The 57,671-nt window shown below is 40.2% G+C and carries 54 protein-coding genes (2 of these 54 cut by a window edge); 24 read left to right on the forward strand and 30 right to left on the reverse strand.

Features of this window, described 5'->3' with window-relative positions:
* The 3 genes from NCWK1_RS22850 to NCWK1_RS22860 form a co-directional block, all read left to right on the forward strand.
* Nucleotides 1-305 carry the 3' portion of a DUF3038 domain-containing protein gene (locus NCWK1_RS22850; RefSeq protein WP_096582534.1) on the forward strand. Its footprint begins 298 nt before the window's first position, so the window shows 305 of its 603 coding nt (coding positions 299-603); its start codon lies beyond the left edge, outside the window; it ends in the stop codon at nucleotides 303-305.
* A gap of 25 nt (nucleotides 306-330) precedes the next feature.
* Nucleotides 331-1,959, forward strand: coding sequence for a DUF4335 domain-containing protein (locus NCWK1_RS22855; RefSeq protein ID WP_103126292.1), 1,629 nt, complete (start codon nucleotides 331-333; stop codon nucleotides 1,957-1,959).
* 184 nt (nucleotides 1,960-2,143) lie between these two features.
* A complete protein-coding gene (locus tag NCWK1_RS22860) occupies nucleotides 2,144-2,428 on the forward strand; it encodes a YiaA/YiaB family inner membrane protein (protein WP_096582538.1) in 285 nt (94 codons plus the stop codon).
* A gap of 284 nt (nucleotides 2,429-2,712) precedes the next feature.
* Here NCWK1_RS22860 and NCWK1_RS22865 read toward each other — a convergent pair whose 3' ends face one another.
* Entirely contained in the window at nucleotides 2,713-4,488 is a 1,776-nt protein-coding gene (locus NCWK1_RS22865) for an SWIM zinc finger family protein (protein WP_103126293.1), read from the reverse strand.
* A 597-nt stretch (nucleotides 4,489-5,085) separates the two neighbouring features.
* Between NCWK1_RS22865 and lpdA the strand changes: the two genes are divergently transcribed.
* From lpdA to nifV, 5 genes are all read left to right on the forward strand, one after another.
* Entirely contained in the window at nucleotides 5,086-6,516 is a 1,431-nt protein-coding gene (gene lpdA / locus NCWK1_RS22870) for a dihydrolipoyl dehydrogenase (protein WP_103126294.1), read from the forward strand.
* 107 nt (nucleotides 6,517-6,623) lie between these two features.
* The gene (trpC, locus tag NCWK1_RS22875; RefSeq protein ID WP_096582544.1) at nucleotides 6,624-7,520 is read left to right on the forward strand and encodes an indole-3-glycerol phosphate synthase TrpC; all 897 of its coding nucleotides are present in this window, start codon (nucleotides 6,624-6,626) and stop codon (nucleotides 7,518-7,520) included.
* A gap of 204 nt (nucleotides 7,521-7,724) precedes the next feature.
* Complete coding sequence (locus NCWK1_RS22880; protein ID WP_096582546.1) at nucleotides 7,725-7,976, forward strand: DUF5340 domain-containing protein; 252 nt, start codon at nucleotides 7,725-7,727, stop codon at nucleotides 7,974-7,976.
* A 306-nt stretch (nucleotides 7,977-8,282) separates the two neighbouring features.
* Nucleotides 8,283-8,786, forward strand: a complete 504-nt coding sequence (locus NCWK1_RS22885; protein ID WP_103126295.1) for a phosphate-starvation-inducible PsiE family protein — start codon at nucleotides 8,283-8,285, stop codon at nucleotides 8,784-8,786.
* Nucleotides 8,787-9,051: 265 nt separating this feature from the next.
* The gene (nifV, locus tag NCWK1_RS22890) at nucleotides 9,052-10,167 is read left to right on the forward strand and encodes a homocitrate synthase (protein WP_103126296.1); all 1,116 of its coding nucleotides are present in this window, start codon (nucleotides 9,052-9,054) and stop codon (nucleotides 10,165-10,167) included.
* A gap of 156 nt (nucleotides 10,168-10,323) precedes the next feature.
* Here the strand turns inward: nifV and NCWK1_RS22895 are convergent, their stop codons facing one another.
* From NCWK1_RS22895 to NCWK1_RS22905, 3 genes are all read right to left on the reverse strand, one after another.
* Nucleotides 10,324-10,524 carry a hypothetical protein gene (locus tag NCWK1_RS22895; RefSeq protein ID WP_103126297.1) on the reverse strand — a complete coding sequence of 67 codons (201 nt, stop codon included), beginning with the start codon at nucleotides 10,522-10,524 and terminating at the stop codon, nucleotides 10,324-10,326.
* A 164-nt stretch (nucleotides 10,525-10,688) separates the two neighbouring features.
* Nucleotides 10,689-11,906: an ABC transporter permease gene (locus NCWK1_RS22900; RefSeq protein ID WP_096582554.1), complete on the reverse strand. Its 1,218-nt coding sequence runs from the start codon at nucleotides 11,904-11,906 to the stop codon at nucleotides 10,689-10,691.
* Nucleotides 11,903-13,372: an efflux RND transporter periplasmic adaptor subunit gene (locus tag NCWK1_RS22905; protein ID WP_103126298.1), complete on the reverse strand. Its 1,470-nt coding sequence runs from the start codon at nucleotides 13,370-13,372 to the stop codon at nucleotides 11,903-11,905. The genes NCWK1_RS22900 and NCWK1_RS22905 overlap by 4 nt, the downstream gene beginning before the upstream one ends.
* 954 nt (nucleotides 13,373-14,326) lie before the next feature.
* Between NCWK1_RS22905 and NCWK1_RS22910 the strand changes: the two genes are divergently transcribed.
* The 4 genes from NCWK1_RS22910 to bioB all read left to right on the forward strand — a co-directional run bounded on the left by NCWK1_RS22910 (nucleotide 14,327) and on the right by bioB (nucleotide 18,909).
* Nucleotides 14,327-15,070: a tetratricopeptide repeat protein gene (locus tag NCWK1_RS22910; RefSeq protein ID WP_103126299.1), complete on the forward strand. Its 744-nt coding sequence runs from the start codon at nucleotides 14,327-14,329 to the stop codon at nucleotides 15,068-15,070.
* 218 nt (nucleotides 15,071-15,288) lie between these two features.
* Entirely contained in the window at nucleotides 15,289-16,164 is an 876-nt protein-coding gene (locus NCWK1_RS22915; protein ID WP_103126300.1) for an SDR family oxidoreductase, read from the forward strand.
* A 496-nt stretch (nucleotides 16,165-16,660) separates the two neighbouring features.
* Nucleotides 16,661-17,449 carry a WGxxGxxG-CTERM domain-containing protein gene (locus tag NCWK1_RS30630; protein WP_146034027.1) on the forward strand — a complete coding sequence of 263 codons (789 nt, stop codon included), beginning with the start codon at nucleotides 16,661-16,663 and terminating at the stop codon, nucleotides 17,447-17,449.
* A 449-nt stretch (nucleotides 17,450-17,898) separates the two neighbouring features.
* Nucleotides 17,899-18,909 (forward strand): biotin synthase BioB, encoded by a 1,011-nt coding sequence (bioB, locus tag NCWK1_RS22925; RefSeq protein ID WP_096582564.1) that lies wholly within the window; start codon nucleotides 17,899-17,901, stop codon nucleotides 18,907-18,909.
* A gap of 67 nt (nucleotides 18,910-18,976) precedes the next feature.
* Here bioB and petL read toward each other — a convergent pair whose 3' ends face one another.
* Entirely contained in the window at nucleotides 18,977-19,072 is a 96-nt protein-coding gene (petL, locus tag NCWK1_RS22930; protein WP_096582566.1) for a cytochrome b6-f complex subunit PetL, read from the reverse strand.
* 199 nt (nucleotides 19,073-19,271) lie between these two features.
* Between petL and aroB the strand changes: the two genes are divergently transcribed.
* Entirely contained in the window at nucleotides 19,272-20,366 is a 1,095-nt protein-coding gene (gene aroB / locus NCWK1_RS22935) for a 3-dehydroquinate synthase (RefSeq protein ID WP_103126301.1), read from the forward strand.
* Nucleotides 20,367-20,441: 75 nt separating this feature from the next.
* Here aroB and NCWK1_RS22940 read toward each other — a convergent pair whose 3' ends face one another.
* Both NCWK1_RS22940 and NCWK1_RS22945 read right to left on the reverse strand, forming a co-directional pair.
* On the reverse strand, nucleotides 20,442-20,858 hold the full coding sequence (locus NCWK1_RS22940) for a hypothetical protein (protein ID WP_096582570.1): 417 nt from the start codon (nucleotides 20,856-20,858) through the stop codon (nucleotides 20,442-20,444).
* Between the two features lie 116 nt (nucleotides 20,859-20,974).
* A complete protein-coding gene (locus tag NCWK1_RS22945; RefSeq protein WP_103126302.1) occupies nucleotides 20,975-21,943 on the reverse strand; it encodes a hypothetical protein in 969 nt (322 codons plus the stop codon).
* Nucleotides 21,944-22,230: 287 nt separating this feature from the next.
* Between NCWK1_RS22945 and NCWK1_RS22950 the strand changes: the two genes are divergently transcribed.
* Together NCWK1_RS22950 and NCWK1_RS22955 are read left to right on the forward strand one after the other, a co-directional pair.
* On the forward strand, nucleotides 22,231-22,803 hold the full coding sequence (locus NCWK1_RS22950) for a Uma2 family endonuclease (protein WP_103126303.1): 573 nt from the start codon (nucleotides 22,231-22,233) through the stop codon (nucleotides 22,801-22,803).
* 204 nt (nucleotides 22,804-23,007) lie between these two features.
* Nucleotides 23,008-23,475 (forward strand): hypothetical protein, encoded by a 468-nt coding sequence (locus NCWK1_RS22955; RefSeq protein WP_103126304.1) that lies wholly within the window; start codon nucleotides 23,008-23,010, stop codon nucleotides 23,473-23,475.
* A 240-nt stretch (nucleotides 23,476-23,715) separates the two neighbouring features.
* Here NCWK1_RS22955 and NCWK1_RS22960 read toward each other — a convergent pair whose 3' ends face one another.
* The 3 genes from NCWK1_RS22960 to NCWK1_RS22970 all read right to left on the reverse strand — a co-directional run bounded on the left by NCWK1_RS22960 (nucleotide 23,716) and on the right by NCWK1_RS22970 (nucleotide 26,934).
* Nucleotides 23,716-24,627, reverse strand: a complete 912-nt coding sequence (locus NCWK1_RS22960) for a polysaccharide deacetylase family protein (protein ID WP_103126305.1) — start codon at nucleotides 24,625-24,627, stop codon at nucleotides 23,716-23,718.
* Between the two features lie 836 nt (nucleotides 24,628-25,463).
* Nucleotides 25,464-25,832 (reverse strand): EamA family transporter, encoded by a 369-nt coding sequence (locus NCWK1_RS22965; RefSeq protein ID WP_096582580.1) that lies wholly within the window; start codon nucleotides 25,830-25,832, stop codon nucleotides 25,464-25,466.
* A 139-nt stretch (nucleotides 25,833-25,971) separates the two neighbouring features.
* Nucleotides 25,972-26,934 carry a glycosyltransferase family 2 protein gene (locus NCWK1_RS22970; protein ID WP_096582582.1) on the reverse strand — a complete coding sequence of 321 codons (963 nt, stop codon included), beginning with the start codon at nucleotides 26,932-26,934 and terminating at the stop codon, nucleotides 25,972-25,974.
* Between the two features lie 183 nt (nucleotides 26,935-27,117).
* Here NCWK1_RS22970 and NCWK1_RS22975 point away from each other — a divergent pair, with 183 nt between their 5' ends.
* Nucleotides 27,118-28,659 carry an ArnT family glycosyltransferase gene (locus NCWK1_RS22975; RefSeq protein WP_103126306.1) on the forward strand — a complete coding sequence of 514 codons (1,542 nt, stop codon included), beginning with the start codon at nucleotides 27,118-27,120 and terminating at the stop codon, nucleotides 28,657-28,659.
* A 25-nt stretch (nucleotides 28,660-28,684) separates the two neighbouring features.
* Here NCWK1_RS22975 and NCWK1_RS22980 read toward each other — a convergent pair whose 3' ends face one another.
* Both NCWK1_RS22980 and NCWK1_RS22985 read right to left on the reverse strand, forming a co-directional pair.
* A complete protein-coding gene (locus NCWK1_RS22980) occupies nucleotides 28,685-30,076 on the reverse strand; it encodes a DUF2079 domain-containing protein (RefSeq protein ID WP_103126307.1) in 1,392 nt (463 codons plus the stop codon).
* Between the two features lie 18 nt (nucleotides 30,077-30,094).
* A complete protein-coding gene (locus NCWK1_RS22985) occupies nucleotides 30,095-30,844 on the reverse strand; it encodes a class I SAM-dependent methyltransferase (RefSeq protein WP_103126308.1) in 750 nt (249 codons plus the stop codon).
* 149 nt (nucleotides 30,845-30,993) lie between these two features.
* Here NCWK1_RS22985 and dxr point away from each other — a divergent pair, with 149 nt between their 5' ends.
* Together dxr and NCWK1_RS22995 are read left to right on the forward strand one after the other, a co-directional pair.
* Complete coding sequence (gene dxr, locus NCWK1_RS22990) at nucleotides 30,994-32,190, forward strand: 1-deoxy-D-xylulose-5-phosphate reductoisomerase (protein ID WP_103126309.1); 1,197 nt, start codon at nucleotides 30,994-30,996, stop codon at nucleotides 32,188-32,190.
* A 213-nt stretch (nucleotides 32,191-32,403) separates the two neighbouring features.
* Nucleotides 32,404-32,601 (forward strand): hypothetical protein, encoded by a 198-nt coding sequence (locus tag NCWK1_RS22995; RefSeq protein WP_044500417.1) that lies wholly within the window; start codon nucleotides 32,404-32,406, stop codon nucleotides 32,599-32,601.
* Between the two features lie 218 nt (nucleotides 32,602-32,819).
* Here the strand turns inward: NCWK1_RS22995 and NCWK1_RS23000 are convergent, their stop codons facing one another.
* The 9 genes from NCWK1_RS23000 to NCWK1_RS23040 form a co-directional block, all read right to left on the reverse strand.
* A complete protein-coding gene (locus NCWK1_RS23000) occupies nucleotides 32,820-33,317 on the reverse strand; it encodes an acyl-CoA thioesterase (RefSeq protein WP_096582592.1) in 498 nt (165 codons plus the stop codon).
* Between the two features lie 501 nt (nucleotides 33,318-33,818).
* Nucleotides 33,819-34,163: a DUF1815 family protein gene (locus NCWK1_RS23005; protein ID WP_096582594.1), complete on the reverse strand. Its 345-nt coding sequence runs from the start codon at nucleotides 34,161-34,163 to the stop codon at nucleotides 33,819-33,821.
* Nucleotides 34,164-35,193: 1,030 nt separating this feature from the next.
* Nucleotides 35,194-35,700, reverse strand: coding sequence for a YceD family protein (locus tag NCWK1_RS23010; RefSeq protein ID WP_103126310.1), 507 nt, complete (start codon nucleotides 35,698-35,700; stop codon nucleotides 35,194-35,196).
* A 116-nt stretch (nucleotides 35,701-35,816) separates the two neighbouring features.
* Nucleotides 35,817-36,329: a Jag family protein gene (locus tag NCWK1_RS23015; RefSeq protein ID WP_103126311.1), complete on the reverse strand. Its 513-nt coding sequence runs from the start codon at nucleotides 36,327-36,329 to the stop codon at nucleotides 35,817-35,819.
* A gap of 3 nt (nucleotides 36,330-36,332) precedes the next feature.
* On the reverse strand, nucleotides 36,333-37,475 hold the full coding sequence (yidC, locus tag NCWK1_RS23020; RefSeq protein WP_096582600.1) for a membrane protein insertase YidC: 1,143 nt from the start codon (nucleotides 37,473-37,475) through the stop codon (nucleotides 36,333-36,335).
* A gap of 231 nt (nucleotides 37,476-37,706) precedes the next feature.
* A complete protein-coding gene (locus NCWK1_RS23025; protein ID WP_096582602.1) occupies nucleotides 37,707-38,093 on the reverse strand; it encodes a PH domain-containing protein in 387 nt (128 codons plus the stop codon).
* Nucleotides 38,080-38,502, reverse strand: coding sequence for a ribonuclease P protein component (rnpA, locus tag NCWK1_RS23030; protein ID WP_103126312.1), 423 nt, complete (start codon nucleotides 38,500-38,502; stop codon nucleotides 38,080-38,082). Before rnpA ends, NCWK1_RS23025 begins: the two co-directional genes overlap by 14 nt.
* 25 nt (nucleotides 38,503-38,527) lie before the next feature.
* Nucleotides 38,528-38,662, reverse strand: coding sequence for a 50S ribosomal protein L34 (rpmH, locus tag NCWK1_RS23035; RefSeq protein WP_015111131.1), 135 nt, complete (start codon nucleotides 38,660-38,662; stop codon nucleotides 38,528-38,530).
* 156 nt (nucleotides 38,663-38,818) lie between these two features.
* Nucleotides 38,819-39,373 carry a DUF2808 domain-containing protein gene (locus NCWK1_RS23040; protein ID WP_096582606.1) on the reverse strand — a complete coding sequence of 185 codons (555 nt, stop codon included), beginning with the start codon at nucleotides 39,371-39,373 and terminating at the stop codon, nucleotides 38,819-38,821.
* 680 nt (nucleotides 39,374-40,053) lie between these two features.
* On the opposite strand from NCWK1_RS23040, the gene NCWK1_RS23045 reads away from it, so the two are divergent.
* The 5 genes from NCWK1_RS23045 to NCWK1_RS23065 all read left to right on the forward strand — a co-directional run bounded on the left by NCWK1_RS23045 (nucleotide 40,054) and on the right by NCWK1_RS23065 (nucleotide 45,008).
* Nucleotides 40,054-41,220 carry a Re/Si-specific NAD(P)(+) transhydrogenase subunit alpha gene (locus NCWK1_RS23045; RefSeq protein WP_103126313.1) on the forward strand — a complete coding sequence of 389 codons (1,167 nt, stop codon included), beginning with the start codon at nucleotides 40,054-40,056 and terminating at the stop codon, nucleotides 41,218-41,220.
* Between the two features lie 82 nt (nucleotides 41,221-41,302).
* The gene (locus NCWK1_RS23050; RefSeq protein WP_015111134.1) at nucleotides 41,303-41,596 is read left to right on the forward strand and encodes an NAD(P) transhydrogenase subunit alpha part 2; all 294 of its coding nucleotides are present in this window, start codon (nucleotides 41,303-41,305) and stop codon (nucleotides 41,594-41,596) included.
* Entirely contained in the window at nucleotides 41,593-42,996 is a 1,404-nt protein-coding gene (locus tag NCWK1_RS23055; RefSeq protein WP_103126314.1) for an NAD(P)(+) transhydrogenase (Re/Si-specific) subunit beta, read from the forward strand. Before NCWK1_RS23050 ends, NCWK1_RS23055 begins: the two co-directional genes overlap by 4 nt.
* 221 nt (nucleotides 42,997-43,217) lie before the next feature.
* Complete coding sequence (locus tag NCWK1_RS23060) at nucleotides 43,218-43,955, forward strand: hypothetical protein (protein WP_103126315.1); 738 nt, start codon at nucleotides 43,218-43,220, stop codon at nucleotides 43,953-43,955.
* 144 nt (nucleotides 43,956-44,099) lie between these two features.
* The gene (locus NCWK1_RS23065) at nucleotides 44,100-45,008 is read left to right on the forward strand and encodes a DUF4351 domain-containing protein (protein ID WP_103126316.1); all 909 of its coding nucleotides are present in this window, start codon (nucleotides 44,100-44,102) and stop codon (nucleotides 45,006-45,008) included.
* Between the two features lie 10 nt (nucleotides 45,009-45,018).
* On the opposite strand, the gene NCWK1_RS29715 is transcribed toward NCWK1_RS23065, so the two are convergent.
* The 8 genes from NCWK1_RS29715 to NCWK1_RS23100 form a co-directional block, all read right to left on the reverse strand.
* The gene (locus NCWK1_RS29715; RefSeq protein WP_187308220.1) at nucleotides 45,019-45,168 is read right to left on the reverse strand and encodes a hypothetical protein; all 150 of its coding nucleotides are present in this window, start codon (nucleotides 45,166-45,168) and stop codon (nucleotides 45,019-45,021) included.
* A 73-nt stretch (nucleotides 45,169-45,241) separates the two neighbouring features.
* Entirely contained in the window at nucleotides 45,242-45,703 is a 462-nt protein-coding gene (locus NCWK1_RS23070) for a ferredoxin (RefSeq protein WP_103126317.1), read from the reverse strand.
* The gene (locus tag NCWK1_RS23075) at nucleotides 45,703-46,089 is read right to left on the reverse strand and encodes a DUF1257 domain-containing protein (RefSeq protein WP_015111140.1); all 387 of its coding nucleotides are present in this window, start codon (nucleotides 46,087-46,089) and stop codon (nucleotides 45,703-45,705) included. Before NCWK1_RS23075 ends, NCWK1_RS23070 begins: the two co-directional genes overlap by 1 nt.
* 38 nt (nucleotides 46,090-46,127) lie before the next feature.
* A complete protein-coding gene (locus NCWK1_RS23080) occupies nucleotides 46,128-46,337 on the reverse strand; it encodes a DUF2997 domain-containing protein (RefSeq protein WP_096582616.1) in 210 nt (69 codons plus the stop codon).
* 434 nt (nucleotides 46,338-46,771) lie between these two features.
* A complete protein-coding gene (locus NCWK1_RS23085) occupies nucleotides 46,772-51,832 on the reverse strand; it encodes a PAS domain S-box protein (RefSeq protein ID WP_103126318.1) in 5,061 nt (1,686 codons plus the stop codon).
* Nucleotides 51,833-52,399: 567 nt separating this feature from the next.
* Complete coding sequence (bioF, locus tag NCWK1_RS23090) at nucleotides 52,400-53,566, reverse strand: 8-amino-7-oxononanoate synthase (RefSeq protein ID WP_103126319.1); 1,167 nt, start codon at nucleotides 53,564-53,566, stop codon at nucleotides 52,400-52,402.
* A gap of 74 nt (nucleotides 53,567-53,640) precedes the next feature.
* Entirely contained in the window at nucleotides 53,641-54,678 is a 1,038-nt protein-coding gene (locus tag NCWK1_RS23095) for a helix-turn-helix domain-containing protein (RefSeq protein ID WP_103126320.1), read from the reverse strand.
* A gap of 205 nt (nucleotides 54,679-54,883) precedes the next feature.
* Entirely contained in the window at nucleotides 54,884-55,786 is a 903-nt protein-coding gene (locus NCWK1_RS23100) for an alpha/beta hydrolase (protein ID WP_187308221.1), read from the reverse strand.
* 249 nt (nucleotides 55,787-56,035) lie between these two features.
* Between NCWK1_RS23100 and NCWK1_RS23105 the strand changes: the two genes are divergently transcribed.
* Nucleotides 56,036-56,899 carry a helix-turn-helix domain-containing protein gene (locus NCWK1_RS23105; protein ID WP_096582626.1) on the forward strand — a complete coding sequence of 288 codons (864 nt, stop codon included), beginning with the start codon at nucleotides 56,036-56,038 and terminating at the stop codon, nucleotides 56,897-56,899.
* Between the two features lie 82 nt (nucleotides 56,900-56,981).
* Here NCWK1_RS23105 and gatA read toward each other — a convergent pair whose 3' ends face one another.
* On the reverse strand, nucleotides 56,982-57,671 hold the final stretch of the coding sequence (gene gatA, locus NCWK1_RS23110; RefSeq protein ID WP_103126321.1) for an Asp-tRNA(Asn)/Glu-tRNA(Gln) amidotransferase subunit GatA. 768 nt of this gene lie beyond the right edge of the window; the window shows 690 of its 1,458 coding nt (coding positions 769-1,458); the start codon falls outside the window, past its right edge; its stop codon occupies nucleotides 56,982-56,984.

A 57,671-nucleotide genomic window follows, 5' to 3' on the forward strand; every position in this document is an offset into this window, starting at 1 on the left:
CAAGATCGCTTGTTCTAATCATCTGCTATCTCGCCAAACAGCACCAAGAACTGATTCGCCGTGCTGTTGGGTTACTAGAGCAAATGGCGGAAAACAACCGGGAACCTCATCAGGCTGCTTTACTTGGAGATTATATTGATGCTTTTTGCAATACTTACCAAGAGCGGATGGAAGAGGATGACCAAATCTCAACGGAATTACTAACCCACCTAGCACTTAAGCTGCTTGTAGACTTGTTATTCTACAGCGCTCCTGGTGGACACCGCCGTCTCTGGCTCGCACTCATCGACTCCGCAAAATATTGAAAACGTCTCCTTCCCAGTTTCTGCTATGCCTGTATCAAATTCTGTCATTCGTCGCTACACACCCCCCACTTGCACACTAGAAGTATTGGCGCAAAGCTCTCCTTTGTCCCATTGGATGGGGAAAAGTGTCATTAAGCAACTCAGCTTTGAGTTACGCATTGACGATCCACGACTACCAGAAGAACGCAGGGTTGTAATTCGGGGCGATCGCGACCAACTCGAAGCTTTGTGTGATGCCGTCACCACCTATGTGCAAGAATTTCTCCAACAGTCCCCAGAAAGCTTTGGGATGAGTTTTTCTGCTCCCCAAGACTCAACTAAAACATCTGATAATTCAGAGTTGGGGGATGTTCACCAATCTTCCCTATCAACACAAACTTTAAAATCTTTCACATCAGATATACCCAGAACCAAAATATATCTAGAACCAAGCAGTTCTTTAACTCACAAGCTGCATCTTGGTTCTCTCGCCAGTCAAGCATCTAGCTTATTCATTCAATTAAGTCTGTTGCAGCTTTTTGATTTAGCCTCAGCCTTGGATGAATATTCCGCCGATGTCGTGGCGTTACCTGCTTTGAATAATACCAGTTCTGTTGTGCGCTTCCCGGCTTGGGCATCTGTAGCCGCAGTTTTGGTTTTAAGTGTCGGTTTATTGCCAATAACTGTACAATACGCCAATAATTATCGGCAAAATCAACCAACAACAGCCAACAAAAATACTTCCACAGAGTCTGATGTGGCTTTAGCACCTTCACCTTCAGCTAACTTGAATACACCGTTACCGGGACTAACACCTTCCGATAATTTGCCATTGCTACCACCTATCGAATCGACTCTTCCTCTCCCGACTTCTCGTTTACCGACACAACCTGTTCTATCTCCTGGGGCTAATATTTCTGCTAACTCCCAAACATCTTTGGGTTTACCGTCAACATCTTCAAAAAATGTTTTGAACGTACCTCAGACAACAATTAGTGCCAAGAATAATCTATCAACTACCCCATCTACAAAAATTTCTGGTCAACAAATTGCGCTGAATCCAAATCTTAATCTGAACCCTGCACAACCAATTACTAAGGGTGAAATTACTTTACCTCAAAGGCGGAGTCTCCCATCTCGTTTATCTGGGACGGATAATTTATCATCTACTAGCAGCATTCCAGCAGTTCCACCGCCTCTAGCGACTCTGCCAAATGAAAGCCGCAGTAACAATTTTCCTCAAGGTTACTCACCAACAAACCAACAATTAGGGGAGAAAATCAATTCTTCTCTTCCGTCTTCAGCCGCTGATAGTAACCCATTTATTGATAGATTGGGGGATGATCCTAAAACTTCTGCACCCTCCAATATAGCTACTAACAGCACAATATTTGATACAACCCAAATAGCAGAAGCCCGAAGTTTCTTTCAGAAACGTTGGCAACCACCATCTGGATTAACCCAAACATTAGAATACAGCTTGACTGTGGATGTTGATGGTTCTATTGCGCGGATTTTACCGCTGAATAAGCCTGCAAGAGAATTTATTGACAACACAGGAATACCTGCTATTGGGAAGCCTTTTGTTTCTGGTAATAAATCTGGTCAAAATATCAGAATTCGGGTTGTTTTCAGTCCTGATGGTAAAGTAAAAACATTTTCAGAATCTGAGTAATTAAATCGAACAAGTTCATGCCATTTATCTAACTGGTACATAGTTTTGTGCCAGTTATTCTTTTGTTTCTGGACTTTTTATGGAAGTTTTACAGTCCAGTTAGCAAAGTGGTAATTCTATTATTGCCATTAAGTATGCAAATCAATACGATTTCTATAAATCCCTAAAAGCAAAGGTCGAGAATATGCAACCACTAGGTTCACCAAAAGATAGTGCAGCTTGGATTATTCAAACATGGGCTGCTTTCATAATTTCTATTTCTATGACCACCTTTGGTATTGTTAATTTGCCTGTTGATAGCTGGATTAAAGGTTTTATGGGTATGGGTTTAGCTTTTTCTGTTGGTTCAACTTTTACATTGGCCAAAACCACCAGAGATTTACATGAAGCTAAAAGATTAACTGCGAGAATTGATGAGGCAAAAGTAGAAAAATTACTTTCACAACATGATACTTTAAATTTAAAATGAGCAGACCTCTCTTCTGACACTCCCGAAAAAAATCAAAAACAAGGTTGAAAACTTAGGCTAGGCTAAGATCTGTGAATTTATTTTTTAGTATGATAAACATCACTATCGCTTTATCCTAAAACTTTTGCGTTACCAGAATTTTATGTTTTCCTCTGGCAAAAGTGACAGAAGAGAGACATAGTTTCTCATTTTAGTGGACGCAATTTAGTTGAGGTTATATCAAGTTGAGATAGAGGGAATGCAACTGTTCCACTCTTATTATAAGTACTTATCCGAACCTGATATTACTCCATATCTCTTCCGTGCAACATTCCCATCAACTTGCGTTTGCGGGCGTGGATTGCCATTAATTTGTTGTGATAATTTGACCATTCAGTTTGTCGATCTGATGCTGAGTAAGCAGCGCGGGCCTTTTTTAGCCAATCAACTGCGGCATCATAATATTCTGCTTTACCTGCATCCATAATTGCTTCGGCATGGCGACAAGCATGAGTAATCACCCACTCAGGACGATGAGGAATAGCCGCATCCATCACACGATGAATAATATCAGAGTGATAGATATTAAGTTCATTAGCGATCGCGATCGCCTCATCAATTAATCCTTCATGTAAGAAAATATCCACCTTAATTGGGGCAGTTTCCCAACCACTATAGGCAAGAAGAGTTTTTAACAAATCAGGTTTGACCCTTTCCCATTTATCCCCAGCTAAATTTTGAATATTTTGGTATTCTTCTAAAGAAGGGTGTGCCTGAAAAGCCAGTTTTTTTGCTTGCAAAGCTGTGGTTTGATCTCCCAACTTCTGAGCTAAATCACTTGTCCAAAGACCCAAATCATATTGACAATTTCCCTTTAAATGCAAGCCAATTTGAGCAATGTGTAACGCTTGTTGTAATGCTCCTTGTTCTTGCAGAGTTTTCCCCAAGGCAAAGGCTTCTTCCATTGAGTTCATTTCAGTTTGGGCAACTGCTAAGGCTTCTTCTACTCTGCCGAGTCTGCCTAGCATAGTTAAATATTGCCGAGTTTGCCCTTCCGCCTCCGCCAGATATAAGTATTCTTGATAACGTTCTTGCCGTTCCAGAATTTTTAGTCGAATTAAAGCTAAATCATCAGCATAATCGGGAATTTTTGCGTCCCATACGCCCCTTTCACTAATCTTGCCTTGCAAAATTTCTACCAGGGGTGGGTAATCCCAACCTTGGTGCAAAGCATCTAAACTTAAAGCAAAATCAACATCCCATTCATCTTGCCAGACTTCCAAATTTACCTGGATGTCCACTTTTTCTTCATCGCTCAGTTCAGCAGTCAGAATGGCTTCACACCAAGCATTATTCAATTCCCAGGCAATTTCATCATAGTCAGCACCGTACTCAGCTACTTCATACCAATTTTCGATACAGGTAGAAGTAATTGCTTCTAAAACTGCGATCGCTTTATTTCCTTCTCCTTGTTCAGTCAAATCTACAGCAGATTGCACTAAACTCAGTAATTCCTCGGCAATTGGGTCTTCTTCGCAACCATCCTCAAAATAGCGCACACCATCGTGAATAATCTGCCGTACTTGCCGCCGCACAGGATTTGTATCAATGGGATGCTGGCGCAGAGATTTGAGCTTTTTTCCTTGGGGTGCAGGATTAGTCATCCAGATCACATGACGATCAATTGTATCGATCAGTTGAGGATGTTCTGCGACTAATTCTTGTACTAGCCTTTGAGTTTGAATATGATCTAGACGATCTAGCAATTGTTCTAAAGTCGGACGATGCTCAATAATTTCTGGCTGGCGCACACAAACAAGCATAGTTGCCACAATGTGTTTACACCATCCGTCAAAATTATAGGCACAGGTGCAATTTGCCGAGGTTAAACTATGACCGTCAAAACTGAGGCTGACACGATAAGGTCTAGCTTCACTACCATCAACTTCTGCGTGTAACAAATTACCGCGTCGAGTGATGGTATCCACAGCCCCTGACTCAAAATAAGCCTCACCGCGTTGGTAAGACTTGGCGTTAGCATAACGACGGATGGTAAATTCACTGATTTTGGGAATAGACATCGGGCGATCGCGTACGAAAATCCTATGCGTAAATGAATTTTAGATCCAGGTTGGCTTTTCGGCTGATACCGATTTTGAATTCCCAGTCATAACCATCAGGCTGTTACTGAAATTTCCAACAATACGATACTAGTACAAGAAAGCAAAAGACAAAATATTTACGTCAAGAGTAGTCTATTTCTGCTTTTGACCACTAGTATTTTCTAATACTAATTATCTACGTTTAATTATCCAATGTATTGATGGATTAAAGTACAAGCAAGTTCCCAAAATCAAAACAAGAAGTTTTGCTACCTACTTGTAATAAATTTTCCAGTTCAAGATTTTTGGAACTGTTAAATGGTAAAGATTGTGAATCTAAAATGCCAAATTGGTATGACAACCTGAATCAGTTATTATACCTTTCTCCAAAAAATTAACCATATCAGTATAAAATTCAATAAGTGAATAATGTTTACTAAAATTGTCAATAAATTTATCTCTTAGCTTGTTAGCGTGAATGATAATAGTTGATTTAGCCATTCCCAACTCTCAATGGGTTGTCAGGATAGCTAGTCAAGTTGAGAATAAATAGGCGAAGCACACGGGGAAACTAACGTGAGTCAAGGATTTGATTACGATTTAGTAATTATTGGCGCTGGTGTAGGCGGACATGGCGCAGCCCTACACGCGGTAAGCTGCGGTCTGAAAACAGCGATTATCGAAGCAGCTGACATGGGCGGAACCTGTGTCAACAGGGGCTGTATTCCATCAAAGGCGCTGCTGGCAGCAGCAGGACGTGTGCGGGAGTTACGCAATGCCCATCACCTCAAGTCACTGGGCATTCAAATTGGTCATGTGGAGTTTGATCGTCAATCGATCGCCGATCATGCAGGTAATTTAGTCTCGAAAATTCAAGGCGATTTAACTAACAGCTTAAAGCGTCTGGGCGTAGATATTATCAGGGGTTGGGGCAGAATCGCCGGGACACAGAAAATCACTGTCTCTGGAGATGGCAGTGACAAAACAATTACTGCTAAGGATATTATTCTTTCTCCTGGTTCAGTTCCCTTTGTCCCTCCGGGGATTGAAGTTGACGGCAAAACGGTCTTTACTAGTGACCAAGGTGTCAAGCTAGAATCTCTCCCGCCTTGGGTGGCAATTATTGGTAGCGGTTACATCGGCTTAGAATTTTCGGATGTATATTCAGCTTTGGGCTGTGAAATCACGATGATTGAAGCCCTAGACCAATTAATGCCAGGGTTTGACCGTGATATTGCCAAACTCGCTGAACGGGTATTAATTACCCCCCGCGATATTGAAACCAAAGTTGGTATCTACGCCAAAAAAGTTATTCCCGGTTCACCGGTAGTAATTGAACTCGCAGATTTCAAAACCAAAGAAGATTTAGAAGTCATCGAAGTCGATGCTTGCTTAGTAGCCACAGGGCGCATCCCCGCCACTCAAAACCTGGGTTTGGAATCTGTAGGGGTAGAATTAGACAGACGGAATTTTATTCCTGTAGACGATCGCATGGCAGTATTGAGTGCAGGCGAAGTTGTTCCCCATCTTTGGGCAATTGGTGATGCCAATGGCAAAATGATGTTGGCTCATGCAGCTTCGGCTCAAGGTATTGTAGCTGTAGAAAATATCGTCGGGCGATCGCGGACTGTTGATTATCGCAGCATCCCCGCCGCCGCCTTCACTCACCCAGAAGTTAGCTATGTCGGTTTAACTGAAACCGCCGCCAAGGAATTAGGACAAACAGAAGGTTTTACCGTTGGTACTAGTAAGAGTTACTTCAAAGGTAACTCCAAAGCGTTGGCAGAAAACGAAGCCGACGGTATCGCTAAGGTAATCTATCGCCAAGACACAGGCGAAGTTTTAGGTGTTCATATCTTTGGGATGCACGCCTCCGACTTAATTCACGAAGCCTCAGCCGCCATTGCTAAACGTGAATCTGTCCATACCCTCGCCCATCTAGTTCACGCCCACCCCACCCTCTCGGAAGTACTAGATGAAGCCTATAAACGGGCAGTAACTATTTAGTCATTTGTTCTTTGTCATTTGTCCTTTGTTAATCAGCAAGGGACAAATGACTAATGACCATTGACCAATGACTAATGACCATTGACCACATTGACTCTTGACTACCTATGCAAATCCGTCGCCGTTCACCTAGCCCCGCTATAGATGTATCCATCTTGCGCTATCAGGTTGCTGTACCAGATGCACAACCTAACAATATTTTGGAAGAAATTGTCTGGCAAAAAGAAGTTGAAGTTGACCAACTGCGGGCAAAACAGCCTTTGGTTGAATTACAAAAACAAGCACTCTCCGCACCACCAACGCGAGATTTTATCGCCGCCCTCAAACAAGGTAAAACCAAACCAGCGTTAATTGCCGAAGTCAAAAAAGCTTCACCAAGTAAAGGCGTTTTACGCGAAGATTTTGACCCTGTGGCGATCGCCCAATCCTATCAACAAGGTGGTGCTAGTTGTATTTCTGTTTTGACAGATGTGAAATTTTTTCAAGGCAGCTTTGACAACTTAGCTAAGGTACGCGCTGCCGTCGATTTACCCTTATTGTGTAAAGATTTTATTATCTATCCTTACCAAATGTATTTAGCCCGCATTCAGGGTGCGGATGCCGTTTTATTAATTGCGGCTATTTTAAGTGACCAAGACTTACAGTACTTCATCAAAATTGCTAAAGCCCTAAAAATGGCAGCATTAATTGAAGTCCACAGTCTAGAAGAACTTGATCGCGTATTGGCGTTAGATGATGTCTCTTTAGTTGGCATTAACAATCGCAATCTTGAAGATTTCACCGTAGATTTGCAGACTACCTGTCAACTTTTACAAGCTAGGGGTGAACAATTACAAGCAAGAAATATTTTAGTTGTCAGTGAATCAGGTTTACATACACCTAAAGATTTGAGTTCAGTAGAACAAGCAGGTGCAACCGCTGTGTTAATTGGCGAATCATTAATCAAACAACCCGATCCAAAATTAGCGATCGCCCAGATTTTACCCAAGAATAATGCCATCTAAAGCTATCTTGCTCTGTAAAAGCAGAGCAAATACTTTTTGTATTAAATAGAGCGTATTAGCTTATGTAATTACACTTATCTTTCTTAAAACTTCACTGTTAAATACACCTATTTCATAACTAAATATTTGTTTTTTGTGTAACAATTCATGGCAAGAGATAAACTCTAAATAAGACAAATTATACATCTGCAATATTTAAGCCACATGGAGCAAATTCCTCTACCGTCACCCATCCACTACGAATTGATACTCCAACTTTTAGAAAGACAAACCTTGTTAGCCGTCAATCAAAATCCCGATTTGCGACATCAGGTCAATCAACTCATTATTACTCTTCGCAAAGCAGCAGTCCAGCAAAAACGGCTAGAAGAAATTTGTGAGGTGACATCTGTGGCTATTGACCACCGTTGGTCGCTCAATCATCATATTGCGGAGAAAGTGGTTGTGCCTGACTGACGAGGATATTTTGCGATTATTTTATAAAAATTGAAATAACAAAATACCCGATTTCCTAAAGAAGTCGGGTATTTTATTATTCATCAATAATCTATAACTCTTATATCAAAACATATTTTATCAATTTTTTTTTGTTTGATTGTCAATGAAAATACGTTTTTAAAATTTATATTGATGCTGTTAATAATCTTACAAAATAGCTCTAATCTATGTGACGAAATCGCAATAAATAGATGTTTTAACTAATTTTTTTATTTTTAAATTGCCTATGATAGGAATAGGTCAATTCATGTCTTGAAATAAATTATGCCAAAACGTGTAATTAAAGAAGTTAACAGTTGGTTTCAGCGAGAAAGCATCGTTAATAACCTAGAAAGATTTCAAGACTTTATTATTATCTCTCTGTGTGTTGGTTTATTCTGCGTCATGCTAATTAGACTAGGAGATATGTTCTTCTCCTTTTTGCATCCCTTAGATGTACGAGAAATCACATCCGATATTTTGTTTATTTTGATTCTTGTAGAGTTGTTTCGTCTACTAATTGATTACTTACAAACCCAGCAGATATCAGTAGGAGCAGCAGTTGAAATTACGATAGTTTCTGCATTACGGGAGGTAATTTTACGCGGAGTGTTAGAAATACAGCAAAATCAGCTTTTTGGAATTTCTACATTTTTATTAGTTTTAGCAGTCATTTTTATTGCTTTACCTTTAGTGTCCACCTTTTTTGGACATGCTAACAGTCACAATCATGAAACCTTGCCAGAAGCAACAGAAATATTGTCAGATAAAACTTTAACTGCGGATTAAATATAATGAGAAAATTATAATGCTGAATCAGATATTAGATTGAAAGTAGGATGAATGTTATTTGAGTGTTCTGAAATACCCCTTTGTAAGTAGGAATTAGAGGATATCTGTTAGTCACTGGAAGATGTAGTAATCTTGCATAATAGCCATATATGTATTCATTGGAGACCCCTTTACTTTTGAAGAAATCTTTGTCAAATTCTCCTTATGCCTATTCAAGCTCAGGCTAAGAAGATAAATCTCTTTTTTTGGAGAAGTTTCAGCAATGGATCAGGTTGTCATCAATGATACAACGTTACGTGATGGCGAACAGGCAGCAGGTGTTGCTTTTAACTTAGAGGAGAAAATCGCGATCGCCAAATTTCTTGATGCGATCGGTGTTCCAGAAATAGAAATTGGCATTGCGGCGATGGGTGAAGCAGAACAACAAGCGATCGCATCAATTGTTGATTTAGGTTTGCAAGCTCATCTTTTAGGTTGGAACCGTGCGGTTATTGCCGATATTCAAGCTTCTATCGCTTGTGGTTTAAAGCGAGTGCATATATCTATTCCTGTCTCTGCAATTCAAATTGGGGCAAAATTCCAGGGAAAATGGCAATTAGTATGGCAAAAGCTCAAAGATAGTCTGAGCTTTGCTCTAGATCAAGGATTGTTTGTCTCTATAGGAGGAGAAGATTCTTCCCGCGCCGATGAACAATTTCTTTTAGATACAATACTTTCTGCTCAAGAATGGGGTGCATCGAGGTTCCGCTTTTGTGATACCGTAGGCATTCTTGACCCGTTCACAACTTACGACAAGGTAAAAAAATTGGTCACATCCTTGTCCATACCTGTAGAAATGCACACTCACAATGATTTTGGTCTAGCGACAGCCAATGCCCTAGCAGGTATACAAGCTGGTGCATTATCTGTAAATACTACCGTCAATGGGTTAGGTGAAAGGGCGGGAAATGCAGCTTTAGAAGAAGTTGTGATGGCACTTAAACATCTATCAAAGATGGATTTAAGTATAGACACGCGGCGTTTATTAGAAATATCTCAACTGGTAGCCACAGCATCAGGTTACGGCTTACCCCCTTGGAAGGCAATTGTCGGCGAAAATACCTTTGCCCACGAATCAGGTATTCATGCTCATGGAGTGTTACAAAACCCCCATACATACGAACCATTTGCCCCAGAAGAAATTGGCCGCGAACGGCGTTTAGTGGTTGGTAAACATTCTGGTCGCCATTTATTATCTAATCTGCTGCAACAACATGGCATTATTCTGAATCATGAAGAAACTCAATCTGTGTTAAATGCAGTTAGGCAAGAATCAATGCAGAAAAAGCGCAGTCTCACAACACAAGAACTTTTATCTTTAGTAGCACATACACAGTGATTCTCAAGCAACCTAGGTTCGGCAATGTCTACAACATAAAAATTAGGCTTTGACTGAATCCAAAGCATTGCCCAACTGACTTTTATGTCATAAAGTAGCTGGTGCAAGATATCGGCTTTGTTGGGTTAATCTTCAAGAAGGCTTGCGCCGAGGATATCACTCCACCCAACTTAGCATTTTATCAACTGAAATGTATTGTGTAGTGTCAGTCATCACTAGTGGTGTTGAGTTAATTTGACTAATAGGAGCAGGCTGCATATCTCGATAATCGAGGATTTGGACAATAATTAGATAAGCAATAGCCAGCAAGATAGAAATTGCACCTGTAACAATAGCGACTATTTTTGAACGATTCATCAATATTTCCTGTGTTGTAATTTTTTCCGGTTCTTAATATCTACATTGCCACAAGATAGTAGGTAACAGGCAACAGGACAACAAAAAATCGGCTTATCTGAACTGTATTGTTTGATAAGCAGCGATCGCTATTGCTAAATTTTTTTATTCTGTCATCTACTCTACTAAGCACTTCGTAATGCCACAATTGGGTCAAGTTTAGCAGCACGACGGGCGGGAACGACACCGAAGAATAAGCCAATCGCACCGGAAATCCCCACGGCGGTAGCAATGGTAATGGGAGAGATACTTGCTTCTAATGGTGTTAAGGTTGCGACTAGCATAATTCCGCTGACACCAACAGCAGTCCCGACTACACCACCAATGGCGGAAACAATGATCGCTTCAATCATGAACTGTAACAAGATATCTTGTTCGGTTGCGCCGATCGCTTTTCGCAGTCCGATTTCTTGGGTGCGTTCGGTGACGGAAACCAACATAATATTCATGATACCGATACCGCCAACAAATAAGGATATGCCAGCGATCGCCGCCAGCATAATTGTTAATGCACCTGTGATTTGTCCCACAGTTTGCAACGCATCTTTTTGGGTGCGGATAGTAAAGTCATCTTCACCGATGATTTTGTGGCGTTGGCGCAGCAAGTTGGTAATTTGAAACACTGCTGCATCTACACTATTGGCGTTTTTTGCTGAGGCGACGATGTAAGTTAACTCTAATCCGAATGGAGAAGTCCGCCCAACAATGCGGTTTGCCATTGTAATTACCGGGATCAAAGCCGCATCATCATAATCAACGCCTAGGCTGGAACCTTTACCAACTAACACCCCAATCACGCGAAAGCTGGTATTGCTGATGCGTAACTGCTGTCCCACAGGGTTACTATTACCGAAAAGTCGTTCAGCTAATTTTGCACCCAGCACTACCACTTGGTTACTGCGTTTCATATCGACTTCCGAAAAAAACCGCCCTTTGTCGGTTTCAAAGTCGCGCACATTTAAAAAGCTGGGCGTTGTGCCGATAATATTGACATCGGTGTTTTTGTTAGCGTAAGTCACTACTTGTCTGCTATTTAACTCCGCCGTCACCTCGGCGATAGTTGGTACTTGAGTAGCGATCGCTGTAGCATCTTCCAAGACTAAAGTTTTTGGGACATCACGAGAAATACGTTCGGTTTCTTGATTCCCCGGAATGACAAACAACACATTCGGCCCTAGAGATTCTAACTCATTAGAAACATATTTCTGTCCACCTTCCCCAATGCCAATCATGGCAATTACCGAAGCGTTACCAATCACGATACCCAGCATGGTGAGAGCGCTACGCAGCTTATTCGACAGCAGAGTTTTCCCCGCCATTTGTACGCTTTCTAAGAAGTTCATTGGTTTTGTTCTTCCTGCGCCTTCTTGATTTTATAATCCTTGGGTAAGTCAACAAACACGCGATCGCCCACTTCTACTCCTGATAAAACTTGAGTTTGGTCTTGAATTTGCGCTCCTGTTGTCACTTCCCGAAACTGAGGCTGATTTTTAGCATCGGGGACAAGGACACCAGTTTTACCTTTTTCGGTGACAATGGCCACGGTTGGTAATACTAAAGTATTGCTGACGCGATCGCCTAAAAAAGTCAAGTCTAAATTTAAGCCAGAACGGAGTTTATCTGTCCCTGTATCTAAAGCTACCCGCACCTGAAAAGATGTCACACCTTGTTCTAGTACTGCTTCTGGTGCAATCAAGCGTACACGACCTTTAAATACTTGATCAGGATAAGCATCAGCCACAATTTCCACTTCTTGTCCTGGTTTAACTCTGCCAATATCTGCTTCGGGTATTTTTGCTAATACTTCTAAACCTTTAGCAACAGCCACAATTGAACTAGAAGTCGCCGACGCATCTGAAGAAGCAGAGGTAGTTGGTGTGACAAATGCACCGATATTGGCATATTTCTGCGTGATAATTCCTGCAAAGGGAGCGCGAATTACAGTCTCCTGTATTTTGACATCAGCTGCGGCTAACTGAGCTTGCGCTGCTTTGACTGCGGCTTGACGTTGAGCAATTTCTTCTTTACGTGTGCCATCTTGTAATAAAACTAAGGCGGCTCTAGCTTCAGTGACAGCGGCTTCTTTCATCTCGATTTCTTCGCTGCGTGAGCCACTTTGCATTAAAGACAACCGACGACGAGCTTCTTCTAAATTCGCTTTAGCAGATTTATCTTCACTGACTGCTTGATCTAATAATTGCTTTTTCTCCGCACCTTGTTGATAAAGATATTGATAACGTTTAACTTGTTCTGCGGTGTAATTTACCCTTGCTTGGGCTGCATCTACTTGGGCTTGAGTTTGAGCAATTTCTTGGGGACGATTACCTGCACGGGCTTGGGCTAACTGCGCTTGGGCTTGAGACAACCGCGCCTTTGCTTGAGTAATTTCTTGGGGACGAGTCCCTGCTAAGGCTTCATCTAACTGGGCTTGGGACTGGGCTAAATTAGCGCGATACTGAAGAATTTGCGCTTGTAAATCCCCTACATCCATCCTGGCGATAATTTGATTTTGCTCTACGCGATCGCCTTGTTCTACATATAATTCTGCCAGCACCCCAGGATTTTTCGGACTGATATTCACACTTTGTATAGGTACAACCTTACCACTGGCAGTAATTTTCAAAGTCACATTTTTAGCTTCTACCGGCACAGTTAGTTGTGTAATATCCTGTTCACCAGCTGATCGATTAACTATGTTGGCGGTAGTAGTAACACCAACCACAACAGCACCCGTGGCTATCAACCCAATCAGCCAGCGGAATGGGTGATAAACTTTGCCAATAACGGGAACTTCTATGTAGGTGTTCATAAATCACGGTCTAACGAGTACTTTTGGGCTTTTGAGTTGGTCTATACAAGCTATAAGACTAAAAATTATGGGGATTTTTCATATATGAAGAATTATGGAAGATATAAATTAACGTTCCTTAATATTAGTCTTTAGTAATTTTACTTGCCTTCACCTAAATGGGTGAACTGAGATATTGAGTCAATAGTAATTTGTGATTCATACTTTGCCCACATTTTCACTTTCTGCAAAAATTGAACCTAGCTCATAAAAAGTGATGAAAAAGCTAACCATACTAGCTTTTGCTGGTTTATAGACCTATTTATATGCCTTTGCCCTGGAATGAGATCATAATAACGATAGATTTTTATCAATCAAATTTAGCCCAAATATTCATTAATTATCTAAAAAATATTTCCGATTGACATATTTTTCTGATTGTCATACGTATCTTTTTATCAGCTAGTTTGTCAAGTTTAATTTTAAAAATATCTGCTAAAATTGCTAAAAAAATTTGACATATTATTAACACGATATTTTTTGTAAGATCAATTTTCTATTAATCTTTTTTTTGTGAATTATCCTAAACAAATCATAGACACTAATTTTATGCGATTTTAGAGTTTTATATTTATTGTCAGATATTTAATATATAGTAGTCATCAATTATTCATAAACAACAAGATCCCCGACTTCTTTAAGAAGTCGGGGATCTGAGCTTCTCTATTGTCATTGCTGAAATAATTAGAAATGCTATAGTTTTTTGGCTCATAGCTAAATTCATTCAGCCAAATATAGGCTAAAAAGCTTATCCCCCAAAGAATAAACATGGATTTAATGTAGTCTGGTTACTGAGCAGCAAAATTGAGTAATTGCCCAGATAAGCAGATTAATTAAAAAACAACAGTCCTTTATGATACTATTAATAAATATCAAAATGATTTAACATCAAATTTAGAGTTCTGTAGGTATAGCATGGTCTTTTGGCGCTGCTTGGCTGCCTCTAGCTTGATTATTTGCTTCACTTCTGGCTGCGATAGCAAAGCACAATCATCAATAAAAAACACCCAGCAAGTGGTACAAGAAATTAATGTTTCTCAGTTGCTGACAGAAGCAAAGACGAGTCAAAAGGCAGAAAATTTATTTCATCAAGGCAATAAATTATTAGATGCACAACAATATCAAGAAGCCATAGTAGCTTATGATAAAGCGATCGCCTTTAAACCAGACAGTGCAGATGCTTGGATTAACAGAGGCATAGCTTTGACAAAACTGCAAAAACACACAGAAGCATTAGCGTCTTATGATCAAGCAATCGCTATCAAAGCGGATAAAGATGAAGCTTGGTATAACCGAGGTAATGCTTTAGCATCATTACAAAGTTATGCAGCCGCAATTTTAGCTTATGATCGAGCGATCGCCATTAAACCAAACAAACAAGAAGCCTGGATTAACCGAGGTATCGCCTTAACAAAACTGCAACGTTATCAAGAGGCTTTAGCATCTTATGATCAGGCGATCGCTATTAAGCCAGACAAGCCAGAAATTTATTACAATCGAGCTTGTACTTATGCCTTGCAAAACAAAGTAGAATTAGCAATTACCAACTTAAAAGCTGCCATACGCCTAGTTCCAGGAAAATACCAACAATTAGCGAAAACCGATCCAGACTTTAAAAAAGTGCGTAGTGATCAAAGATTTCAAAAATTAATTCAATAGCTGCTTGTGACAGCCATAAATTTTAGCAATTGCTAGATAGATGAGGAAAATAAATAATCTAAAACATAGACAATAAATAGTTTTCCAGCCTATTTTCTGTTGGCTATTCCCTGCTATATAAGTAATACTATACACTCTGCTGCAAGTTACAGGGTATGATTTGGATTAACTAAATCTAATCTCTGCGTTGCTTTGCTCGCTGCGATCAAAAATAATATATGAAAAAATTACTGATTACCGGAGCCAGTGGTTTTTTAGGATGGCATCTTTGCCAACTAGCAAAACCAGAATGGGAAGTTTATAGTACTTATAACTCACATTTTATAGAAATTCCGGGAATCAAAATACTGAAAGTCAATTTAACAGACTTTCAAGAATTAAAACAACTATTTAACGATATTAATCCAGCCGCAGTTATTCATACAGCCGCCCACTCACAACCCAATTTTTGTCAAATTTATCCTCAAGAATCACACTTAATTAATGTCATGGCATCTTGCAATATAGCTGGACTATGTGCAGATTATTCGATTCCTTGCGTGTTTACATCAACTGATCAAGTTTTCAATGGTTTAACTGCTCCTTATCATGAAGCTGCACCAGTATGCCCCATCAATATTTATGGTGAGCAAAAAGTCATGGCTGAGATGGGTATGTTAGAGCGATATCCTATGACCGCAGTCTGCCGGATGCCTTTATTATTTGGCAGTGCGACACCCACAGCACAGAGCTTTATTCAACCATTTATTCAAACTTTAAAGGAAGAAAAAGAATTAAGTTTATTTATTGATGAATACCGCACACCAGCCAGTGCGATAACAGCAGCTAAAGGATTATTGTTAGCCTTACAAAAAGTGAATGGTATCATTCACCTAGGAGGGAAAGAAAGGATTTCCCGCTATGACTTTGGGCAATTATTGGTAGAAGTATTCAAACTACCACCCACAGGCATAAAAAGCTGTCGCCAAAAAGATGTAAAAATGTCAGCACCAAGACCAGCAGATGTTTCTTTAGATAGTTCTCAAGCTTTTGCTTTAGGATATCAACCTTTATCTATCAAAGAAGAATTAACAATAATAGCTAAGTATCAATAGGTTATCTTATATAATTTTCCGAGATTATTTTTAGAGATTCCAATACTTTGGATAAATAAATTATTAAAGTTGAGCAAGGTGTTTAATTTTTAAATCCTCCATTTTGCTGTTATTTCAATAGCTGCAACTTATCTCTCTAGAAAGAGGTTTCGTTCTGAAGGGTCTGCAACAATCTAAATTACTGAAAAGTATGAAATGGTTTGGGATTAATTACTTAAGACGAACAACAAAATGCTAATCAATTATTCATCCTGGCAAAAAAATAGAATATATGGTTTTTTAAAGCTTTTGTGATAAATGAATCCGCATTAATTTGAAAATTAAATAAGTATTTTAGTACTACTAAATTCTTTACGTGGAAAGGAGCTTATGTCTAATAGGTATAAGCCTAGTTTTTCAACGTTTAGCATCAGGATAAAAATAGGAAATAATCACTACCAAGAATTTTTTCCAATCAAACAAACAGAGTAGTTAGTCCATAAAAGGAACTTAAAACATGAAATCTCTTAATTTATCCAAGTCTGTTTTAGTGGGTTTATTCACCATCAGTTGTGCAATTGCATTATCCACGCCTATTTATGCTCAAACTGGAGGAAGTGGTACAGGTAGTGGAGGAAGTAGCGGAGCAGGAACAGGCACTACAGGTACAGGTACTAACGGAACTGGAACAGGAACAGGCACTACAGGTACTTACGGTACAGGTACTAATGGAACAGGAACAGGCACTACAGGTACAGGAACTGGAACCACCGGAACTGGCACAGGCACTACAGGTACTTACGGTACAGGAACTGGAACCACCGGAACTGGCACAGATACAACAGGCACTACAGGTACAGGAACCACCGGAACTGGCACAGGCACTACAGGTACTTACGGTACAGGAACTGGAACTACCGGAACTGGTACAGATACAACAGGTACTTACGGTACAGGAACTGGAACTACCGGAACTGGTACAGGCACTACAGGTACTGGCTCTGGCACCACTGGGACTGGAAGTGGTACAGGTACCACAGATACTTATGGTACAGGCTCCGGCACCACAGGAACTACTGGAAGTGGAACTGACACTACAAATACTAATGGAACAAACACAGGCACAACAAATACTACAGGCACAACATCTTACCAAGGAACTAATGATGTGAGAGGCGATCGCAATTCCAATTGGGGTTGGTTAGGTTTACTTGGTCTAGCTGGTTTAGCTGGTTTAGCTCGTAAGCGCCAAGAACCCACAGCTTACCGCGATCCTAATGAAGTACGTACTGGTTCTAAATATTAGATTGCCTGATCACTAACTCATATCATATCGGGCAAATTACTGGTGATATGTCATTGCGAGTGCAACGAAGTGGAACGACGCAATCGCCTGGACTATGGTATTACTTTGCTGCGCTATCGCTTCGCTCGTAATGACAAGTGTTTAGTCGGACTTGATATCACACCACTAAATTTTACCAACAAATTATAGATTCCCAACTTTTTTCCCAGAGTTGGGAATCTATATTTTTAGTGGATTTACAGTCTCAAATTTAGGTATAGAGCCTATTCTTATTTTGAATTCTGACTCCTGAATTCTTCAATTATATTGATTTATTAATCTGCCATCCCAGCAAAATCTTGATAAGCTGATGTCTAATGTCTACAGCCCTAGGATTGAAAGCAGTACTTCAACAGATCCAGCAACAAGACAGATATTAATCAATCCAGTCAACAAGAAGGATTTATTGAATGTCGGTGGGAATACGCTACGATTGGCAGGAAGCAGAAATTCAGAAGATTTATGATATGCCATTGCTAGAGCTTATTTATCAAGCTGCTAGTGTACATCGCCAATATCATGACCCTAAAAAAATACAGGTTTGTAAACTTATCTCCATTAAAACAGGAGGTTGCCCAGAAGATTGTGGCTACTGCGCTCAATCTTCTCGTTACAAAACAGAAGTGAAACCACAGGCACTTCTAGACAAAGATACAGTAGTGAATATTGCCCAAACAGCTAAACAAAAAGGTGTTAGTCGTGTCTGTATGGGTGCGGCTTGGCGGGAAGTGCGGGATAACTCTCAGTTTGAAATAGTGCTGGAAATGGTCAAAGAAGTGACCGATATGGGTTTAGAAGTCTGCTGCACCCTTGGGATGTTGACAGCCGACCAAGCGAAGCGATTAGAAACAGCCGGATTGTATGCTTACAACCATAACTTAGATACCTCAGAGGACTATTACAGCACAATTATTACTACCAGGACTTATAGCGATCGCCTGAATACAATTGAGAATGTTCGCCAAACTAATGTAACTGTCTGCTCTGGCGGTATCCTAGGCTTAGGTGAAACGGCTGAAGACCGTGTATCGATGTTGCACACCCTGGCAAATCTCAATCCTCATCCAGAGTCAGTTCCAATTAATATTCTTTCCCAAGTTGAAGGTACACCCTTAGAAAATCAACCAGATGTACCCATTTGGGATGTTGTGCGGATGATTGCTACAGCACGTATTGTTATGCCAACTTCTGATGTGCGTTTGAGCGCTGGCCGTGCCAGACTTTCTCAAGTTGAGCAAGCTTTCTGTTTTATGGCAGGAGCTAATTCTATATTTTCCAGTGACGACAACAAAATGCTCACTGTCACCACTCCTTGTCCAGATTATGATGCTGACCAGGAAATGTTGAACTTGCTGGGTTTAGAAATGCGTCCGCCTGTGCAAAGAGCAAATCAGATTGCTAGTCCTGCGGCGGTGGGATAAGTAAATAGGGTGTAAGGGTGTAGAATTTTGCCTAACTTATACCCTTACACCTTTATACCCTTAATTTTTAGAGGATTTTAGCAGCACGTAGACCGAACAACAGACCAGCTGCGATCGCTGTAAATAAACCTAAAAAACCGACGTAAGCAACTATTGCAAACATTTTGATGCTTCTCCACAATACTTCACTAAATCTATTGAACCATTAGTCAAGGGTCAATGGTCAATGGTCATTTGTCCTTTGTCATTTGTCATTGGTGATTATTTCACCCTCCTACACCCCTACACCCTGCTTTCCTCCCTCCGTTTGTTCCCAGATTGCGTTAAAATACAAGCCCACGGGCGCTTTTTAGGGTTGGGCAATGACTTCTACCATTAACGTTAATTTACCGCAGCAGTCTTACGAGATTGCGATCGCACCTGCCAGCTTAGATCAACTTGGTCAAAGTATGGCCAATCTCCAGCTAGGGCAGAAAGTAGTGTTAGTTTCTAATCCATCTATTTTCAAGCATTATGGCGAAAGAGCGATCGCATCACTCCAATCCGCAGGATTTAACGTGGCTAGTTATTGCTTACCAGCCGGGGAACGCTACAAAACCCTCAATTCCATCCAAAAACTCTATGATGTCGCCTTAGAAAACCGCCTGGAACGTTCCTCGACAATGGTCGCGTTGGGGGGAGGCGTAATTGGTGATATGACAGGTTTTGCCGCTGCAACTTGGCTGCGGGGAATTAACGTTGTTCAAGTACCTACCACCCTGTTAGCAATGGTAGACTCTGCTATTGGCGGCAAAACTGGCGTAAATCATCCCAATGGTAAAAACTTAATTGGCGCATTTCATCAGCCGCGTTTAGTCTTAATTGACCCAGAAGTATTAAAAACTCTACCTATGCGCGAGTTTCGTGCAGGTATGGCAGAAGTTATCAAGTATGGTGTGATTTGGGATGAGGAATTGTTTACCCAGATGGAAGCCAGCAAACATCTCAATCAACTCCGTTATATGAAGCCGGAACTGTTGAATGAAATATTAACTCGTTCTTGCCAAGCCAAAGCCGATGTTGTCGGTAAAGATGAGAAAGAAGGTGGACTACGGGCAATTCTCAATTATGGACACACTATTGGTCATGCGATCGAAAGCTTGACAGGTTATCGATTAGTTAATCATGGCGAAGCAGTTGCGATCGGTATGGTAGCGGCTGGACAAATTGCTGTCAACTTAGGTATGTGGCAACAAGCCGAAACAGACAGGCAAAATGCGATCGTTCAAAAAGCAGGTTTACCCACAAAATTACCTGCGGGTGTAGATATTGCTGCAATTATCGACGCACTGCAACTGGATAAAAAAGTCAAAGCAGGTAAAGTTCGGTTTGTGTTACCAACCCAAATTGGTGTAGTCACAGTTACCGACCAAGTACCAGCAGATGTCATCCAGCAGGTATTACAAGGGATGCAATAGATTGCCTAGATAAAGGTTTGGTTCAGAGGTTGCTAGAACTTTTGCGATACCAAAAGCTGTTGCTAACCTACCGCATTAAAATTCCCAAACATGATCTGGATCATCAAGTGCCGCTTTCACAGTAGACAGATCAGTAAGGTTCTTGAAAGGACTAGACTTTGCCAATTCTACAACCGCACTTAGTGCCAAGCCAAGCTGTTGATTGTTACCAGACGATATCGCTTGATCAACTACTTGAAAAAGTGATTGAAAATTGTCAGCACGCTCATCAAAGGAATGCTCAAGATAACCAATTAAGAAATCACGTTTTGCTTTAATTTCAGCGAGAGTTACTTTCTCCCAGGCTTCAATCTCACAGCGTTTTGTCTTTTCCTCTTCTGCAATTATCAAATATTCAGTCCATGCTTGAACAACATCATTCAGACATTGTGCCGGACTGGCGAATGCTTCAGCACCTCTTACGAAGCTTTCTGGGTGCTTTTTATTTACCATATTCTTTCCTTAAATAATCTGAGTGCGAGACAAGCTGAAACCATGATTCTATAGTTGGATAAAACTTCTATTCCCTGGTCTAACTAGCAACGAAATCGTATTAACCCGAACTGAGATTAAATAGTACGATACTTTGCCTTTAACTCTGCTGCATCACAATTCAGATTGCCTTCAGTATCTAAAACGGGAGTTTTCATAATTTCGACTAATGCTTTAATTAAAAGTGCGACTTGTTGAAACTTTGCTGCATCACGCTCACGGACAAAAGGATTTGATTCAAGCTGTATCAAATTATCAGTAGCTCTATTATTAAGATTTTCTACAAGCTCTTGTAACTCTGTAATTCGTCGTTGAACTTGTCTAAGGAAATCTTCAAAAGCATTAAGTTTGGCAATTTCAGTGTTTGCTTTAGCTTCATAGCCACGCGCCTCAGTCAAAGCTTTTTCACCTTGCCCTCCTAAAACAAAACCACCAATCATTAAGGCAGGCCCTACTGCAATTCCACCTAGTACTAAAGTTCCTAATGCCATACCGCCGCCACCTGCGGCTAGGGAACCTCCACCGAGCCATGCGAGAGTAGCATTCCAAGCAGCAGCACCACTCAATCCACCGATAGCCGCTCCAGTACTGGCTGTACCAAAAAGCCCTACGAGTGCCACTGTCCCTTGTCCTGCCGCATATGCTGCTCCAACTGCTGTAAAACTACCTTTTGCAAATCGCTCCGCTTCCAATGCTGCTGCTTTATACTCCTGGATCTGCTGAGGCGAAACGCCCTCCAATCCTTCTAAAAACTCCAAATCGCTTTGCGAGGCCTGTTGACCAATTCTTTCAATAAAAGCAATAAAACGCCCAATGGTTTGAAGTTTGGCTTGAATTTGGAGTTGCCCGTATTCCTCTGCCAAACTTTGAGTTGTTTGTAAGGTTTCCTCTACTGATTTTCGCTTCCGTTCATAACGTTGTTGAGTAGCTTTTCCGAGCTTCTTCGCTTCATCCATTTTGGAAACGCCATCCACTCCCGCAACAACACCGACACCAGCAGTGATTAAAGCAGCAGCACCAAGAATAATCGGAATAATAAAAATCATAAGGAGTTTCCTAGCTACAGATAGTACACTTATTTGAGCAATGAGATAAATTTCAAACAATCCTTACCAACATAGCAATGGAGAACAGAACACACCCTCCGTAAAGACTCTGATGCTGAGACATCTAGCTATTTAACATTTCTGCATAAAATCCTGTAAACATTACTCAAAAAAAGAGGTGATATGAACTTAAACATTATTCTTACCAAGAACGATAAAATTAGAGTTTAAGGTTATCCCGAACTCAGGTTAATTACAATTAAACTAGCTAATAGCTGGTTTGCGCTATGATTTTTCAAACCAAAAATCAATTGACTTTACAAGAGTTTTTACATCTTCCTTCAGGTGAGGGAGATACTACCTACGAACTTGTAGATGGTCAAGCTATTCCTAAAATGTCGCCGAAAAAATTTCACTCTAAACTGACTCGTGTCCTACTCAACTTGATTGAACAATTATGTGGAGCGAATGGAGAAGTATGTCCAGAATTGGCTGTTTCTTTAACTCGTAGAGGAAGAGATTGGGTTCCTGTACCTGATATTTTATACATCTCAAACGAGCGTTTGCCTTCAGACTGGGAAGAAGAAGGAGTATGTTCTGTTCCCCCAGATTTGGTGATTGAGATTATTTCACCAGGGCAAACTTTTGGTCAGATGATTGCCAAAGCCAAAGATTATTTAGATGCAAAAGTGTTGCGAGTGTGGGTAATTGATAGCAAAGCCAGAAGTATTACTGTGTTTTTCCCAGATGCAGCACCACAAACATATATGGGCGATGAAATACTCAAAGATGCGCTGTTTCCCGGCTTAGAATTTACAATTGAGCAAGTATTTTTACAGGCAAAAATTCCGTTAAAGTAGTTATTTTGTAGTTATGAATTATTAGTAAAGTTCCATATCCCTGAATTATCAAATAATTCGGGCATCTCATAAATATAAACTCAGTATAATTACTAATACCAATAAGAAGAAATGATTAATCACCTCATATTTGAGGTTATGGCTGTTACCCTAGTGTATATATGACGCGAAGTTAAAGAAAGCATAACACTCAGGGATTGCTCCATGAAAAGGTTCATTTACTTACCGATAATATCTTCTTTATTGATGAGTGTGGGATGCCAAGTAGCTCTTTCTCAAAGTTCCAACTATGATGTTAAACCAAGGTTAATTACTGCACAAACATTATCTGAGTTAAAGCCAGCTAATATTGTGAAAGTTGCTGAAGTCAGCCAACAAATTAATGAAGATACCGCTTTGAATTTAGTGTGGAAGTTACCACAGGTACAACGCAAAGCTAAGGAAATTGAACGGCTTTCTAAAGGCACTATTAAATTAGGTGTGATCGTTGACGGTTCTCCTACTCCCAATGAACCTTACTATAAAATTCGGATATTTGAAAATCAATCAGACTATGATTCCACAATTTATTGGTTTCGGGTGTTTAATGACAGCGGACTAATAGAAGTTCTTGATGTGATTGAGAATAAATATATTAGTTTAGATGAATGGCGGGAGCAATTAAAGCGATAAAAAAACTTAATTATCTTCGCTTACATCTTTCACTATCTACTTGATTGCAATTCAAGTCAGGTGGACAATGCAGAAACTTCGCTTGATGCTTGAGTTTTATGTTGCGGATATTGCCCACCTGACGATTACTGAGAATAGTTCAAGATGTGATTTCAAGTATAATTTTGCCGATCGCAACTGGTGAAGTATAGTAACATAAACAAATTACATATTAATCATTAGTAATTATTAACTTATTTATTACTTTTTCTTGGCAATTAGACTTTGTGCTTTATCTTCCATTTCTAAAAGTTCTGGAACAGTCACAAAACGGTATCCTTGCTTGCGAAATCTATTAATAATCTCTGGTAAAGCTTGCACAGTGCGGGAACGATTTCCACCGCCATCGTGCATCAGGACAATACCCCCTGGTTTAGCTAACCGAAAGACATTATCAATCAGCTTTGGTACAGTAGGCTGGGAATAGTCAATCGAATCAGACGACCACATCACAATGGCATACTTGGCATTTTTAGCGTATGCGGCTACGCCATTGTGCATTATTCCTCCAGGTGGGCGAAACAAATTTGTTTTGACACCTGTAGTCTGGTAAATCATGTCTGTTGTATGCTCAATTTCATAGGCCGCTGCTTGTTGATTCATGAAATGATACCAGTGATGCCAAGTGTGGTTAGCAATGACATGACCTTCAGCACTTACCCGCTTGAGTAAGTCTGGATAATTTTTGACGTTTTGACCAACGACGAAAAATGTGGCTTTGATATTATTCTGTTTAAGAATTTCTAGTACTTGTGCCGTACTTTCAGGCCAAGGCCCATCATCAAACGTTAGTGCGATTACTTTTTGATTTGAACTAAGTTTAGCCTCTTTAATTACTGCCCCTTGAAAGCGTGTAGCTAAAGCATAACCAAGACCTTTAGCTTGTGCTTCTTGTTGCCAAGTCGTTAGCATTGCAGCTTTTAAGCCCTCAATCCGCTTTTGAGTACCAACTTTAGCAACTAAATTATTATTTATATTTATACGCTGATTGCTTTGTGCTTCAGAAGCATTTGGTCTCAGAAGCATCATAACAGCAATGCTTAATGTAGCACCCAAGGCAAGCAAAGCAATTAAGATACCTTGCGGCCAAAGTAACGATTTATTGTGTTCCACTTCATAACTCCTTCAAGGGTCGAACCATTATGTATGGTTCTGACGGTAATTTATAGCACACTTTTATCTAAAATTTAGATACTCAAATACTTTCCCTTAATCCTGAAAATTGAGTTCAGTTTTACAGAAGTTTATCTTTGAGTTATCCTGATAAAAAGGTAGTTACACCATAAGTAATTTTACTTAGTGCAAATACTCATTGCAGTGACAGCCATTACATAAACACTGATTTTTGTTGCTAAATTGTTATTTCCCATACTGACAAGCAAGAAAATTCTACTTTCATTGAGAAACTAATCAATTTCTTTAGCTTCAAGAAGCTTCCTAGAGAATTTCTAGAAATGAAGAAAAACTCATGTTCTACAAAATTTTTATCTATAGTTGATGATTTCGTGAGAGTTGGTTATTTACCCACAAGCTCCCCCAATAAATACCCAGTTTTTATTTAATATTGTATATTTTACTGCTAAAAAATATTCTTTGATGTTGAAGAAAAAATTAACTTCTTGCTTTAGCATGAGTTTTTCTGTGCTTTTCATCGATCTATATGCTGGCAATCAACAAAAGCTAGTTTCTCATTATTAAGGAATCATAAGCCGTTAGTTTATATACTCTTTAATCATTCATTTTAGATGATATGAGTAATTCATGATTTTAAATATAATATTTCAGTCTAATCATAATACTATTTAAATTCGTTTTTTATAAAAAAATAAACAAAATTTAATATTAATTCACTCTATGTGTATAATTTAGATAAATCAATTAGCTCTATTAATAATTAGATTTTCACAATTTATTATCTAACCATGCAATAACCTCATCAACTAGAGATTTTATTTCCGCCAAACTACTAATATTACACCCACTACAATAAAGCCCAAACCAAATAAACGTATTAGAGAGATAGGTTCTTTCAATATCCAATATCCTAGCAAGACAGAGAAAATATATCCTATAGATATAGATGGGCCAGCAACACTGAGATTAACTCGCGTGAGCAGCAGAATATAAAACATAGCACCTATGCCATAGCAAGTTAATCCGATTAAAAGTTCTGGTATGGTGATAATACTGAAAATGTGATTAATTGCGTTCCCTAGATGAACCTTCCCTAATTTGTTTGCACCTATTTTCAAAAAGAATTGTCCTGCTGAACTGATGAGGACTGATATAATTAATAAACTAAATTCTTGCGGGGTCATAAGTTGTTACATACCTAAATTTGACGTTCAAACCGCAGGGGAAATAAATTGGCGTTTTTCTCCTAAATTAAAAAATGCAAGTTAAATATGCAGCAGTTTAGGCAGGTAATTGCTTTTGCTTAACTGGATTAAAAGGTAACTATTTAGACTGCATTTCTGAGATTTTAATCAAACCACCAGTTTCTTTGACTGTATATATAGGGCGGGCTTTAACTTCTTCGTAAATTCGCCCAATATACTCGCCTAAAATACCAATACAAATTAACTGTACAGAACCGAGAAAAAATATAGCAATTGTAATCAAGCTGTAGCCAATTAAAGGACTAGTATGGTCAAATAAACGCCAATACAGTACTAGGAGGATCATCAATAGAGCGATCGCAGCTGCTACCATACCTAAATAAGTAGCTAACTTTAATGGCACTGTGGAAAAGGAAATAATGCCATCAATGGCTAAAGCCCAAGACTTACCAAAGGTATATTTAACTTTGCCAGCAAAACGCGGTTCTCGTTCAAAAAGTACAGAAGTTTGGCGAAAACCCACCCAAGCGCGTAAACCGCGAATGTAACGATTACGTTCGGGCATAGCATTGAGAATATCTACAACCTGTCGGTCTAGTAAACAGAAATCTCCTGTATCTGTTGGGATATCGACATGAGATAAACGCCGGAGAATACGGTAAAAAGCATAAGCAGTAAAGCGTTTTAGCCAACTTTCTTGTTTACGCGATAGACGTTGAGCATACACTACTTCATAGCCTTGTTGCCATTTTTCCAGCATCTGGAAGATTAATTCTGGGGGATCTTGCAGATCCGCATCCATAATAATTGCACATTTGCCTTGGACAAAATTTAGCCCAGCGGTGACAGCGATTTGATGACCAAAATTTCGCGCAAAACTGAGGTAACGCACTCGACTATCGAGATGGCGAAGTTCTCGAATCATACTCAAAGAGCGATCGCGGCTACCATCATCCACTAAAATTAACTCAACTTCACCGTCTAACTGCTCCGCCACATGATGCAGACGACGATACATTTCTGTAATATTTTCTTGTTCGTTATAAATGGGAATTACTAAAGAGTATATTGGTTGAATCACTGTTTTTATCAGATTATGAAATCAATGCTGCAAGTTAGGGCAAGATTCAGACAAATATATACTATAAAATTATTGATGTAGTTTTTTATATAAAAATCCTTCTAAAATAATTGAATCTTAAAGATTATATCCAGTTATTGTCATCAATAAACACTCGATTAAATAATTAAACTAAATTTATATATGCGCCCATTCCGAGAAAAAGAATGGCTATTTAGCTTGCTACTAAGTTCTTTACTTCTATGGCTGCTGTGTTTAGGAAATTCCCCCTTACGAGACTGGGATGAAGGTACAGTGGCGCAAGTCGCCCGTGAAATTTGGCGTGCATCCTTTGGTTCGCTGCATTGGCTGTATCCAACTTTATCCGGTGAGCCTTATCATAATAAGCCGCCCCTGATGCACTTGTTAATTGCTTGGTCTTACTCCCTAGGCGGCGTGAATGAATTGACAACCCGCTTACCGGCTGCTGTATTAACAGCATTGGGAGTGCCTTTACTTTATTTAGTGGGGGGTTTGCTGTTTAACGATAGTTTATCAGCTTTATTTGCAGCTTTAGTTTACTTAACAACTTTGCCTGTAGTGCGTCATGGACGCTTGGCAATGTTAGATGGTACCAGCATTACGTTTTTCTTACTATTATTATTTTGTTTATTAAAGTCACGTCAGCAGAAACCTTGGGCTTTAGGTGTGGGATTTTGTCTAGGATTAATTACTCTGACTAAAGGAATGCTAGTTTTGTTGCTGGGTGGTATTGCTGGATTATTTATTTTAGTATCGTCGCAATTCGCTGTGTTCCGTAACCCCTATTTATGGACAGGAATTTTGTTAGGAATTGCGCCGGCGATCGCTTGGTATATTGCCCAATGGCAGTATTATGGTGGTAACTTCTTACAAATCAATCTACAAGCCCAAACTTTTGACCGCATATCCCAACCTGTTGAGGGTAATACAGGCGCTCCTTGGTATTATTTACTGGAGCTATTGAAATATGCTTTTCCTTGGTTATTATTTTGGCCAGAAGGATTTTATCTAGCTTGGAAAAAACGGTCTTCTAGCTGGGGTAGCTTAGTTTTAGTAGGCACGACTATGTACTTTTTAGCTATTTCTTTAATAACTACAAAATTGCCTTGGTATGTTATGCCTATATACCCATTTTTAGCATTGGCAATTGGGGCAGAACTCAGTGAAATTTGGCAAAGAAAAGTATTTAATCCTAGGATTTGGTTAGTATTTATAGTTATTATGGCGCTTGCAGGTTTAGGCGGTATTGTTTACTTTACTGTTGCACAAAAAGAGCCTGTATTAATCGCTATGAGTATTGTTTTAACAATTAGTATGAGTGTGGTTGCATGGTTAATTTATAATCGCGATCGCATATTTATTCCTGTGTTATTTTCTGGGATGTATTTAGTCTTATTACTATTGATGAGTTCCCAATCTTGGATTTGGGAATTAAATGAAGCATTCCCAGTTAAACCAGTGGCAGAATTAATTCGTAATCACGTTTCCCCAGGGGCAAAAATCTACACATCCTTTGCTTATAGCCGTCCTAGCTTAAATTTTTATTGTGATTGTCAAGTGATTCCAGCAACCATGCCTATTCTGCAACAAATGTGGGCAAATAATGATTATTTACTTTTAGATAAGTCCAGATTAAAAAACCTAAATTTACCTATGAGTAAAGTTTTAGGTAGTTCTGAAGATTTTAGTTTAATTGCACCATAGCTCTTGATTCAGGAAAAATTATAAATCAATTTTCAATACCTTTCTTAAATAAGAATACATCATCACGCTGGTATTTTAATTGAAAATCGGGATCATTTTTGAGTTTCTCTAATAATTTTAGATTTAACTCTTGATTACCAGATAAGTCATGATGACGTGTATTAAGTAAGATATAATCAAATATATTTACTTGTGCTAAAGGCAAATTATCTTGAATTAAATTAATGCTGGGGCGATGACTTAAATGCGGAGCAATTTTCGCAGTTGTGAGAACGCTACCTTGAGTTTTTACCAAAGCTATCGCTTCTCTTGTAGCTTGCCAAGTGTCGGTAGACTGGAGATATATACCAAAAAAATGAGTATATTTTGCTAGACATAAAAATCCTACTAACGACCATATAATAATCCCTCGTTTATGTTGGATTAATCCTTTTCCCGCTGCCAAGCTTGAAATTAAAACTAACAATATAAATGGTAAAGCTGGGAGAGAATACTGGTGGATTAAATCTTTTTGTGGTTGGTAGTCAGCGATTATATTAAGCGCTATGCAAGGGATAGCAGCTACCAAAGATTTTATTCCCGTAAGTGAAAAACCCCAAATAACAGGTGCTAGTAGCAGTACTAAATATTCTAAGTTGCTTAATACAAATACTTTTCCTAAAATTAGTTCTGGTTGAAAAATTATATTTTTAGCAATTTCTGGAACTGAGTTACCTAAATAACTATAACGCCCAACTGCTGCTGGTTCTGCACCACTAAAAGTAGGAATAATTACTCTAGATGCTATCAAAAACCAAGCTACACCAGCAGAAAGCGCGATCGCACCGTGTAAACGCCGCTTTTCAAACACAAATAACCAAAACCCCATCGCCGCAACTGTGAATGAAAGCACAGCTTTACACCCTAATATCAGGAATATATATAAGCAAAACCATCTTATTTGATTACGACGTGCCGCTAAAACTGCTGCCAAGAATAAAGGTAAAGCAATTACTTCTGGATGAAAATCAAATAAATTGACGTTAAATATTAAAGGATATAAGAGATAAACCGCCGCCATTGCAATTGATTGACTTTCTTTTAATCCAGATTGGCGTGCTAATTGCCAAGTAGGTAAAGCGCCTGATGCTAAAGCAATTGCCTGTACTGCGAATAGCCAGTAAACACTAGGATAAATTTTATAAAGTAAAGCCAAGGGATACCAAATCCAAGCTGCATGATCGCCGAGAATGTGATAACCCATGAATGTCGAAATTGGTGGTTTTCCTTGACTAATTAAATATGCTGCTTGGTCAAAAATTCCTAAATCAAAAGCAGTTGATTGAAAAAATTCATGACGTAAAATACTAGATGCAAATAAAATTAATGCACTTACACCTGTCATCCAAAATACAGAATTAATTGCTGGTGATCGCATAAAAAATATTGTTAAATTTTAGCGTGTTGAATTAATTTTCTGTGCTGTTAGCACAACAGACACACCAAAAGGTAAACTGACTCGATTAATTAAATAACGTTCACTGGCAAACAAAAAAGTTAAAAACTTATTGATAGGTTTCGCTGGTAAATTTAAATCACTACTAGCATCCGCTTTTTTGTCAAGTTTGAGGAGATTTTTTAACAAACGTATTCCAGCTACTAGGGGAAATAACCAAGTATTAAAATAGCTACCATAGCAGACAGTATAGCCAGCTTGTTTCACAACTCGTTGTAATTTTTTCAATGTATAACGGCGTTTATGATGATTAATTTCATCATGGTAACTCCATAAAAATTGATAAGCTGGCACTGTAATTAATAACCAACTATTTGGATTTAATCTACTAGACAATGCTTCTAAAGCAGCTAAATCATCATCAATATGCTCTAAAACATCTAAGATCACAATTAAGTCATACTGGCTAGTAAACGGAATTTTATCAGGTAAGCTACCTTGTTGTACTGTAGTGACTCGCCGTTCGTTAGCCAACAGACAAGCAGTTTCATCTAACTCCATTGCGGCAACTTCACCGTAACGAGCTAACATACTTAAGTTACCACCAGTGGCACAGCCAGCCTCTAGAATTTTGGCCTGTTTGGGAAGTTTGAGTTGACGAATCAATGCCTCTACAATTCGACGGCGACCAACAAACCACCAATGTTGATCCTCAACGGCAGCATACTGTAGATAAAAATTTTTATCCATTCAGATATTTGGTGTCTGAGCAATAATGCCAATATTTTCACACTTTTTCGTAGCACTTAGAACTTTTGATGAATGATTGTAGGGATTGCTGTTATATCTGAGTCCCAAGCAATTTATAGTGGGAGTTATCTGTAAATCCTTAAGCAATTGTGAAAGCTATTACTCTTCTTGGTTCCACAGGCTCAATCGGTACTCAGACTTTAGATATTGTCGCTCAGTACCCAGATAAGTTTCGGATTGTGGGATTGGCAGCAGGGAATAATGTGGAGATGTTTGCGGAGCAAATTCGGCAGTTTCGTCCGAGTATAGCAGCGATCGCATCTGAAGATAAATTACCCGCACTCCAAGCAGCCATCCAAGACCTCGATCCCCAGCCAATTTTACTAGCTGGCAAAGCCGGAGTGATTGAAGTTGCTCGCTATGGCGATGCCGAAACTGTTGTTACAGGTATTGTTGGTTGTGCTGGTTTATTACCAACTATCGCCGCCATTGAAGCAGGTAAAGATATTGCCCTCGCCAACAAAGAAACCTTGATTGCTGGTAGCCCTGTAGTTCTACCCTTGGTGGAAAAACATGGGGTAAAACTCTTACCTGCTGATTCTGAGCATTCAGCCATATTTCAGTGTCTGCAAGGCGTTCCTCAAGGCGGCTTACGCAAGATTTTACTGACAGCCTCCGGTGGCGCTTTCCGTGATTGGCCTGTAGAAAAATTGCCAGAAGTCACGGTGGCGGATGCGCTCAAACATCCTAACTGGTCAATGGGCAAAAAAATTACTGTAGACTCGGCTACTTTGATGAATAAAGGTTTGGAAGTAATTGAAGCTCACTTTCTGTTTGGCTTAGATTACGACAATATCGAAATTGTCATCCATCCCCAAAGCATCATCCACTCGTTAATCGAGTTACAAGATACATCCGTCTTAGCCCAACTTGGCTGGCCGGATATGCGTTTACCCCTGTTATATGCTTTATCTTGGCCTGATCGCATTTACACCGATTGGGAACGCCTTGATTTAGTCAAAGCTGGCAGTTTTACCTTCCGTGAGCCAGATCATCAAAAATATCCTTGTATGCAGTTAGCATATAGCGCAGGTAAGGCAGGTGGCTCTATGCCGGCTGTGTTGAATGCCGCTAATGAGCAAGCTGTAGCTTTATTTTTAGCAGAGAAAATTCGCTTTTTAGATATTCCTCGCTGTATTGAATGGGTATGCGATCGCCATCAAAATGATAACTGTAAAAATCCTTCTTTAGATGACATTTTGGCAGCCGATCTATGGGCAAGACAAGAAGTTTTAACAGCAACTAAAAATTTAGTAACTTCCCCACAGATGATTTCTTTGCCATAAAAACTCAGATATAGCAATCATATTTGATTTGTAAAAATTCAGAAACTCAGATCCCCGGCTTATCCTATGAAGTTGGGGATCTTATTTTTATAAATTTTTTCTAAAGAATAGCACCATTGATGAATTCCTGTTTCAATTTCCGGTATTATTACCAAACAATAGTTTTATAATCTTTCCCAATTACAAATTAAAAATTACGAACTACAAATTATCATGATTCCTACTTTAATTATTGCTTGGATTGTATTTACAATATTGTGGAAAATTGTCAAAACAACTGTGAGCAATGCCTTAACTATTGCTGCAATTATTGTTTTACTACAAGTGGGTTTTGGCATTACACCACAAGATATTTGGCATCAGATAATTCAGTTTACTCAAACTCTTTCGCAGATTCGCGTTAATAAGTAATCAGACTTTAAGCAAAAAGTCTGACCATCTTCTTTGGGTACAGGGAACAGCTTTGAAAACCCACCCGAATATTTAAATACAAGCTCACACCAGTTTATGCCAGTCGGGAAACCCGTCCATACAAATGGCTCCCTAATTTTCAGATGGGTATTTCCCTATTATCTGTTGTCCGTTCCCTGTTCCTTGTTAATTAAGACTTCTAACTTCTGAATTCTTAATTAATTACTATGTAACGCAGAAATCCTAGCCAGTGCATCTTTAACGCTTACAGGTAGCTGACGCATAATCTTACCTCTTTCTCGATCTAAAGCTACCAAGGTTACTTTAGCCGTGACATACAATTGCTGTCCATCAACTGAGACAATTGCATAATCCCAGTTAATCCGGACACCAGTCACTTCAGTCATACGAGTTTTAACTACAGCCTGCATACCCAATTGAATGGAACGGTGATAGCGTACTGAAAGTTCTACCACTGGTAAATCGCAGCCTAGTGCAACTAAATCAGCAAATTCAATCCCAATAGAACGTAAACACTCTACTCTTGCTTCTTCCATCCAAGTTAGATAAGTCCCATGCCAGACAATACCTGCATAGTCTGTATGATGGGGTTGCACTCTGATGGGATATTCAAACCAGCTTTCAAAAGCACGACTATCTGTAATTTCGATAGCATCGGTTGGTGGTAGTGCTGGGTTTGGTTGTGATTCAGACATTTTTCAGTTTGTGAAAAATTATAGTTTTCCACATCTGGAATATCACAAAAAGGAGACATCTATGCCACAAAATCGCCAAAATTATCTGGCGATAGCAAGGCATAATTCTCATCACCATACTGCAAAATATATCTCAGTTGCCTGACGCTAACATCACAGATACAGCAACCAAAAATTCAATGATTTTCAATGTCACACAAAACAATGACATCACCAATAGTACTTGCTTGGTAAATTCGCCCTTTTTTTCAAGATGACAGTGATTTATCTTCACTATCGCAGATGCACAAAATCTGAAAAATTTTTTCTATCTTAGTTCACGGACACAAAACATTTCACAATCTAGTCATTAACTAATCTTATTGAAGGTAATGGTGAATAGGTAATGGGGGATGAAAAACCCTGCCACAATTACCAATTACCAATTACCAGTGAGCCATTGTTAATGAGCAATTTATTCGGGAAGTTTGTTAGAAAATAACCCATCCGATCTAGAAATCCTTAACTCTTTTTGGCTAAGGCTTTACCACTCGTATAAGCTGGTGCAGATTGCTTCACAAGATTTGCCAGTTCCTGTAACTGGTTAATTGCTTCTGCTCCTTCTAACTTCATTAATTCGCGGTCATCCCGCATTTCTGTCCAAGTAATCCCATAATCTGATACCAAAAATCTAATCAGGTGGTTGTTTCCTAGACTCACCATAAATGAAGCACTATTCATTTGGTCGCCACAGGTATAACAAGACGCAGGATAACCGCGTCGTTCTAATACAATAGCCAAGGCTTGCAAGTTCATTACCAAGTCTTGAACAAATTGTCGATGTTGATGCGCTAGTCTCAGAAACACGTTTTTCCTCCAGACACCACAGTCATTTTAGTCACTTTTATATTTTTTTTAGATTTTCTCACCCACTGGTATTGTAAACTATTCATTACAATTCCCGGATATATTTGCAGTAGTTAATTAACTACCTAGCTTAGGGTATGAGATAACTGTTAAGTTTGCCGTATCAAACTATTCAGTTTGCAAGTTTAATCTTTCAGACAGAAATCCAAAAATTATTGTTTCTTCATGTACTTCTGTGAGTAAAGATGATACCTTGCAGCGATCCGCTTTAAGAGTACCCAGATTTAGTACTAGGCAACCACAGAGAAGTTACGGATATCGTGTTTACCAGCTATGTGTAGCCTAACCTATGATGGGCAAAAGCTTTAATACCCTTTAATGTTCTTTACGCCTTTGTTTGGCTAGTCAATGAAGAGTATAGTTAAGTCCTAGTTTAGTACTACCTAAATGTTGGGTAATAAATAATTTACGCCTCCTAAATAAATATATGGAGTTCGGTAGAAAAACTTGCAGAGATGAGATGCTGATTTCTATCGATATTAATAGATTGGCAGAAAATTTTGATACAGAAAGTGTTCTGAGACACTAAGATAATTTTTTACCCAACTATCTCTAGACTAAACCCAGAGAATAACGAAACTCAGAATAGGGATGTTGCCATTTTGCCAGGTTGTGATCAAAAAAGAATTAAAAATTGAATTTTGCGTGCCTGGCGAAAGAGTAAGCGGGTGTACTTATGCTCCTGGAAATAGGAGAACTTATTTTTACAGAAATTCTGTTATCCTATAGTATTTGAGACTTAAGGTTTGTCACTCTAACAATAGTTAGAGATTAATGCAACAAACCTCTGTATAACTTCAGCAAATCTTGATTAATCAAAATTCTATAGTTTTAGAGGGCGATCGCCCAAAATTTTCTCTCAAAGCGTTTTTAGGCATTTTCTCAGGCGATCGCCAAACTTAGTGAAATAATAGGACATCAGTCAAGAAAATTTCTGCGTTCACAAATATGTGAAAGACATCGCCGCTTACTAACCAGGAAGTTGCTTTTTCAATGCTTCCAAACCAGCCCAGCGGTTATCAACAGGCTTTTCTGAACTCTCATCAACACTACTCAAAATACCTGGACAATTCAGGTCACACAACTGTCGCTGAGGCATTTCTAAGCACATCTGTTCATATAGCCATTCACTAGGATAAAAATATCCATTGGGTGAGAGAGTTTCTACCAAGTCTTCCATAGCTATTTCCCGTTCTAGGGGCAAGTCTTGTGGTTGATTGGCGGCCTCATCCAACCAAATAATTTCTTTGGTGTTCAGCGCTAACCGACGATTGTACTGTTGCAAACAGCGGTTACATGTACAAGTAATAATAGTTTCTGCCTGACCGGACACTTCTAGGTAATTGCCATGATGCTGTACACGGACACGACCCCGAACTGGTGTCAACGTTTCTAGTCCAGGCAGAAACTCTTGAACCTGAATTTCCTCTGTCCGCTCCGGGGCTTTGGTGAGCTGCGGAATAAAAATTGCGTCCATAGGATTTGTGAGACATCCTCACTAACAGTTATCTTGCCAATCAGCAATTCTGCTGATACTACATCTTTAATTTTAGCTCTTATAACAGTCGAAATTGCTGACTGGGTGAGCTTTTATCATTCCACCGCTGGACGCACAACCAAATGACGATGTGGTTCTTTGCCACGGCTGAAGGTTTCTAAATCAGAAAATTCCTTGAGGAAGGTGTGGATTTGCCGCCGTTCAGCTGAACTAAGGGATTTAATTTCCACTTCTCTACCAAAGGTTCGCACTTCGTCAGCTGCTGCTTCAGCTAAAGCGCGAATTTCTGCTTGCCTTTTGACGCGATAACCATTCAACTCAATGGTGTAGGATGCTTGTTCTTCCTGTGGTTGGTTCAGGTTAAGGACAGAATTAGCTAGATACTGAATTGCATCTAGCACAGAACCATCAGCACCAATGAGAACTTGAATTTGCGTCGATGTTAAGTTGGTTTCTTCAATTGTCAACCAGTAATTATCTGGTTCTGGGGCATCGTCATATTGAGGTTGGGCTACTTCTATCTCACCCCGAATCTCCGCAGAGACCCCAGTAAGCTCCAGCAGTGATTTTAACCACTGCTGACCTCGCTGCATGGAACTGTTACTCATCTATCAACCTGTAGCCTTTTTCTTAGAACTTTTTGGTTCAAAAGGTAATGACTTTTGTTCTGCTACTGTTTCTTTCTCTTGGATAGCTACAATTTTTTGTAGTTCCTCTGATAAGGGTTCACGAGAGAGAATATAAGTTTGCAGAGTTTGGAAAATATTACCAATCACCATATACATCAGCACCCCAGCAGGTAAGGGGAAGAACAAAAACATTCCCGAAAAGATCACTGGGGTGATTTTGTTGACTGTATCTTGTTGTGGGTTGCCACCGCTGGAGTTCTGCCCTGAAAGAATTTGGCTAACGTAGAGACTGATACCAAAGAAGATCACCATAGCTACAATATCCCAGTGGATCGTACCGTCGGGATCAACTGCGCCAACTCTACCCAAGGCATCGATAAACAAAAATCCTTTGTCTGCTGCTAGTCCGGGAATTGTGCCTTGAAGTGTCACATCTCCTGGTTGTAAGGCTTCGATGTTACCTTGAGCATCAACTGTGATTCTTTCTTCTCCTTTAATGATTTTCCATTCTGGGGTGAGTTTTGTTTCTGGATGTTCTGTCAATAAGACATCAAAAGGTTTGCCTTCTAAAGTCTGATATTGTATTTTTGTTTTTTCTCCCACTGCTAGTTTGTTACCGCTAGGGAGGATAGCAGTTACTTTATGGTGTTCTCCATCAGCCACATAAATGTTTTGTGGGGCAGTAGCAAAGGCTTGTGGTTGAATTCTTTCTATTTGTTCAGATGGCAAGATTTGGAGGTTAACGGAGTAATTCACGCCTGCAAAAGGTGATCCCCGTAAAGTGGCAAACAGCGCTAACAACACAGGCATTTGTAACAGCAATGGCAAACATCCTGCTAAGGGGTTGCCGAACTCCTTTTGGACGTTCATCATTTCTTCTTGCTGCTTTTGTGGGTCGTCTTTATAACGCTCTTTGATTTCTGCCATCCGCTTTTGCATGAGAGGCTGCACAATTCGCATCCGCCGCATATTGCGGATTGAGCCAGCACTCAGGGGATAAAGCGCAAAGCGGACTATCAATGTCAAGGCAACGATCGCCAATCCATAGCTCGGCAAAATGCCGTAGAAAAAGTCTATGATTGGCAACATGACGTTGTTTGAGAGGAAGCCGATACCAAAATCCATTATTCTGAATTCAACCTGAGGTACTGTAAATTTAACTGAATCTAATTTATCTAAATCGTGATTCGGCTGCGACTATATCTCGCTACGGATAGCCGCACATTAAGAAATTTGGGGAGTGGGAAGTGGTGAGTAGGTAGTTTTTGATAAATGGGAAGTTTTGAATTTTTTATTTTATACAAAGCAGTTATTGCTTTCCCTGTTCCCTACTCCCTACTCCCTACTCCCTATTTTTTATTTAGCACCAGTATAAGTGGGGTTTTTAGTAGCAATTCTTTCATTAATGTAGTCATATACTTCGCGGAAGTTGGGAACTGCCCGCATTTCTAAACGACTGCCATTTCTGAGGGTGACTACCATGTCTCCCCAAATACCAACGCCACGGGGAACTTTGACGATTTTCACAATTTCTGAGTAAATGATGTCAGTGCGATCGCGCCCCATCCAACCGCCTGTCAAAGAAATTCGACGATCTGTAATTCGGTAACGCAGCCACAATGCTCTGACAATCGCCCCAACTGTTAAAGGGATACCTACAACAGTTAATCCAATCAGTAAGTTGAGAATTAAGTCCCCAATGTGAGGGCCGCCTTCATAATAAACTTCTTCACGAATGCCCATTTAATACCTCAGCTTGTGCCAACAACTGCTCTAATTCTTGCAGAAATTGTTGGCTTCCGCACTTAGATTCTGCTGCTGTGGGTTTTACCACAAATACCAACCGCCATCCTGGAGATAATTTTGGCAACAACTGATGCAACGCTGCTGCCATTTGACGTTTTATTCGGTTACGCACTACGGCCTTTTTACTGACTTTAGTGCTGATCGATATGCCAATTTGTGTACTAACAACTTTTTTAACTTCAGTTGCTAGTGTAGTTGTTGTGGCAGTATCACCAGAAGGTTCTGGATAATATCTCGGTCGTAAAGCTCTCAAGGTGAAATGAGAGCTTTGTCGCCGAATTCCTTCTCGGAAAACTGCCTGAAAATCTTTGCGAGATTTTAATCGATTCGCCTTGGGCAAAGCCACAGCCCCTCTAGTTGCTGAAAACGCTCTAAACGCTCAGACGATAACGTCCTCTTTTTCTTCTAGCTTTAATCACGTTTCTTCCGTCTGGTGTCCGCATTCTGGCACGAAAACCGGAGGTTCTTTTTCTCTTACGGCATGTGCCGCCCAGGGTTCTTTTCATACTGTTGTCCTCTAAGGCGATTCTTATAAAAAGTCACAATCTATAATCTTACTATTGTGTATAGTCAATAGTCCAGAGTCCATAGTTAAAAAGCAGAAAGTTGGGAAGCTAAGAATACAACAGCTAACAAGTGACTATTGACCATTGACTCGTGACTTAGCTGATACTTAAAATCCAAGACCCTACATAACGCAGTAGTGGGGTATCTCCTGGCGAGAGAACCTGACAGTTGAAATAGTAAACTCCACCGAAGGAAGGGTTCTGCACATTAGATAAAACTAATTCAACGCTGCGACCTGCTGGGACTGGTTCTTGGGGAAATATTTCGATAATTCGACCTTCTTTATCCCATTTCACTTCTGAAAGAGGTACTTTTTTGCCTTTGACTCGCACTTCTATTTTTTTGGGATCAAAACTGCCTTTGTAGTAATTGGGATAGGTAATGGCAAATTGAGCCACTGCCAATTTCATTTTTTGTTGGGGAATTCTCAGAATGTATCTATCGGTGCTGTTAGTTTGTCCACCAAAATCTAACCGGAAAGGCAGCTGGTTTTCAGCTTTCACGCCGCTGAATAGGGTTAATCCAGGTAAACTTTGTGCAAAGACTTGAGTTGTCAATCCTGTGACTAGACAGCTAGTTACAGCTAAAGCCGAAAGAATTGCTACTTGCGGCTTGCGTCGAATCCAATTGCCAAAATGTAAACGTTGCATAGTTAGGCTCCTCTAGCAGATATAGCTGGTTGATGTAAATACTTTAGTTGAGTATTCGTAACTAAACTTTACTACTGAATTCTTGACAATGGACGACTAGCGAAAATAAAAAGTGCCATAGGAGGCTGATAGCAGTCCCTATTGGGACTAGATACTAGTCTGTTTACTCAGCACTTTTAAAAATGGGTATGTTGCTAAATATGTACGAGTGTATCTAAATTTTGAGAGCTTTGTTATAAAAATTGAGCTATAAAATTAGCGATCGCTGTGGAGATTGGGCTAAATTAATAAAAATAAGTAGCCATCAATGAAATAGTAATCTTTAAAAAATCATCAAATTATTAAGCTTTAAAACTTTTACGAAGATTCCACTGTGTAAGTAAGGCAAAATTTTTCAATCTGGAAAATAACCTAAAGACAAAGATGTAAACTGGGGAATCAACATAGCATTAGCAATATGTAAACCTATCGGTCACGATCAGCAAGTGTGACCTATACCAGGGGAAAAATCCGGCTTTAGCCTGAGAACTAAAAGTAGGAAAGATAAAGTTCAAGGTTCAATCTACAAATTCAAGCGATCTCTAGCAATAATGGCAGCTTCACTAGGTAGGAGTAGGAGACATCCCTAAATAGGGACACAGATTTTGCAGAGATGTAAGTATTTATCTCTAGGAGATTTCATGAGAATAGCAGTTGCTAAAGAAATAGAAGTTTGTGAACGTCGTGTGGGATTAAATCCTGACACTGTTGCTCGATTAGTTAAACAAGGTTTAGAAGTCTGGGTAGAAAAAGGTGCAGGAGAACGTTCCTTTTTTAGTGATTCTGCATATCAAGCAGCAGGCGCTAAAATTATTAGTGATACTGTTCAATTGTGGAACGAAGCCGATATCTTATTAAAAGTTAGTCCACCGCAAGAAAGAGAAGATGGACGCTCAGAAATTGATTTATTACGAGAAGGATCTATTTTAATTAGCTTTCTCAATCCTTTAGGAAATCCGTTGGTGGCGCAGCATCTAGCCAACCGCAAAGTCACAGCTTTGAGCATGGAATTGATCCCCCGCAGCACCAGAGCGCAAAGTATGGATGCTTTGTCTTCACAAGCTTCACTAGCAGGTTACAAGGCAGTATTAATCGCCGCAGCCGCATTACCAAAATATTTCCCGATGCTGACAACAGCTGCCGGCACGATCGCTCCAGCGAAAGTATTTATTATGGGTGCAGGTGTGGCAGGATTGCAAGCGATCGCCACCGCCAGACGTTTAGGCGCAGTTGTCGAAGCCTTTGATATTCGTCCCGCCGTCAAAGAAGAAGTCCAAAGCTTAGGGGCGAAATTCGTCGAAGTCACACTCGAAGAAGAAACCACAGCCGCAGGTGGTTACGCTAAAGAAATCTCCGAAGCCAGTAAACAGCGGACTCAAGAAGTGGTTACTGAACACGTCAAAAATGCTGATGTCGTCATTACTACCGCCCAAGTCCCAGGAAGAAAAGCCCCATTGTTAGTTACAGAAGAAATGGTGGCACAGATGAAACCCGGTTCGGTGATTGTCGATTTAGCCGCAGAACAAGGTGGTAACTGTGCTTGCACCGATCCCGGTAAAGATATTGTCTGGAATGGCATAACCATTATTGGCCCGATTAATCTACCTTCATCTATGCCAGTTCACGCCAGCCAACTGTATGCCAAGAACGTGACATCGTTGATGCAACTGTTAATTAAAGATAAAGCTTTGCAGATTAACTTTGCTGACGACATCGTTGATGCAGCTTGTATTACCCACGCAGGCGAGATTCGCAATCAACGTGTCAAAGATGCCCTGCAAGCCTTAAGCAGCGTAGGTGCAACTTAATGAAGTTTGTCAGTTGTTAATAGTTAGTTTTATTGACTATTAACTGTTGACTATTGACTATTGACCAAGGAGTTTTTATTTCATGACAGAAGCATTACTTGCTGCTTTGTTTGTATTTGTTTTGGCATCTTTTATCGGCTTTGAAGTAATTAACAAAGTTCCACCAACTCTACATACACCCTTAATGTCCGGCTCAAATGCGATTTCTGGCATTGCGGTACTAGGGGCAATAGTAGCGGCTGGTGCTAGAGAAACAAGTGTTTCGGTAATTTTGGGTTTGATTGCAGTGATCCTCGCCACAGTCAACGTTGTGGGTGGTTTCCTCGTCACCGACAGAATGCTGCAAATGTTCAAGAAAAAGGAGATTAAGGCGTGAGCGACTTTTTACCAACTGGAATTCAGCTGACGTACTTAGTCGCTGCATCCTTATTCATTTTCGGTTTGAAAAAGCTGGGTTCACCCGCCACAGCTAGGAATGGGAATGTGATTGCCGCTGTGGGTATGCTGTTGGCAATTGTGGCAACAATGCTAGATCAGCATGTGTTGAATTATGAAATGATTTTGTTAGGCTTGGCGATTGGTTCAGGCATTGGTGCGATCGCAGCTTACAAAGTTCAAATGACCGAAATGCCCCAAATGGTGGGCTTACTCAACGGCTTAGGCGGTGCAGCTTCGGCACTAGTCGCTGTCGCAGAATTTTGGCGGTTACTAGAACACTCTCAACCCATCCCTTTAGATGTCAACATTTCCATGTTGTTGGATGTGTTAATTGGGGGTGTTACCTTCACAGGTAGTTTTCTCGCCTTCGCCAAATTACAAGGTTTAATTAGCGGTTCCCCCATTACATTTCCTTTCCAGCAACCATTTAACTTATTGCTGCTAGGTGCTTATCTAGCTGGTAGTGCTTACTTAATTGTCACACCAGATAGCCTACCTATATTTTTGGCGGTGACTGCTGTTTCTTTAGTATTGGGTGTAATGTTCGTCATCCCCATTGGTGGGGGCGATATGCCTGTGGTAATTTCACTGTTAAACTCCTTGTCGGGTGTAGCCGCATCCGCAGCCGGGTTTGTGGTGATGAACAATATGTTAATTATCGCCGGCGCATTGGTGGGAGCTTCTGGACTCATCCTCACAGAAATCATGTGTAAAGCGATGAACCGTTCTCTGTTCAGCGTACTATTCAGTGCTTTTGGTTCAGGTAGTGCGGCTGGTGCGGCTGGTGCGGCTGGTGCAACAGATCAAACTGTCCGCAGCATTGATCCCGAAGAAGGCGCGATGATGTTGGGTTATGCCCGGAACGTGGTAATTGTTCCTGGTTACGGTATGGCAGTTGCTCAAGCGCAACACAGCGTGCGGGAATTGGCAGATCAACTAGAACGTATGGGTGTAGATGTTAAGTATGCCATTCACCCTGTAGCGGGAAGAATGCCCGGACACATGAACGTGTTATTGGCTGAGGCGAATGTGCCTTACACCCAGTTGTATGACATGGATGATATCAATCCCCAATTTGAACAAGCGGATGTAGCTTTAGTAATTGGCGCGAATGATGTGGTAAATCCAGCGGCGCGTAGCGATAGTAATAGCCCCATTTACGGAATGCCAATTTTGGAAGTAGATCGGGCAAAGCAAACAATTGTGATTAAGCGCGGGATGAGTGCTGGTTTTGCTGGTGTAGATAATGAATTGTTCTACAAAGATAAAACCACAATGTTATTTGGTAGCGCGAAAGATATGGTGGCGAAGTTAGTTTCAGAAGTGAAGCAACTTTAACAAACCGCCAAGACGCAGAGGACGCAGAGTAAAGAATTAGAAAATTAATTTGCCTTGGAGGTGTGATGCTTCTGAGGCAAGTTTTTTTTATTTTGTTTCGCGCATAGACACGGTAGCGGCTTCCCACCCGGTAGGCGCAAAGAATTAAAATTTTTAACTGGACAATCCCTTTATAGTAAATTATTTTTGACTTACCCGATTTACAGTCAAAGCAAGTAAGTATGAATAATCAAAATTCGTTTGATGATGAACTTCTTAAAAAAAGAATTGATACATTTTATGGATATGGTAATTATCAAGGGAATTATTGGTTTATTGGAATGGAAGAAGCAGGAGGAGATTTTAAAGATGTGAATAACAGAATTAATATATGGGATAAAAGAGGACTGAAGGAAATAGACGATGTTGCAGAATATCATATTGATATAGGATGGCCTTCTGACTTTCAACCAGGTGCAGCAATACAACCAACATGGAAAGGATTGATTCGTATTGTCTTGAGCGCCAAAGGGAAAGAAAAAATTAATTTAGAAGATGTTCGTCAATATCAAATACAAGAACTAGGTAGAAAAGATAAAGAAACTTGTTTATTAGAATTATTGCCTTTACCTGCACCATCTCTTAAACATTGGATATATAATCAACATTCTCATTTATCTTATTTATTTAATAGACAAATTTATGAAAGTTATTGTCTTGAGAAACGAATAAATTATATTGCTGAGAGAATCAAAGAACATAAACCTGAAGGAGTTGTTTTCTACGGTAAATTATATGAATATTCTTGGAGAGAAATCACTAAAAAAATAACGGATATTGATTTTAAATTAACCTCAGAAGGCTTTCTAATATGTAGAACTAGTCAAACTATGTTTGTTATAGCTAAACATCCTGTGGCTTTTGGCTCAACTAATCAATATTTCCATAATATTGGTAGAGCGATCGCAGCCAGATTTTGACCATAGAGATACTTTGCGTCCCTCTGTGTTACTTTGCGTTTAAAAAAGCTAAAACTGACTTCTTATTTCTCTGCGCTCTTCGCGCCCTTTGCGGTTCGTTTAAAAATAGCGATCGCTCATCAGTAACATGATATAAATCTAATCATGATAGACCACGATCGCCTGTTCAAAGAACTACTCACCACCTTCTTTTGGGAATTCATCGAGTTATTCTTCCCAGAAATTACTGCTTATCTGGAAAGAGACAGCATCACCTTCCTTGATAAAGAAATATTTACTGATGTTACGGCTGGCGAAAAATATGAAACTGACATAGTAGTCAAAGCAAAATTTAGACAACAAGAATCGTTTTTCTTAATACATCTGGAACATCAAGCTTATTATCAAGAAGCGTTTGATTTACGGATGTATCGCTACTTTGCCAGATTGTATGAGAAATACAGCTTGCCAGTTTATCCCATTGCCTTATTTTCGTATGATCGCCCCAAAAAAGTCGAACAAGATTTTCATCAAGTTGCATTTCCTAATAAAGTAGTCTTGCAATTCAACTATGATGTGATTCAATTAAATCGCTTGAATTGGCGAGAGTATCTACAACAGCAAAATCCTGTAGCTAGTGCGCTAATGGCTAAAATGAATATAGCGCCACAAGACCGACCCAGAGTAAAATCTGAGTGTCTGCGCCTATTAGCTACATTGCAGTTAGATCCCGCGCGGATGCAGTTAATTTCTGGGTTTATTGACAGTTACCTACGGCTAAATGCCCAAGAAAAAGAAATATTCCAGGCGGAAATTGCCCAATTTGAACCAACTCAACAAGAGGTAGTTATGCAAATCGTCACCAGTTGGATGGAAGAAGGGATACAACAAGGGCTGCAACAAGGAGAATTGAAAGTAATTCAGCGTCAATTAACAAGACGCATTGGTACAATTACTCCTGAATTACAAGAACAACTGCGGGGATTATCTGTAACTCAGTTAGAGGATTTAGCAGAAGCTTTACTAGATTTCTCTGATGAAGCTGATTTAGTAGCTTGGTTGGAACAGCAATAAGACGTTTATTTTAGCAGGCGATCGCTCCTCTGTGTTCTCTGCGTCTCTGTGGTATCCTATGGGAAACCGCTTCCGCGTCTACGTAAAAAAAGCGATCGCTCGCTTTGCCAATTGTTTGAATTTCTCCTACAAAGTGCGATCGCAAGCTAAACTGTGACATGAGAAATACAATTAATTAAAAATAAAAGGACTAGATTAACCAGTCCTTTTGTAGAATTATTTAATTTTTTATTTTAATAACGGGATTTTTTGTTTTTGAGTTTTTGCTTTTGCTTTCGTTTTGCAGAAGCAGCAACAGCCAATTCTACCGGATAACCGACAACAGGAATTACTTGATACTTGCGCTCGTCTTCTAAGTTTCTTAATTCTGTGTAATCTACCCAATGGATGCAATCAACAGGACAGGTGTCAATTGCTTCTTGGATAACTTCTTCTGCGTCCCCATCTTGACGAACTACGCGCGATCGCCCGTAATCTGGTTCAATGTAAAAAGTATTTCGTGCTACATGGGCGCAGTGTTTACAGCCAATACAGGTGATTTCATCAACATAAACACCTTTTTGCCGCAACACTCCACCCAATTCCGGTTCCAAACCAGAACGTTCTGGGTCATCCCGCAAAAAACCGCCTAATTCTGGTTCCAAACCGGAACGGTTATCTTCCTGTTCTTCCGGCGAAGGCAGAAAATCAGCCATTACGCACTCCAGCGTTGTACTACTAAGCGAATAGAACCGTCAGCATTTTTCTGTTGTTCAGCAACTTGAAAGCCAGCCAGCGCAGTTTCTTTCACAACTGTTTGATAAGCATAACGCTGGGTTACTTGGCGTAAGAAACCATCTACAGACAGATTTTGTTGCCAATATTGCAAGTCAGCAACTAGTTCGTATTCTTTGCCATTCCATCTAAAGCCGATGTCATAGCCATTTTCTTGCTCGATTGTCACTTCCGCAGGATGGGTTTGACCACGATAACCACGTACCTCACGGGGTCCGGGTTTCCAGTCGATGCCCAATTCAGTCAGTGCATCTTTTAAGGAATCAAGGTTACGGATTTGAGTCTTAATTTGGCTAAAGTGTGACATGGTGGTTGTAAATCAACGACAATAAACTGCTGGAAAACTTACCATTCGCTGTAAGTAGCTTGCGTATTCGCCAGGTTGGATTGTTGTATTTGATTGGCGAAAAATTCTGAGGTTGGCTCTTGATTAAGTACTTGCCCCAGTTGTGCTTCAATTGCCGCTGTTACCTCAGCACAAGAAGCACCCACAATGCCAGTGACTTTCTCTTGTACGCGACCGTCTGGATAAATTATGAATTCTAATGTCTCCATGCTCTTGGCCAACCACGATAGTAAGCTTAGACTTTACTCCTTAGCACAATGCTAAAAAGCCTGTCCAGGGAACATTGTTACTTAGACACAAACTTGCCATTTTTTAACTAATGTTCCATCTTTCAAAATAAATATCTCAGAAAATTTACAAAAATTATTAGTTTAATAAGTCCGCACATCTGTCATTAGTTAGTCTCTCTTAACCTTCTGGAATAGTCAAGTTTATAAACGAGCTTGTAAAGTCAGGGATAAATGCTTGATAAATCAGCACTCTTCGGTAGTATAGCTAGATAGGTAAGTCATAAAACTATGTAATTTATTGAAAAAGTTTATCATTATTATTAAATTAAACCTATTCTCTCTAGGGTTATAAATTATGAGAGTCAGAGGATGAAATGATGTTTGATGAAAGAGTGATAGGCATCGCCTAGGGTTTATTTTTGACTAATGAGTTTAGCGATCGCCATTGCTAAGTCAAGGGGATCAACGGGTTTGGGGATATGTCGTTGAAAACCTGCGGCCATTGCTTGTTTGTAGTCAATTTCACCAGCATAAGCTGTCAGGGCGATCGCCGGAATCTCCCCGCCTTTGTCTTTTGGTAATTGTCTCACTTGGCGCAGCAACATATAGCCATCCATAATCGGCATTCCAATATCACTTAATAAAATATCTGGCTGCAATTTCACGAGTGCTTCTAATGCTTCTGCTGCGGAGGAGACTGCTGTGACTTCTGCCCCATATTGTTCTAAGGCAAAGCTGAAAAACTCCAACACATCAGCTTGATCATCAACAAACAAAATTCGTACTCCCGCCAGTAATGTATCTTGGGTTGCTAAATCCATCTGTACTGAGTTTGTCGTACTGACAGATTCAGCACTTTTATGCAGGGGGAGTCGGACTGTAAAAATTGCCCCTTGTCCTTCGCCTGGGCTATCTGCCAAGACAGTACCACCGTGGAGTTCTACTAAATGGCGGACAATTGCCAATCCTAATCCCAGCCCGCCAAATACTCTGGTGGTTTTGCCATCGGCTTGGCGGAAGTATTCAAAGACGTAGGGTAAAAATTCCGGGGTGATTCCCTTCCCGTTATCAATGACTTGAATTTGCGCTTCCATACCAACTTGCGCTAAACGTACTTCTACCCGTCCCTCAGCCGGCGTAAACTTGACAGCATTGGATACTAAATTCCAGACAATTTGTTGCAAGCGATCGCCATCACCGACAACTTCGACGGTATGCTGGGGCAGTACTGTTTGCAGTTTAATTGACTTGGCTTCGGCAGCTAAACGTACTGTTTCTAAAGCGGCGGTAATTGTGCTGTTTAATTCTACAGGGCGGATATGTAGACTCAACTTACCCCGCAAAATCCGCGACACATCTAATAAATCTTCTATCAATTGGGCTTGTAACTTGGCGTTGCGCTCAATGGTTTCTAAAGCCCGAACTATTGTAGCTTCGTCGTTTTTACGGGTGCGTAGTAGTTTTGCCCAGCCCAAAATCGGGTTGAGGGGTGTTCGCAATTCATGAGAAAGCACCGCCAGAAATTCATCTTTGATGCGGTTAGCGGTTTCGGCTTCCGAACGGGCATAACTTTCGGCTTCGTAGAGTTGAGCGCGAGCGATCGCCTGAGCGCATTGTTGCCCCAGTGTCAACATAAATCCTTGATCTGCTTCAGAAAAGATTTGGGTATGACTAAAGCTCAAGCCTAATGCCCCAATTACTTGTTTTTCTAAAATCAAGGGAATACAAGCAAAGGCAGAATTTCCTGTGACTGATGGCAGTTCTGCTAAGTGGGGATAATTTGCGGCGAAGGCTGCTGGACTTTCGATAAAAATTGGCTTTCCCGTTCTGACTGCTTCTGCTAAAGGTACAGCCGCCATCACAGAAAAACTTTCCCAAGCCTCAAGCACTGATGACGGATAGCCAGTGGCTTGGACAACTTTGAGACAACTGCCTTTTTCTGCTAACAAGCTAACAGAACCAGCACTAGCACCCAAGGCGGCAATTCCCTGGTTGACGACAACATCAGCCACCTGTTGCGGTGTGATGGCTTCGGAAAGGGCGGCGGTGATTTTTTGTAAACGTACAGTCCGGTTAACAGCTAATTCTGCGGCTTGTTTTGCCTGCTGAGTTTTTTGGTAAAGTCTAGCGTTATCAATGGCTGTGGCAGCACGATGAGCCAAATCTTCGGCTAATGTCAAGTCTGCTGAGTTGTAGGCACAGCTAGATTCGCCTCTGACTAAAGAAATTACGCCAAATACTTTACCGCGTAAATGCAGGGGAATAATCATTAGAGAATTCATCCCCAGGCTTTGGAGTAATTTTAAATGCTCCTCGTCTTCAGCCATCTGTGCAAGAAGCTGATCTGGCAGTTCGGGATAAAAGACTGATTGCCTGCGTAGCAATGTTTCTCGAAATGGGCTGTTGTTTTCGTACTTGGGGGGATAAAGTCGTCGGAGTTCTGTTAATATTTCTTTCTTAGCCGGATGGGCAGAGATCATGGCTATTTGTTCAATGACATCATTTTCTCCCAGCACATCAACCACACACCAATCGGCTAGGGTAGGCACTAGCAAACTAGCCACATTATTGAGAGTGACTTGATAATCTAGAGAGGCAGCTAGTAAGCTACTGGCTTCTACTAAAAAAGTTTGGGCTATTTCTGCTTTTTGGCGATCGCGTAGTGCGGCTTGTCGTTCGCTAATATCTTCAATAATGCCGACTGCATATTTCGCTTGTCCATGAATATCCCAAACTGCGGAAGAAGTCAGATTCACCCAAACCACTGAACCATCTTTGCGGATGTAACGTTTCTCTAAAGAATAACCACTAATTTCTTTAGTTAACACTCTCCCAGCTTGTTCCCAATCAACTGCCAAGTCATCAGGGTGGGTAATATCTTGAAAGCTCATCTGGATTAATTCTTCTTGGCTGTACCCGGTAATGTCACACAACGCCGGATTAACTTGCAAGAATTTGCCATTTAAAGCTACCAAAGTAATCCCCACTGCGGCTTGGTTGAACATAGCCCGAAATCTAGATTCACTTTCGCGCAAAGCAATTTCGGCAACTTTGGTGGCTGTGACATCCGACAGCATAATCCCAATACCTACAGTTTCATCTAAGGCATTGCGAACCGGATAATAGTTACCCAACCAATAGCCATACATTCCCTGTTTTCCTGGTATTTCTCCACTAATTTCTACGTTTAGTAAGGGTTTGCCTGTTTCTAGCACCTGCTGTAACTGAGCTTCAAACTGAGTTGCCATGCTAAAGAAGACATCACCAAATTTGCGTCCTAGATGTGCTTCGATGGGGACACCATTAATGTCAGCTAACACCTCATTAATTCTGACATAGCGCAATTCGCGATCTAAAAAGCAGACAGCCACAGGTGCGCCAGCTAACAAAGCATCTAAAAGCGATAGAGATTCGGCATAGTTAATTAAAGCTTGATGATTATCTCGATACAGTTGGGCATTTTCTACGGCTAAAGCAGCGCGATAGGCGATATCTATGGCCAAATTTAAATCAGCTTGATCGTAGCAACGATTGGTATGGGCGATCGCAAAGCTAATACAGCCCAGCACTCGCTGATGGGCGATTAATGGCACAACCATTGCCGACTTCACCCCCATCTGCCGGACAATTTCTAAATGTTCCTCGTTCTGTGTAGCTTCTATCAAAACAGAATCAGATACTTCAGCAATTAATTCGGGAATGCCTGTTTGCAGTACTCTAGCGATCGGATGTGTACCTTGAGTATTCGGCACATACTCCTGAAGTTTTTGGGCTAACTCTGCCTGAGATGGATCTGCATAAGCCAGAGGTAAACGGCGAATTGTCCCCTCATCTGTGATAATCTCCACACTGCACCAGTCAGCTAGTTGAGGTACAGAAATTTTGGCAATTTGCTGTAAAGTCTCTTCATAATCTAATGAAGTAGAAAGTAAACTACTAATTTCTGCAATGTAACGCAGTTGATCTTCCGCTTGCTTGCGCTCTGTAATATCAATTACAAAAAAAGCGCCTCGTTCTAAAGTTCCTTCATGGCGGCTACCACCAATTAAAACAGGGAAGCGAGTACCATCTTTGCGGATATATTCTTTCTCAAAGGGAATGCAAAAAGAACTGTCTAGAAATTGCGCCAGTGCTTGTTCATCTAGTCGTCGATACTCAACAGGTGTTAAATTTCGCCAATCAAGTTTTTTGTCAACTAATTCTTGGCGGCTGTAACCTAACATCTTTAACAAAGCTTCATTGGCATCTGTGATTCTGCCATCACCCTCCCAAAAGCCAATCCCAATCATATTAGACTCAACCACACTGCGAAACTTGGCTTCGCTTTCTCGCAATGCTTGTTCAGCTTTTTTGACAGCAGTGATATCAACACCAGTGATTCCCACTCCCAGCAATTTTCCATCTGGTAAACTGACCGGATAGTAACTCACCAAACCATAACGATACACCCCAGATGGATAAGTCTCACCGTTGATTTCTTGGTTAAGTAATGGCTGTTTGGTTGTGATTAATTCTTGGAAAATCGGCTCTAGTTGCGATGCCCATTCTGGTAATACTTCTGAGAGTGTACGACCAATATGTTGATTTTGTGGTACACCGTTAATTGCCGCTAAAGCTTCATTAACATAAACATAGCGTCGTTCCGTATCCAGAAAGGCCAGTGCCATTGGAGAACTCATTAACCAAGCATTCAGTAAAGCTAAAGTTTCATCTTTTTGCTGAAGGGCTTGCTGAAGTTGGCTTTGTAAGTTCGCTTTTTCTAGTTCTGTTTGCTTGCGCTGGGTAATATTTACGCCTACACAAGTTACACCGCCGTCGCCTCCGAGGGGTTCTACAAGCAAGTCGTAATAAAGAACTTTTCCTCGCAGCGTTATACAAACTTCTTCACGAGCCGAAATATTTTGTTCTACAGCCCTCCGTTTAATGGCTGTTAATTGCTGCGCTATGGCAACTGGAAATAGTTCATCATCAGTTTTACCCAGTAATGCCTCAGCGGTGCCTATACCCTGAAGATTATGAACCCACTGATAACGAAAATCTCGATCTTGCTGAAAAACAACAATATCTGAATTACTCAGGGCTACCCGAAATCGATCCTCGCTGACTTTAAATTTTTGGAGATTAATTTCCGCTTTACGTTTAGCGTGCCTTAATTCTTCACACAGAAAACTAAACAGTAATCCCTGTACAGCAAATAAGAGTATCTTTACCCCATTAGATACGCTTAAGCCGAAGGCATAATGCTCAGAAAGAAAAAAGTAATCACTGACTATGACTGATAAAAAGGTTGCCAAAAGCCCTGATTTCATTCCACCGTGCCAAGCACTCACCATCACAGCACCAAAAAATAGCAGGAATGGCGTTCCCTTTATATCTAATAGAGGGTCAAGTAATAGCATGATTACTAGTGCTGTGGCGACAATTACCACCACAAAGCCATAACGTAGTAACTGCGAATAAGGAATGTAGGGCATGAAAACACTTGCAAACAACCAATACTTGTGGCGAGGGCTATACATACCCTAAGCTAGTTTACAAGTTTTTATAATTCGTCTTCAGATAGATTCTTTATTAAGATAAAAAGTATCTTTTGCTAGTGGTAATTTTCTCGATAATATTGTATGTGTATCTCAGGAAAGTTGTAATATTACAAAATTTTATTAATAGTTCAGTTATCAATTTTCAACAAACTAGTTTCTCTATGTTTCTCTATATTTATCTTAAAGCATATAGCAGTTCTATTTAATTTCATAGCTACTAGGAAAGACAGATAATAGTGACGAGTCTAGGTGTTGGGCAACGTTGCCAATTCCTTGAGTGAAGTTCGTTCATCGGCAGTAGATAATGGCTGGCTATAAAATGCCAGATTTTGCTTTAACCGCCATAAATTTGGCACTGATTTTCAGTTGTCGGCTGTTATCTGATGGCTATTTGCTAAAAAATCAATCCTATTTTTAGATATTTTTTCCTTTTTTCTGTTCCTTGACTACACAAATAATTTCGTTAATCAAACCAAGATTAGTATGATTAAATATAATGAATTAATCAGTATTTCTTAATACAGCGACTAATTTTTCTATCTGCTCTGTTGTGTGAGTAGCCATTACGGAAATTCTAATGCGACTAGTGGGTACGGTGGGCGGACGAATTGCCGGGGCGAAAATGCCTGCATCTTTGAGGTGTTGACCAACCCGGAGTGCATCGCTTGGACTGGGTAATTGAAAACAAAGAATGGGTGATTCTGTAGGCAGCAATTTGAGATGAGGTAGCTGCTGTTGCATTAAATTTTTCAGGTAATCTACATTACGCCACAATTGAATCCGCCTTTGAGGTTCTTGCTGAACAACTTGAATTGCGGTTAAGGCTGCTGCTGTATCCGCAGGTGAAAGTCCGGTGGTGTAAATCCAAGTTGGGGCGCGATTGCGTAAAAAATCAATCAGATTGGCACTTCCAGCGACATAACCGCCTAAACTACCTAAAGCTTTGCTCAAAGTCCCAATTTGAATTAATGGTTTACCAGTACAGCCAAAATGTTCCACACAGCCAGCGCCAGTTTTGCCTATTACCCCAGTGGCATGAGCTTCATCAACTAGCAGCATACAGTTAAATTCTGCGGACATTTTTAACAATGCTGGTAATGGACATAAGTCGCCATCCATGCTGAAGACGCTATCGGTAATTATTAAACAACGACGGTAGTTTTGTCGCTGTTGGCTGAGTTGAGTTTTTAAAGCCACAACCTCACAGTGGGGATATTCTATGATGGCAGCACCACTGAGAACTGCACCATTTTTCAGACTGGAATGATTGTATTGGTCAGAAAGAATTAAATCGCGTTTACCAACGACAGATGCGATCGCTCCTAAGTTTGCCAGATATCCTGAACTAAAGACAATAGCATCTTCTGTTTGTTTGAGGGATGCGATCGCCATTTCTAGTTCTCGATGTAATTCTCGATGTCCACTAAGTAATCGAGAACCAGTGCTACCAGTACCCAATTCATGAATAGCCTTTGTAGCAGCAGCAATTAACCTTTCATCTCCAGCTAATCCCAAATAATCGTTACTGGCAAAATTAATTACCTCTCGCCCCGCCAAAACCACAGTTGCACCAGGGCGATCGCTTAATGTCTGTACTGAACGATACCAATCTGCCCGCTGAATGGTTACTAATGATTGTTCTATCCAAGCATAAGGGTCTGTGGTCATAGTTTCTCAGAATCAGAACTTTAAAGTATGAAAGCTCAAATTTCATACTTCATACTTTACCCTTCATACTTTTACTACAGTGCTTCAGGTGGGGCAATATCTGAGCCTATACGAATTCCGTTACTAGTGGACTGGATACCTGGTTTCGCATTTGTTTCCGGAGTATGGGTTGATTGGGAAATCGGCGAAGACGGGGTGACATCTGGATTAACAGTTGTGTCAATTTTTCCTGGCTGAGACACGACAGATAATCCTCCCACAGTTCCAGCCACCAGTGCTGTATAGCCTAAATACAAATGTATGGGTCGTACTTCTAAACCCGATTTTGGGGAATTATGTTTAGGCTGAGACCAAGAAGGTATAACGGATGGTACGGTGTTAACCATAGGTAAAGTATTCGCTAAACTTGTGCCATTTAGCCCCAAAGCATTACCCATCACTCGGATAAAGCCTCTCACTAAAATATCCTCTGGTAATAAATTTAAGTCGCCATTTTCTACTGCTTCCATTTGATGGATTGGTAGGTGAGTAAAAAGACTCAAATCTCGCAAACGAAAACCTTTGGCTTCACGGGCTTGACGCAGTTGTTGACCAATTTGACCCATAATGGCTAAACGTTGTTCTGCTAACTTTTGCTTGGCTAGTTCAGCGTTAGCAGTTTTTTGATTGGGTTTTAGCCAATTCATTAGTGTTGAGAAATGATGTTTATTCGCTGAACTGTCTGCATTATTTATCGAGGTATTGCTGACATTTTCAATTACCAAAGAGGTTGATGATGAATCTGTTAGATGATTAGTAGTCAGGTTAGTTTTGACATCACTAGAGTGTGCTAATTCTGTATCTGTCTGTTGGTTGCTATCGGAAATTTTGGCGTGATTGGCAAATTGCTGAAATGCTAAACCAATCGCTTCTCTACCTACAGCTTTCAACAAAGTTTTAGCTTCTTCGGAAGAATCAAGTAACTTTTGGAATGTCGCTATAGCTTGGCGATAAACCTTACTGCGATGGAGTTCTGCCTCAATTCCCCCCAAGAGCGATCGCAGTTCCTCTTGGGAAATTTCCATAGCAGGATTTCCCAGAATTTTGAATAAATATGCAGGTGTATTAGCCATGATAGAATTTGCTCCTCATACTGCAATATAGCTGTATAAATTCTCCTTTGAGGAAAATCTTATATCCGGATATTTATGTATGAAACTAGCTAATTTTTGGTTGTGATGATGTTAGGGTTGAGAGGTGTAAAGGAAAGAATTCACAACTCAGTAATCATACAGAAAAATTCTGGCTAATCCCTAACATCTCTGCGTTTATTTAGAGTTAAATATGAGAATTATTACGTAACTGAACTTTTTGAATAAATGACTGTACCCATTGCAGATATTTGCCACCAGAGACTACAGCTACATCGTTATGTTCTGCACCGGGAACTAAAATTAACTGCTTTGGTTCAGGCGCAGCATCATACAGTTTTTGACTCATCAAAGACGGGACAGTAGAATCACCAGTTCCGTGAATAAATAAAACGGGCATTTGTAACTGTGATACTTTTTTAATAGATTCAAAGCGCTGTGTCAGGATTAAATTAATGGGGAATATCGCAAACCATTTCCGAGTCGATACCATATCGTACAGAGATGTAAACGAGCTTTCTACAATCAACCCAGCGGCTTGAGGGTGTTTAACTGCCAAATCAATAGCGATCGCACCGCCTAAAGAATGACCATAAATAAAAATTTGCTGGGGTGGAATCTGCTGTTGCTGCGTCAGATATTGCCAAGCTGTAGCAGCATCTTGATAGACTCTCATTTCATTAGGAAAATCGCCTTGACTGCGACCATATCCCCGATAATCAATCAGCAGCACCGAAAATCCTAGTTGATAAAATCGATGGGTATGAGCTATATTTGCGCCAATATTAATGCCATTCCCGTGCAGATATAACAACACCTTGGCATCAGGCTGATTAGCTTTAATCCACCAACCGTGGATTTTTTCCACCTTTCCCAAGCTAGTTTTTACAGGTAGCCAAACTTCTTGATAAGGCAGATTGAATAACTCTGGTGTCTTTTCGATGACACGGGAGGGAAAAAAGATGAACTTAGGTTGCTGGACAAAGAGAAATATACAGATGCTACAGTAAGCGATCGCTACAATTATTCCAACAACAAGTAGCCGTCTAAACCCTAATAACAATAACAATTGCTGCTTGTGGATTTTCATGTGGGCAATTTTATACTTTAAAGAATCCTTGTATAGCAGTTTTTGCTTTTTTCGTATAGGGGCAAAAGCAATTTTAGATTGACCTCCTGAATTTATCTGGAGGCTGATTGAGCATCTTCACATGCAAATAAATAACTTAAAAGTTTAATATATTGTTTGCCAATTAGAATTAAAATAGTCAAAAAATTGGTATTAATTTAGTAATTCCTCTGTTAAATAGTAAACATGAGTCAATTTTAGGAGAAGATTGTGAGCCTCTTACAAGAAAATCAAAAAGAACAGTTGCAAGAAATAAGTAATACTTTAAGACAAGTAAGACAAGAAAAATCTATCCAACTCGAAGAGATAGCACTAAAGACAAATATTCGACTTGCTTGCTTAAAAGCTTTAGATGCTGGTAAATTCGATGAATTACCTGAACCTGTATATATTCAAGGATTTATCCGTCGTTATGCAGATGTTATCGGATTAGATGGTGCTGCTTTGTCCAAAACTTTTTCAACTGAAGTTAATCCTCTAGCACTTGATAAGAAGTTTAGTCAAAACGTAGAGAAGAACTCAAAATTTTCTTTACCGCTGTTTATTCCTTACTTAGTCTTGTTATTAGTTGCGGCTGCTGGGCTTATGTATGTACTTAATCCCCAATTTTCGGCAGAATCTCTAGTAAAAAAATTCAACTTTGGCACACCCAAAAAACAAACAACCGCAGCATTATCTACACCTGCATCATTACCAACAGAGCAATCTTATCCATCTGCCAATCAGACACCAACCTCAATATCTGCTCAAAATCCCCCAACTCCGTTACCTGTCATCGCATCACCCAAAGACAGCCTGAGTCAACCTGTAGCCGTCACCTTAGAGCTTCAAGGTAAATCGTGGTTACAAGTCAAAGTTGACGGCAAAACTGAATTTGTGGGGAACTTAAAAAAGGGAGTGCGTAAAACCTGGACAGCAAAAAAACAGTTGACTGTTCGTTCTGGGAATGCGGGTGTTGTCTTAGTTTCTGTAAATAATCAACCAGCAACACCCCTAGGAACTCTGGGTAAAATCAAAGAAGTCACATTCACTCCAGAAGTAAACAGTCAAGGATCAAAGATCAATGGTCAATAGTCAATGGTCATTTGTCTTTTGTAATTCTCCTACGGTACTCAGCACGGGCTGAACGCCCCGCTACCACTAACAGCACTCAGTACTATAGTTCCGGTTGACGTAGATGCCAAGTAGTTGATTGTTCATAAGCGTAAGCTACTTGAAGAATTTGGTCTTCTCTGAGGACATTACCAATTACTTGCAAGCCAATGGGTAAGCCATTGTCATCAAAACCACAGGGTACATTTATCCCAGGTAAACCAGCAAGATTGACGGGAATCGTCATCAGGTCATTTAAGTACATACTCAAGGGATCTGTGGTTTTTTCCCCGGCTTTAAATGCTGTAGTGGGTGCGGTAGGAGTAACTAACACATCAACTTTTTTAAACGCATTTTCAAAGTCTTGCTTAATGAGGGTGCGGACTTTTTGAGCTTTGAGATAGTAAGCATCATAATACCCAGCAGATAGGGCATAAGTGCCAATCATAATCCGGCGTTTGACTTCTGTACCAAAACCACTTGCACGGGTACGAGTGTACATAGACAGCAAATTATCTGCATCTGGTGTACGCAAGCCATATTTCACGCCATCGTAACGAGCGAGGTTGGCTGACGCTTCAGATGGGGCAATTATGTAGTAGCTAGGTAAGCCATAACGGAAACGCGGACAAGAAATTATATGAATTTCTGCTCCCAACATTTGTAATTGATCGATGGCTTTAGTCACAGCCGCCTCTACAACTGAGTCTAAGCCTTCACCAAAAGTTTCTGTAATTACCCCAATTCGCACCTT

Source organism: Nostoc cycadae WK-1, assembly GCF_002897135.1.
In the GTDB taxonomy this organism is placed as follows: Bacteria; Cyanobacteriota; Cyanobacteriia; order Cyanobacteriales; family Nostocaceae; genus Nostoc_B.

Excerpts from the sequence above, each read along its gene's own strand:
- NCWK1_RS22855 (WP_103126292.1), top strand. The coding sequence starts at position 331 with ATGCCTGTATCAAATTCTGTCATTCGTCGCTACACACCCCCCACTTGC.
- NCWK1_RS22860 (WP_096582538.1), top strand. The coding sequence starts at position 2,144 with ATGCAACCACTAGGTTCACCAAAAGATAGTGCAGCTTGGATTATTCAA.
- NCWK1_RS22865 (WP_103126293.1), bottom strand. The coding sequence starts at position 4,488 with ATGTCTATTCCCAAAATCAGTGAATTTACCATCCGTCGTTATGCTAAC.
- trpC (WP_096582544.1), top strand. The coding sequence starts at position 6,624 with ATGCAAATCCGTCGCCGTTCACCTAGCCCCGCTATAGATGTATCCATC.
- NCWK1_RS22880 (WP_096582546.1), top strand. The coding sequence starts at position 7,725 with ATGGAGCAAATTCCTCTACCGTCACCCATCCACTACGAATTGATACTC.
- NCWK1_RS22885 (WP_103126295.1), top strand. The coding sequence starts at position 8,283 with ATGCCAAAACGTGTAATTAAAGAAGTTAACAGTTGGTTTCAGCGAGAA.
- nifV (WP_103126296.1), top strand. The coding sequence starts at position 9,052 with ATGGATCAGGTTGTCATCAATGATACAACGTTACGTGATGGCGAACAG.
- NCWK1_RS22895 (WP_103126297.1), bottom strand. The coding sequence starts at position 10,524 with ATGAATCGTTCAAAAATAGTCGCTATTGTTACAGGTGCAATTTCTATC.
- NCWK1_RS22900 (WP_096582554.1), bottom strand. The coding sequence starts at position 11,906 with ATGAACTTCTTAGAAAGCGTACAAATGGCGGGGAAAACTCTGCTGTCG.
- NCWK1_RS22905 (WP_103126298.1), bottom strand. The coding sequence starts at position 13,372 with ATGAACACCTACATAGAAGTTCCCGTTATTGGCAAAGTTTATCACCCA.
- NCWK1_RS22910 (WP_103126299.1), top strand. The coding sequence starts at position 14,327 with ATGGTCTTTTGGCGCTGCTTGGCTGCCTCTAGCTTGATTATTTGCTTC.
- NCWK1_RS22915 (WP_103126300.1), top strand. The coding sequence starts at position 15,289 with ATGAAAAAATTACTGATTACCGGAGCCAGTGGTTTTTTAGGATGGCAT.
- NCWK1_RS30630 (WP_146034027.1), top strand. The coding sequence starts at position 16,661 with ATGAAATCTCTTAATTTATCCAAGTCTGTTTTAGTGGGTTTATTCACC.
- bioB (WP_096582564.1), top strand. The coding sequence starts at position 17,899 with ATGTCGGTGGGAATACGCTACGATTGGCAGGAAGCAGAAATTCAGAAG.
- petL (WP_096582566.1), bottom strand. The coding sequence starts at position 19,072 with ATGTTTGCAATAGTTGCTTACGTCGGTTTTTTAGGTTTATTTACAGCG.
- aroB (WP_103126301.1), top strand. The coding sequence starts at position 19,272 with ATGACTTCTACCATTAACGTTAATTTACCGCAGCAGTCTTACGAGATT.
- NCWK1_RS22940 (WP_096582570.1), bottom strand. The coding sequence starts at position 20,858 with ATGGTAAATAAAAAGCACCCAGAAAGCTTCGTAAGAGGTGCTGAAGCA.
- NCWK1_RS22945 (WP_103126302.1), bottom strand. The coding sequence starts at position 21,943 with ATGATTTTTATTATTCCGATTATTCTTGGTGCTGCTGCTTTAATCACT.
- NCWK1_RS22950 (WP_103126303.1), top strand. The coding sequence starts at position 22,231 with ATGATTTTTCAAACCAAAAATCAATTGACTTTACAAGAGTTTTTACAT.
- NCWK1_RS22955 (WP_103126304.1), top strand. The coding sequence starts at position 23,008 with ATGAAAAGGTTCATTTACTTACCGATAATATCTTCTTTATTGATGAGT.
- NCWK1_RS22965 (WP_096582580.1), bottom strand. The coding sequence starts at position 25,832 with ATGACCCCGCAAGAATTTAGTTTATTAATTATATCAGTCCTCATCAGT.
- NCWK1_RS22975 (WP_103126306.1), top strand. The coding sequence starts at position 27,118 with ATGCGCCCATTCCGAGAAAAAGAATGGCTATTTAGCTTGCTACTAAGT.
- NCWK1_RS22980 (WP_103126307.1), bottom strand. The coding sequence starts at position 30,076 with ATGCGATCACCAGCAATTAATTCTGTATTTTGGATGACAGGTGTAAGT.
- NCWK1_RS22985 (WP_103126308.1), bottom strand. The coding sequence starts at position 30,844 with ATGGATAAAAATTTTTATCTACAGTATGCTGCCGTTGAGGATCAACAT.
- NCWK1_RS22995 (WP_044500417.1), top strand. The coding sequence starts at position 32,404 with ATGATTCCTACTTTAATTATTGCTTGGATTGTATTTACAATATTGTGG.
- NCWK1_RS23000 (WP_096582592.1), bottom strand. The coding sequence starts at position 33,317 with ATGTCTGAATCACAACCAAACCCAGCACTACCACCAACCGATGCTATC.
- NCWK1_RS23010 (WP_103126310.1), bottom strand. The coding sequence starts at position 35,700 with ATGGACGCAATTTTTATTCCGCAGCTCACCAAAGCCCCGGAGCGGACA.
- NCWK1_RS23015 (WP_103126311.1), bottom strand. The coding sequence starts at position 36,329 with ATGAGTAACAGTTCCATGCAGCGAGGTCAGCAGTGGTTAAAATCACTG.
- yidC (WP_096582600.1), bottom strand. The coding sequence starts at position 37,475 with ATGGATTTTGGTATCGGCTTCCTCTCAAACAACGTCATGTTGCCAATC.
- NCWK1_RS23025 (WP_096582602.1), bottom strand. The coding sequence starts at position 38,093 with ATGGGCATTCGTGAAGAAGTTTATTATGAAGGCGGCCCTCACATTGGG.
- rpmH (WP_015111131.1), bottom strand. The coding sequence starts at position 38,662 with ATGAAAAGAACCCTGGGCGGCACATGCCGTAAGAGAAAAAGAACCTCC.
- NCWK1_RS23040 (WP_096582606.1), bottom strand. The coding sequence starts at position 39,373 with ATGCAACGTTTACATTTTGGCAATTGGATTCGACGCAAGCCGCAAGTA.
- NCWK1_RS23045 (WP_103126313.1), top strand. The coding sequence starts at position 40,054 with ATGAGAATAGCAGTTGCTAAAGAAATAGAAGTTTGTGAACGTCGTGTG.
- NCWK1_RS23050 (WP_015111134.1), top strand. The coding sequence starts at position 41,303 with ATGACAGAAGCATTACTTGCTGCTTTGTTTGTATTTGTTTTGGCATCT.
- NCWK1_RS23060 (WP_103126315.1), top strand. The coding sequence starts at position 43,218 with ATGAATAATCAAAATTCGTTTGATGATGAACTTCTTAAAAAAAGAATT.
- NCWK1_RS23065 (WP_103126316.1), top strand. The coding sequence starts at position 44,100 with ATGATAGACCACGATCGCCTGTTCAAAGAACTACTCACCACCTTCTTT.
- NCWK1_RS29715 (WP_187308220.1), bottom strand. The coding sequence starts at position 45,168 with ATGTCACAGTTTAGCTTGCGATCGCACTTTGTAGGAGAAATTCAAACA.
- NCWK1_RS23070 (WP_103126317.1), bottom strand. The coding sequence starts at position 45,703 with ATGGCTGATTTTCTGCCTTCGCCGGAAGAACAGGAAGATAACCGTTCC.
- NCWK1_RS23075 (WP_015111140.1), bottom strand. The coding sequence starts at position 46,089 with ATGTCACACTTTAGCCAAATTAAGACTCAAATCCGTAACCTTGATTCC.
- NCWK1_RS23080 (WP_096582616.1), bottom strand. The coding sequence starts at position 46,337 with ATGGAGACATTAGAATTCATAATTTATCCAGACGGTCGCGTACAAGAG.
- NCWK1_RS23085 (WP_103126318.1), bottom strand. The coding sequence starts at position 51,832 with ATGCCCTACATTCCTTATTCGCAGTTACTACGTTATGGCTTTGTGGTG.
- bioF (WP_103126319.1), bottom strand. The coding sequence starts at position 53,566 with ATGACCACAGACCCTTATGCTTGGATAGAACAATCATTAGTAACCATT.
- NCWK1_RS23095 (WP_103126320.1), bottom strand. The coding sequence starts at position 54,678 with ATGGCTAATACACCTGCATATTTATTCAAAATTCTGGGAAATCCTGCT.
- NCWK1_RS23100 (WP_187308221.1), bottom strand. The coding sequence starts at position 55,786 with ATGAAAATCCACAAGCAGCAATTGTTATTGTTATTAGGGTTTAGACGG.